The sequence below is a fragment of the Gleimia coleocanis DSM 15436 genome (genome assembly GCF_000159015.1).
Classification (GTDB): Bacteria; Actinomycetota; Actinomycetes; order Actinomycetales; family Actinomycetaceae; genus Gleimia; species Gleimia coleocanis.
Map to the genome: position 1 here is coordinate 57,672 of NZ_DS999544.1, position 57,671 is coordinate 115,342.

A 57,671-nucleotide genomic window follows, 5' to 3' on the forward strand; every position below is an offset into this window, starting at 1 on the left:
ATTTGAGCGTTTTCTTTGGTGCGTTCCAGTAGGTCTTGTGCGCTGCAGTAGTCGTATTCAGGTACTTCAATGCCGATGGATTGGTGAGCGGATTCGCCGGATGCGTTTTCCAAGTCCATTTTGGTGACTTCGAGGACTGGCGCACCCAGGGCAGTTGCGGTGCGTACGACTTTGCCGATGCGTTCGTCGAGGGCATTTCCAGCAAGGAATACGCGGATAATATCGATACCGGCGTCGACGGCTTCGAATACGGCGTTGCGACCGACGATGAGTTCGTTGCCGGCAGCAATTTTAATGGAAGTGCGCGTGCGGTGTGCTTCCGCCTGTGCCTTCTTTTTTTCAGCGATTTCTTTTTCTACCTTGCGTTTGTGGGCTGCGTGGTAGACGCGGTCTTCAGCTTTCGGAGTTGGTCCTTTTGGTTTCAGTGCGCGACGAGAGTGTCCGCCGGTGCCTTTGAGTGGTCCTTTTTTCTTTTTTACGGAACGGCGATTAGCGTCATTTCCAGCCATTTTTGTGGGTTCTTTCTGATTTTGCGTATAAATATCGATTCTGGGTTTATTCTACAGTTCTGTTGCGTCCTTATGTTGGACAGGACCGGCTTTGCGGATTTTATCACCGTATTGTGTGCTTTTATGAATGCTGTTTTAGTTGCTGTGATTTTGATGCTGCTGTTGGCTTTGGCTCGCGTGCACGTGGTGCTGGCGCTTTTTATTGGTGCGTTAGTTGGCGGTTTGCTGGGGGGCTTGGGCTTTGATGGCACTATGTTGGCGTTCCAGGATGGTTTGGCTGGGGGCGCTAAGATTGCGCTTTCTTATGCGCTTTTGGGTGCGTTTGCGATGGCTGTGGCTGAGTCGGGGGTGCCGAATTTGTTGGCGGGTACTTTGATTCGCCGGATGGGTGCAGCGAGTTACGCTTCGGGGATTTCCGAGGGCGGTCGTTCAACTGTTTCCCATACTGAAGCGCAACACGCGGTGACGGAAACTAAGTGGTTGATGATTGGCGGCATCTTACTGATGGCGATTTTTAGTCAGAACCTGATTCCTGTGCATATTGCGTTTATTCCGTTGTTGGTTCCGCCTTTGTTGAGTGTGATGAATCAGTTGCGGTTGGATCGTCGTTTGATTGCTAGCGTTTTAACTTTTGGTTTAGTTACGACCTACATGTTTTTGCCGGTGGGTTTTGGCCAGATTTTCTTGCAGAATATTTTGCTGGGCAATATTAGTGATGCTGGTTTGGATGTGTCTGGCGTGAACGTTATGTTGGCTATGGCTATTCCGGCTGCGGGTATGCTGGTGGGGCTTTTGCTGGCGGTTTTCGTTTCTTATCGCCGCCCTCGGGAATATGCAAATCTGCCAATTGAGGGGGTTGCGAACGAGCCCGAGATTTCGAAGTATCGGATTACTTGGGCGGTGGTTGCGATTGTTGCGGTTTTCGTGATTCAGGTGGTCATGGGGCTGCTGGGTTCTAAGGCGGATGCGTTGCTGGTGGGTGCGCTGGTTGGCTTGGGTATTTTCTTGGTTTCGGGCGCGGTTAATTGGCGGCGTGCGGATTCAGTGTTTACGCAGGGTATGCGGATGATGGCGATGATTGGTTTCATTATGATTTCGGCGCAGGGGTTTGCGTCGGTTATGAATGCGACTGGTCAGATTGAGCCGTTGGTGCATAATGCGACGGCGTTGTTTGCTGGTAATAAGGCTGTGGCTGCGCTGGTGATGTTGCTGGTTGGTTTGGTGGTGACGATGGGGATTGGTTCGTCGTTTTCAACTTTGCCGATTATTGCAGCGATTTATGTGCCTTTGTGTGTTGCGCTTGGGTTTTCTCCGTTGGCGACGGTGGCTTTGATTGGTACGGCTGGGGCGTTGGGGGATGCGGGTTCTCCGGCGTCTGATTCTACTTTGGGTCCGACGAGTGGTTTGAATGCGGATGGGCAGCATGATCATATTCGTGATTCTGTGATTCCGACGTTCCTGCATTTTAATTTGCCGTTGCTGTTGGCTGGTTGGGTTGCGGCTTTGGTGCTGTAACACTTCCTCATAAGGTAAAGTTTTAGTAAAATAGAGTCAAATAAGAGCTAATTTTCAGCTTGAATCCAGATTAAAGTCCTAAAATGTATAACGATTAAATAACATCAGGTGTGATTTGTGAGATATCTGTAGCGCCCTCGGAAAGAATCTCGCTACTCTCACACCAAGAACAGTTTCGTATCACATAGGAAGTGAAGCCCTAAACGGAACAAAAATCGCGTTAAAACATACACTAGTAAAACAGCGAAAAACGAAAAGGAGGCAACATGGAAGCAACTACATTCCAAGCAATTGCCATGATCATCTACCTCGTAGCCATGATCATGATCGGGTTGCTCGCATACAACCGCACCAACGACTTGGATGACTACATGCTGGGAGGCCGCCAACTTGGCCCCGCAGTCGCAGCGCTTTCCGCCGGCGCCTCCGACATGTCCGGCTGGCTACTCCTGGGACTACCAGGCGCAATCTACCTAAACGGCCTGATTGAAGCCTGGATCGCAGTAGGTCTCACCATCGGCGCCTGGCTCAACTGGAAAGTCGTCGCCCCCCGCCTACGCGCCTACTCCCAAGTTTCCGGAAACTCCATCACTATCCCATCCTTCCTAGGATCACGCCTAAAAGACGAAACCAACATTATCCGCATCATCGCGGGCATTATCATCATGGTGTTCTTCACCTTCTACGTGTCCTCAGGCATGGTTTCCGGTGGCGTATTCTTTGAATCCTCCTTCGGAATGAACTACCACCTGGGAATGGTGTTAGTCGCAGCGATTACAGTTATGTACACCCTCATCGGCGGCTTCCTCGCAGTGTCATGGACCGACGTAGTACAGGGGCTGATGATGCTAATCGCGCTGGTCATGGTCCCAGTCGTGGGCATCATGCACGTGGGCGGGCCAGTTCAGCTTTACCATGAAATTAACGCGGTGCAGCCTGGTTTGCTTTCCCTTTTAGGATCCAAGGGCGTTCTGACCGGTGCCACCTTATTCGGTATCATCTCTGCGATGGCATGGGGTCTGGGATACTTCGGTCAACCACACATTATCGTGCGCTTCATGGCGTTAAAGTCTCCAGCGGAAGCCGAAGCAGCGCGACGTATTGGCATCGGCTGGATGTTGCTTTCCATCATTGGCGCCGGAATGACCGCCCTCGTTGGCGTCGCCGTCTACCACCACGATAAAGGACAGCTGCCAAACCACGAGGCTGTGTTCATTAGCCTGGGACAAATGCTGTTCCACCCTCTGATTGCGGGGCTGATGCTCGCAGCGATTCTCGCAGCGATTATGTCTACGATTTCTTCCCAGCTGCTGGTGACTTCCTCTGCAATTGTGGAAGATATTTACCGCGCTTTCACAAAGGAAGAAATTTCTTCTAATGATGGGATTCTCTACGGTCGTATCGCAGTAGGTATTGTGTCGGTGCTAGCTGCAGCCCTGGCGTGGGTGCGTAATGACACGATCTTGGGGCTGGTGGCTTTTGCTTGGGCTGGTTTCGGTGCATCTTTTGGCCCAACTGTTTTGTTGGCTCTTTACTGGCGTAAGTTCACTGCTTGGGGTGCTGTAGCTGGTATGGTTTCCGGCGCTGTTACCGTTGGCGTGTGGGGAAACCTTAAGGGCGGAATTTTCGAAATGTATGAAATCCTCCCGGGGTTCATCGTAAACGTCTTAGTGGCAGTGATTGTTTCCTATGCAACTGCTAAGAAGAACCCCGAGATTGAAGCTGAATTTGCTGAGGCTGAAAGGCTTCTCACCCAATAATTTTTCGGAGCGTAACACGCCGTAAACGTTGAGTCAGGCGTGTTACGCTCCGGTAATTTCAGGGCAGTTTTACTGCCTTATCAGCGTGTTACGCTTCGGGGGAAAACGGAAAAGAATCCGTGGAATAACCCTCGGAAAATAACAGAAAACCGCATAAGATAAAAGATATACAATCCGCGTAAACCAGCGGGGCAAACCCAATAACCGAAAGGAACATTATGAGCGAGCCAACGAAGACGCTTACAACTTTCGAAGAAATCGCCCAACGAGCTTTAGAGCGTGCTCGCCGCTGGGCAGACGCGTCCACCAAATACCCAATGGAATCCGCGGCGAAACTGCTGGCCAACGTCCTCGATGACCCAGATGGCCTGGACTACACGGTAGCTTTCGTAGATGGGGTAGTGCGCCCAGAAGACAAGGAAGTTGCCGCCGGGCACCTCGCTAAAATCGGCGCTCAAAATCCTGGCTTCCTACCTTGGTACCTGCGTACACCAGCCCTGGTAGGCGGAACTGTCGGCAAACACGTGCCAGCACTTTCCGTACCAGCTGCCCGTAAAGTCTTCGCTCGGCTAGTAGGTGACCTGGTCGTAGACGTAACCGACGCGAAGCTAGGACCAGCCATTCAGCGTCTGAAAGCAAACGGCGCTCGCCTGAACATGAACCTACTGGGTGAAGCTGTGTTGGGCGACAAAGAAGCTTCCCGCCGTCTGGAAGATACTATGCAGTTGCTGCAACGAGACGACGTAGACTATGTTTCCCTGAAGGTTTCTGCAGTAACTGGCCCACATAATGCTTGGGGCTACGACCAGGTGGTTAATCACGCGGTTGAACAGTTACTTCCTCTATACCAGTACGTGGCTGCTTCCGGTAAAGACAAGTTCATTAACTTGGATATGGAAGAATATCGTGACCTGAACCTCACTATCGACGTTTTTAAACGCATCCTTGACCGCCCAGAACTGCTGGGATTAGAAGCCGGCATCGTATTGCAGGCGTACCTGCCAGATACGTTGCTTTGCATGCAGGATTTGCAGGAGTGGGCGGCAGCTCGCCGCGCTCGCGGTGGGGCGCGTATTAAGGTGCGTGTTGTAAAGGGCGCTAACTTGGCGATGGAACGCGTGGACGCCCTCATGCACGGGTGGGAAATGACTACTTGGGATTCCAAACAGGCAACTGACGCGAACTACTTGCGTATCCTCGACTGGGCAATGCAACCAGAGCGGATTGAAAATATTCGTTTGGGCGTGGCTGGTCATAATCTTTTCACTGTGGCTGCGGCTTGGGAATTGGCATTGGAGCGGGGCGTTACCGAGGGTGTTGAAATTGAAATGCTTTCCGGTATGGCCACTCAGCAGGCTTCCGCCGTCCGAGAAGATGTCGGCAACCTGCTGCTGTACGTGCCAGTGGTTCACCCGGCAGAATACGATGTGGCCATCGCTTACCTGGTCCGTCGTTTGGAAGAAAACTCTGCTGACGCTAACTTCATGGCCTCTATTTTTGACATTGGCACTAACGTGGCTTCCTTTGATAAGGAAAAGCAGCGTTTCTTGGATGCAGTTGAACAAATGCAGGTAGAGGGTACTAGCCGCGTGGGCTCTAACCGCCAGCAGAATCGCCAGACTGAAACTACTGAGTCTCTTTCCGCTGAAGCGCAACACGCCGATGGTGCTTGGAAGTTCACTAATACCGCGGATTCTGACCCGGCTATGCGGGCAAACCTAGAGTGGGCAAAAGCCATTGCAGAGCGTATCCCAACTTCAAAGTTGGGCGTGAAAACCGCTGCAGAAGCAGAAATCACTGACCACGCTGAGCTGGATAAGTTCATTCAGAAGATTAAGCTGGGGGCTCGCGCTTGGGCTGCTAAACCAGCAGCAGAACGTGCTGATATTTTGCATAAAGTCGGTGTAGAAATCACTCGCCGTCGCGCAGATTTGATTGAAGTAGCTGGTGCTGAACTGGGCAAGGGACTAGACCAGGCTGACGTAGAAGTATCCGAAGCAGCTGACTTCGCGCACTATTACGCCCAGCAGGCCCTGGAACTTGAAAAAGTTAATGGCGCAGAATTTAGCCCAGTGGACGTAACCTTAGTTACCCCACCATGGAACTTCCCTCTGGCAATCCCTGCGGGTGGTGTCCTCGCCGCCCTCGCCGCTGGTTCCGGTGCGATTCTGAAGCCCGCCTCAGTTTCCAAGCGTTGTGGCGCCATCATTGCTGAATGTCTGTGGGCTGCCGGCGTACCAGCTGACGTATTCGGTTTAGTGAACGTCGGCGAAAAGGAGCTAGGTAAGGAACTGGTAACCGATAAGCGAATCGGACGCGTAGTTCTCACCGGCGGTGCAGAAACCGCGGAACTTTTCCGCTCCTGGGACCCAACTTTGAAACTGATGGCAGAAACCTCAGGTAAGAACTCCATCATCGTCACGCCATCTGCCGACCTGGACCTGGCAGTTAAAGACATTGTGAACTCTGCCTTCGGACACGCTGGACAGAAATGCTCCGCCTGTTCATACGCAATCCTCGTGGGCTCAGCCGGTTTCTCAAAACGCGTCCGTAACCAGATTGTCGATGCCGTGAAGTCTCTTAACATCGGCTGGGCAGATGACCTTTCCGTACAGATGGGGCCACTTTCAGTTGAACCAGGTGAAAAACTGATGCGTGGTTTGACGAAACTGGAACCAGGTCAGCGTTGGGTGGTTGAACCAAAGCAACTGGATGAAACCGGTCGCCTCTGGAGTCCAGGTGTGCGCGCAGGCGTAGAAGTCGGCTCTGAATACCACATGACTGAATACTTCGGTCCACTGCTGGGCATCATGCGGGTAGACACCCTGGAAGAAGCCATCATGGCGCAAAACCTCACTCACTACGGTCTAACTGCAGGCTTGCACTCTTTAGACGCTGAAGAAATTAACCTGTGGCTAAATAACGTGGAAGCCGGTAACGTCTACGTAAACCGCGGTATTACTGGCGCAATCGTGCAACGCCAGCCATTCGGTGGCTGGAAGCGCTCAGTAGTCGGTGAAGGCGCGAAAGCTGGGGGTCCAAACTACCTATTCGGTTTCGGCGAATTTACCGCCACCGAGCTGAAACCAGTTTTTGCAGAAGTAGAGCTCAAAGAACAGTTCACTGAATTACTTGCAGTGGCGGAAGAATACTTGGATAAGGACGCCCTCGAGAAATTTGTGAACGTAGTTAAGCACGACGCTGCCGTGACTGCGGAAGTATTCGACGCGCTGCACGACCCAAGCGATATCCCAGTGGAGCGTAACATTCTGCGTTACCTGCCAGCTGAAACCACGCTGCGCTTGGGTAAGGAAGCGGATATGTATCAGATTCTGCGTGCTCTCTCAGCTGCCATGGCAGTCGGTGGTTTTGCGTTCTTCGCGGAAGAAGAGGAAGCCTTCGCTCGCGTTGTTAACGGCGGTGGCCTGACTGAGATTGGTCTGGTCGTATCTGCTTGCGACTACCTGCCAATCAACCTTTCCGCGCTGCTTTCTAAGTACGGAATTCCAGTGATTGTAGAAAACCAGATACAGTTCCAGCGGCGCCTGTTGGAAGAGCACGGTTTGGGTGAACGCGTGCGTTTGGTCGCTGAAGATGGTGACGAGCTGCGTCGCGCCGTAGGTGGGTCCATTGATATTGCGATTTGGGATGGTCCGGTTACGGATGCTTCTCGGATTGAGATTCTGCCTTTCGTGCATGAGCAGGCTGTGTCGATTACGAACCATCGTTTCGGTAACCGCACTCCTCTGTCAGAGCAGGTGCTAATCGCCGACTAAACGGGGTTCCAGCTTCAGAGCGTAACACGCCGAAGTCGTTAAAACCCTAAATATTCAACGGAGCGTAACACGCCGCGGAGATTTTCTGCAGCGTGTTGCGCTCCGGATTGTTTTATAGAACGTGGCTTTTGTTTCTGGAGGGCGGCGCACAAAACACCACTTTGGTGAGTTACGCTCCAATAGGTGGAGCACCCATAGCGTCCCGTTTAAATAACAGGTAAAATCTGGGAAGTAGAAGCTCCATTTTCTGCACCGCGTTCAAAATGCAAACGCGGAAGTCTAGTTTTGGCTGAAATGCCAATTGGAGGAATCGAATATGCCAGCCGTGATTGTCGTAGGCACCCAGTGGGGCGACGAAGGTAAAGGTAAAGCAACCGACCAAATCGGTGCAGACGTTGACCTGGTGGTAAAGTTCAACGGCGGTAACAATGCAGGCCACACCGTAGTTGTAAACGGTGAAAAGTACGCACTGCACCTACTGCCAGCAGGCATCCTTTCTGAGGGTGTTACCCCAATTATCGGTAACGGCGTAGTAGTAGACCTGGAAGTCCTTTTCCAAGAAATCGAAGCTCTGGAAGCGCGTGGACGCGACACTTCTAAGCTCCGCATTTCCGCTAACGCACACGTAATTCCTTCCTACAACCGCGCTATGGACCGCGTAACTGAAAAGTTCCTCGGTAAGCGCCAGCTGGGTACCACTGGCCGTGGTATCGGCCCAACCTACGCAGATAAGATGAACCGTATTGGTATTCGCGTGCAGGATCTGTTCGACGAATCCATTCTGCGTCAGAAGGTTGAAGGAGCTCTCTCCAACAAGAACCACCTCTTCACTAAGGTTTTCAACAAGCCAGCTGTCGAAGTTGAAGAAGTAGTACAGGAGCTACTGGCATTCGCTGACCGCGTACGCCCAATGGTAGTTGACTGCTCCCTGGAAGTTAACAACGCTTTGGATGCGGGTAAGACTGTTCTATTTGAAGCTGGTCAGGCAACCATGCTCGACATTGACCACGGCACTTACCCATTCGTAACTTCCTCTAACGCTACTTCCGGTGGTGCGTGTACTGGTGCTGGTGTGGGTCCAACCCGCATTGACGCTGTTGTTGGTGTTACTAAGGCTTACGCTACTCGCGTGGGTGAAGGTCCGTTCCCAACTGAACTCTTCGGTGAAGAAGGTGAAGATCTGCGTGCTCGCGGTGGTGAATATGGTGTAACTACTGGTCGTCCTCGTCGTACCGGCTGGTTTGACGCAGTGGTTGGTCGTTACGCTACTCGCGTTAATGGCTTGACTGACCTGGTGGTTACTAAGCTGGATGTGCTCACTGGCTACGAACAGATTCCTGTTTGTGTTGCTTACGATGTTGATGGCGTGCGTTTTGATGAAATGCCTGCGGATCAGACTTCTTTCCACCATGCGAAGCCTATTTTTGAATACTTGCCTGGTTGGACTGAGGATATTACTCAGGTGCGTAAGTTTGAGGATTTGCCTGAAAATGCGCAGCGTTACATTGAATTCTTAGAGGAAATTTCTAAGGTTCGGGTTTCTGTGATTGGCGTTGGTCCTGGCCGTGAGGCTTCTATTGTTCGTCACGAGTTTTTGAAGTGATTTTTAACGTTTTCTGCGAAGCGTAACACGCTGAGCTTATAAATATTTATCGGAGCGTAACTCGCCGAAGTTATTACTTGTGTGTGTTATGCTCCGTTTTTTGTGGGAAATACTTGGGGGCGGAGTGTTACTCTTCGGGGACGAAGCTACAGATTGATTTTGGGAATCATTTTCATTAAGGTTGTAGGGGAGAAAAACAAACACGTCCAGCACCCACCAAAACCTTAATGACAAAACTAAAACACTTCACCAACGCCCTCGGGAAAGCAAGCCTCGCGGCAATCCTCGCCACCACCGCTACGCTCACCGGAGCATGCACCCAAACTGCGCTCCCACAGCGCGACGACAACGTGCTGGACATTGTCACCTCCACCGCAGTCCTCGCTGATATCACGCAAAACGTCGCCGGAAACCGCGCTCGCGTCACCAGCCTCATGCCCGCCGGAGCTGACCCGCACTCATACGAACCCACCCTGCGCGATGTCCGCAACATCGCCAACGCCGACGTAGCCTTCACAAACGGGCTACTACTCGAAGACAACGCCTTCATTCGCACCATCGAAACCAACACGCGCCCCGGAACCCAAATAATCCACCTCGCAGAAGACTCCAGCCAATACGGCACCCACCACATTCCGCTCATCGAAAACCTCAGCCTCGACACCATCTGGTTGGGACTGCGCGTGCGTGGAACCGGCGTAAACTACGGCGCCACCCGCAACTCAGACGTAAAACTAAGCGCCACAAACCTTAATGGCCCTGGTGAACTCGCCGGATTCCTAACCACAACCTTCGGGCAACCAGAAATCTACATTAACTCAAAAGACGGCTTCGAAAATGACACCGCCACTCTGCCCGTCGACGCCCACACGCACATGAGCTGGGCCTTCACCAAACCCGGCATCTACGAGCTGGACGTGCAAGCAATCCTGAAAATAAACGACACCGCGAACACCGAAAAAGTAATTGATAACCAAAAAATCACTTTTGCGGTGGGCGTGAATTCGCATGATCTGCCAGGAAAAACCACGGTTTTAGATCACGGACATCAAGACATCGCAGTGAATCTAGACCAGGGGAAAATCGTCCTTGAAGGCGACTCCCTGGCCGACGATAAAACCCAGCCAAAATCCACTGCCGTCACATACGACCCGGCAACTACTGTAATTGCCGTACCAAATAAGGCGTTGCAACAGATTCCTTCCGAACCAGCGTTTCGTTTCCTAGGGCGGGCAGGGGAAGAAACCTACCTGCTACCGCAAGCCGTGTTAGGTAAACACGTACACGGCGAAATCGATCCGCACTTGTGGCATGACGTTGCGAATGTAAGCGCGTACGTGCAGACGATTCGAGACACGCTCATCCAAAAAGACCCCGCGGGAGCGAAAATCTACGCGGAAAATGCGGATAAGTACCTGGCGGAATTGGCTGAAACAGATGCTTACGTCCGCACTCAAATCCAAGCAATTCCAGCGAAATCACGGCATTTAGTGACAACTCATGATGGCTACGGGTACTTAGGTGAGGCGTATGGGCTGAATATTGCCGGGTTTGTGACGCCGAATCCTGCCATTGAACCATCTGCGCGAGATTTGATTGCGCTTACCCGAACTTTGCAGAACCTGCAGGTTAAAGCAGTTTTCTTAGAGCCAAATTTGGCATTGCGGGCGAATAGTTTAACGCAGATTGCGGACCGTTTGGATGTACGGGTTTGTCGGATTTACGGCGATACTTTCGATGAGAAAGTGGATTCTTACATTAAGTTGATGCGGTTTAACGCCGATAGTTTGCATGATTGTTTACTGGGGAAAGGGAAGTAGATGAAGTTGCGTAAGGTAGCGACCGTTGTTGTGGTGGCAGCTTTGCTGGCTGTTGGTGGCTTGGCGCCAGCGAATGCGGAGGTTAAGGATCCGAATTTGGAGCAGACGGTTTCGGATTCGGAGAGTTACGCTCCGGCGGGTGAACAGCGGGTGCTGACTGATGGGCACGTTGATTTGGGTCCGGTTTATAGTTCTGAGTCTGGCGTTTTATCTTTGTTGGCTCGTGATGACACGGCGGAAACCCCGGTGTGGCGCGATGTTAATGACGTGGTTTTCAACGTGGGTGATGTGGCGCAGCAGGTACTTCCTGAGGGGGATACCTATGATTTCACGGGTGCTGCCGCTGGGGAAACTGTTTGGGCGCTTCCGCAGACGCAGGTAGCTGGCGTTCCTTGGCTGGGCTGGAATACGCAGCATCCGCAGTTGGCGCAGGCAGTTGATCGTGGGGTTACTTTTGAGTTTTTGGGTCATCAGGGGGATGGTGATTTCACGGTTTTCTTGCAGGCGGGTGGTTTTGGTGAACCGCAGGTGTTGTGGACTTCCGCTAAGTCTGAGGCGCAGTCGATTTGGGTGGATGCTCTGACGCATACGCATGCTAACTGGGTTTTCACTAAGCCGGGTGTGCATTTGGTGAAGTTGCGGGTGAAGGCGGCTTTGCAGGATGGTAAGGAAGTTTCTGCAGAGGGCGTGTTACGCTTCGCGGTTGGAAATGTGAAAGCAGATGAGGCTTTTAGTGCGCAGTGGCAGGGGAGTGCGGCTGAGTCAGCAACTGCTGGCGATGGTGCAAGCAGCGAGTCTGCTGTGACTGTGGCTGATACTTTTTCTACGGTTGGGCGAGTTACGCTTGGCCTGAGTGTGGGGGCAGTTGTCCTGTTGGCAGTTTTGGGATTCCTTTTCTTCCGAGGGCGTAAAGCACAGGCCGCTGTTTTTTCTGAATCTCAGGATTCTTAATCTTTTCTGCCGAAGCGTAACACGCTGATTCCCAGATTTTCCCTTTCTAAAACCGAAGCGTAACACTCCGAACTCGCGTGTTTAGCTACAAACCAGCGGAGCGTAACACGCCAAGGATAGGGAAGTCGGCGAGTTACGCTTCGGGAAAAACTTACAAAATTGACGTAACCAGTAAGGAAACTTAACTGATGAATCACCCTCTTGAAGTGACAAACCTCTGCACCGACTTAGGGCGCAGGCGCGTCCTCACAGACGTGAACCTCACCGTGGGAAGCGGCAAGTTCGTGGGTTTGATTGGACCCAACGGGGCCGGTAAAACCACGCTACTGCGTTCCATTTTGGGACTGATCCCTACCCGCCAGGGTGAAGTTAAGGTTTCTGGTTTAACTGGTAACAAAGCTCGTGACTTAATTGGCTATGTTCCGCAACGACACGAGTTTGCTTGGGATTTCCCCATTGACGTTAAAGGGGTAGTCATGACTGGGCGGACGCGTCGCATCGGGTGGTTAAGGCAACCGAAGGCTGCTGACTATCAGGCTGTGCACGCCGCCCTCGAGAAAGTAAAAATGGTGGACCTAGCCAAGCGTCCCGTCGGGGAACTCTCTGGCGGGCAACGCCAACGCGTGCTGATGGCGCGCGCGCTGGTAACTAACCCCGATATTTTGCTGCTTGACGAACCATTCACCGGTCTGGATATGCCCAGCCAGGAACTGCTTTTGGAACTATTCCAAGACCTTGCTGCCAGTGGAACTTCACTGCTAATGTCCACGCACGACTTGGGGTCAGCTGCGGACGTTTGCCACGAAATGATTTTGCTTAACAAAACTGTGGTGGCGCAGGGAACGGCTGCGGAACTCGCAGATCCGGAACTGTGGATGCGAACTTTTTCAGTTAAAGCTAACTCGCCACTACTACGCACGGTAGGAGTCCGCTCATGATTTCACTTTGGGAGTTTTTCCAAGATCTTACGAACCCAGCGTTGGCTTTCTTGCCGAAGGCGTTGCTGATTGCGGTTATGAGCGCTACCGTTTGTGGCGTGGTGGGTACGCACGTGGTGTTGCGTGGCATGGCGTTCATTGGGGACGCGGTGGCGCACGCGGTTTTCCCAGGTATTGCAATTGCTTTCGTACTGCAGGGGTCTATGCTGCTGGGCGGTGCCGTGGCGGGCGTGGTGATTGCCGTGCTGGTGACGTTGTTTTCGCAGAATCGGCGCGTTAAAGAAGATACGGTGATTGGTATTTTCTTTGCGTTTGCTTTCGCGTTGGGGTTGATTATTATTAGCCAAACCCGCGGGTATACTGCTTCGCTTTCGTCTTTCTTATTCGGGTCGATTACAGGCGTGCCAGATTCTGACATGGTGTTGGTTGCGGTAGTTGGTTTCGTTGTGATTGCAATGCTTTTGGTGTTGCATAAGGAGCTGGTAACGGTTTCTTTGGACCGGGAAACCGCACGAGCACAGCGTCTGCCAGTGCTGTGGTTGGATTTGGTGCTTTATCTGCTGGTGACAGCTGCCGTGGTGATTTCGGTGCGCACGATTGGCAATATTTTGGTTTTGGCGCTGTTGGTTACTCCGGCGGCGGCGGCGCGTATGTTGACGGACCGGATGGGCGTGATGATGGCGCTTTCAGCGTTGATTGGTGGCGTTTCTTCGTTCTTTGGCTTGTATTTGTCGTGGTCGTTGGATGTGCCAACAGGGGCGATGATTGTGATGGTTGTGACGGGAGTTTTCTTTGTGGCTTGGTTGCTTTCTCCGAAGCAGGGGATTGTGGTTTGGTTGCATAGCCGTCGTGAAATGGTCGAAGCGTAACACTTCGGTGGCTTGTGGGATTTTCGAGGGCGGAAGGTATAGGGTTTCTGCGGGGAGTGTTACGCTCCGTCCTTAGAAACTCAAGGGAAAACTTCGGTAAACCGAAAAATTTCAGAATGAAACGTAATCGTGGGACTTCCCGCCTGGAAATTTTGCCTGACCATGAGCGATAATTAATAACGTGACTTATGGCGCAAACGCGCGTCACAAGATAATGACCAGTGGATGTTAAAGATGGCATCCAGGAAGTACAAATGCCGCAGGAGGCGAAAGTATGACCGTAACGCTCGAGGACATCAAAGCAGTTGCTCCGTCCAACGCACCAGCAGACGTAATCGAATGGGTTGCAAAGGTTGCAGAACTAACCACCCCAGATCGCGTTGAATTCTCCGATGGTTCACAGGAAGAATGGGACCGCCTCACCAACCTCATGGTTGAGAACGGCATGTTCACCAAGCTGAACGAAGAAAAGCGTCCAAACTCCTTCCTGGCTCGCTCCAAGCCATCCGACGTTGCACGTGTTGAATCCCGTACCTTCATCTGCTCTGAAAAGGAAGAAGATGCTGGCCCAACCAACCACTGGGCAGATCCAAAGGAAATGAAGGAAACCCTGAACCGCGTATTCACCGGTTGTATGAAGGGTCGTACCATGTACGTTATTCCTTTCTCCATGGGTCCTCTGGGTGGTCCAATCTCCCAGCTGGGTATCGAAATCTCTGACTCCCCATACGTTGTATGTAACATGCGCATCATGACCCGCATGGGCTCTGCAGCTATGGACCTGATCAACGAAGGTGCTGTTTGGGTTCCAGCAGTTCACTCCGTTGGTGTTCCATTGGCAGAAGGCGAAGTTGACGACAACTGGCCATGCAACGATGAAAAGTACATCACCCACTTCCCAGAAACCAACGAAATCTGGTCCTACGGCTCCGGCTACGGCGGCAACGCACTGCTGGGCAAGAAGTGCTTCGCTCTGCGTATCGCTTCCACCATGGCACGCCGCGACGGCTGGATGGCAGAACACATGCTGATCCTGCGTCTAACCGAAGAAAAGACCGGCAAGCAGTTCCACGTAACCGCTGCATTCCCATCCGCATGTGGTAAGACCAACCTGGCTATGCTGGAACCAACCATCCCAGGCTACAAGGTTGAAACCGTTGGTGACGACATCGCTTGGATGCGCCCAGGCCCAGATGGCCGCCTGTACGCAATCAACCCAGAAGCAGGCTTCTTCGGCGTTGCACCAGGTACCTCTTACTCCACCAACCCAATGGCAATGGAGACCATGAAGGCTAACTCCATCTTCACCAACGTCGCACTGACCGACGACGGTGACGTATGGTGGGAAGGCATCGACGGTGAAACCCCAGCACACCTGATTGACTGGCACGGCAACGACTGGACCCCAGAATCCGGCGAAAAGGCAGCACATCCAAACTCCCGCTTCACCGTTCCAGCATCCCAGTGTCCAATCATCTGCGAGGACTGGGAAGCACCACAGGGTGTTGCAGTTGACGCAATCCTGTTCGGTGGCCGCCGCGCTACCAACGTTCCACTGGTAGCTGAAGCATACTCCGCAAACCACGGTGTATTCATCGGCGCATCCGTAGCATCCGAAGTTACCGCTGCAGCAACCGACGTGAAGGCAGGCTCCCTGCGTCACGACCCATTCGCAATGCTGCCATTCTGTGGTTACCACATGGCTGACTACTGGGGCCACTGGATCGAAATGGCTGAAAAGCTGGGCGACAAGTTCCCTAAGATCTACCAGGTTAACTGGTTCCGCAAGGATGACGAAGGCAACTGGTTGTGGCCAGGCTACGGCGACAACTCCCGTGTTCTGGACTGGATCGTTCGCCGCGCAGCAGGTGAAGTTGAAGCAATCGACGGTGTAACCGGTCGTTACCCTAAGTTTGAAGACTTCAACTTGGCTGGCTTGGACTTCTCTGAAGACACCTGGAAGAAGCTGTTCCACATTGATCCAGAAGCATGGGCAGCAGAAATGAACGAAACCGAAGAGTACTTCAAGCAGTTTGGCGATAAGCTACCTGCAGAAATCACCGAAGAACTCGCTAAGTTCCGTGCTCGCATTGCAGAAGCAAAGTGATTTAACTATTAGTTAAATAGTTGCTATAGTCCGCCCTCGGAAATCCCAAAAGGATATTCTGAGGGCGGATTTTCTGTTTAAAATTAGTGGAAAATCACTCAAGTAAAGAAAAATGGGAGAGCGTTTAAACTTAGAAATTTGATACTATTAATTTAGTTTATTGTATGTAAAGTCAATGGTTTTCATAGTTATGGGGAATCTAATGGGGTTTAACCGCGTAACAGCACGATTTTTAACTCGCTCTCTCACTGCATTTTTATTAGTAGTATTTATGCTAACGGGAATGATACAGACAGCTAGTCACGCTGCTACGCCAACAGCTAGCGCGGAAGCTGTCGCCCTTTGGAATCAAGTTAAAGATGAATATAATGCAGTAACTGCTTCCGAAGTTGGTGAGTACGTGGGGATTCGTACACGTGCAACTGAACGTCTAGAAGCTATTAAAGTCTTTAAAGAAAATAATAATAACCAGCAACCTTCGGAACAGCAGATTCAAGCCCAACTGCTGGAATTTGCTGTAAAAGTAGTAGGCTACGACAAGAGCCTACCTAAAGCTAAGGCAGATTTCGATCGGTTAATGCCACTTTTGATCGATTCAATGAACGCCACCGAGAAAACACCAGCTAACCTGCGTGCAAAAAAGCTTGATATTTTAGGTGGATTAGCATACCTGTACCGCTACTATGACTTTAAAATCGGTGAAGAACGAGCGATTGACGCGATCCTTTTCGACAAGACAGCCCCAGCGAACCCTACTGTTAGTGCCTATGATCGCGTACTGAAAATTCGTGAAATAAACGGGTTTTTAACTGTTGGTGTACAAACCACCGAACAGTACGCAGCTAAAATTGCTCGATATACCGGTTACCCAACAGTCACTGATTTCATTGAAGCTAAGCTTGCTAAGAATCTACCTGGAAAAACTGCGCAAGAATGGCTTATGGAAAACTCAAAAGCAGTTATCTATGACACGGAAAAACGTTCCCTTTGGACAAAGTTCAAAGAAGACGAAATCATGCGTGACTACCTGCTACTACTCCTAAATCTTTCAGATAACAGTCTTTACGTAGGCAACTCTGAATTTTCCATTCAGTTTGGTTTAACCTCAACATACGGTGGTGCTCAGAACCCACAGCTCAAGCCACTGCTAAAAACCACCATAGACAACAACCAAAGGTTTACAGACTTTTGGATGCGCATGACTCATAATCCACAGGGAATGGACTATAAAGGTCATGTTATTGTTAATGACACGTGGGCGGATCAGCAGAACCTATCAGGTAATATCAACAGCCGCTGGGCTCGTCCCTACGCTACTGGCGCGGACGCAGCTCTACTCGACTTGTTCTATAACATGCAGGTGCGGTTAGGAGCTCAGCAGGTCGGTGCAGTAGCAGCTGGATCACACATAAACTACTACTTAATCAAAGCACTTGGAGAAGAAGGCGTTTCAACTTACGCGCACGAAATGACCCATATTTATGATGGTAAAGTCTGGTTCAATGAACAAGGGCGACGTGCGACCATGCGCGTAGAAGACTACGCACGAGGCTTATTTGAAACGGACGACAATACGCAGGGAACTACCCCAGCTAATCCTTACCCGCCAATGTTCAACCTGAATCTGGCGTTTACACTGGGCGACAACCGTATTCAAAACCGGACTCCGGAACGCTTTGCGACTCGCGAGGATGTACACCAGTACGCAAACGGTCTAATGGATGTAATCAACAGTCTAGACGCAATGGAAGCGTTAGAATCGTTGAAGCTTCCAGCTACAGACAAAGCGTTACTATTCAACAAAGTTGAAGTAAAACGTAACACCCGAGAAACCTGGAAAGAAACCTGGTTCACTTACTACCAAGATTCCTGGAAAGACGTCTTTACAAAACTAACCCCAGCGGAAGCAGAAAAATTAACCACCGTAGATAGCTTAGTTGACAACCAAATTTTGTCAGCAAAGTACCTACCAAAAGGAATTGCGTCCTCAGAAGTAGAAATCGGTGTAAACCAGTACGTAGTTATCCCACTATTTGAACCAATCTACGCGGGATTAGAACCAACAAATGAAGGTACCGGTTCAGTAATGTTCCGTCGCTACGCATACGATATTCTCAGCGAATACGGATGGGACGAGGGTTTCATCGCCTACCTTTCTGGGAAATACCAGAATGAACAGGCCGCGCTGCAGGGAATCCTGACACGTCATAGCGGAAATATTCGAACCTTTAAGAAAGAGATGTACCAACGTCGAATTGAAAAATTCGATCAAATGAAACCCGCAGCGGGTTATGCAACCGCCACGGAAATGCAAGCAGCCATGAAAGCTGCGGTGGCACAAGACTTGGCAACTATCAAAGCAAATCAAGGGCGTCAAGGTCTGGACCCAACATACGGTGCAAACGCAGTACGCAACCTAAAAATGCGTATTCTAAACTCTTACCTAAACAGCACGGATGACTTCCGCGACACCATTTATAAAGAAAAATACAAATGGGAGCTGCCAGTATCAGCAAAGGTAACCTTAAATGAACCAGCGGCATTCGCAGCAGGAGACTTCAAACTAAAGGTAACCCCCGCAAAGAACAATCCAGCAGATGGCGTAACAGGCTTACCAACGGCTTCCATTGAAGTACCCGCAAATGGAGAAACCAACCTAGAAACCTGGACATTCACTAAACCAGGAACCTACACTTTTACCGTAGCTCAGGTGAAAAAAGATAACACTCTGATTAGCTACGATGAAAACGAAGTAACTGTCACGGTCGTAGCGCAAGCACCGCAATCTCCACCGGTTTCAGCAATGAAAGACACTGACGGTGCTATCAAACTTTCACCAACGGTAACTTACCTGAAGAACAATCAACCTACATCTAAAATTGAGTTCAACAACCTCTGGCGAACCTGGTCAAAGGACCACACCACAACGCCAATAAAAGTTACCCTCACTGAAAATGGGCAACCGAAAACACTTGCAGAAGCAACCTTCCAAATGACCGTAACAGCCAATGCGGCTAACCCCAGCAACGGGGTAACGGGCGTGCCAACAGGCTCAATTACCGCAGTAAACGGTCAGTTTGTGATACCTACCTATACGTTCACAAAGCCAGGAACCTATAAGTTTGTGTACCAACAGGCCAAGGGAAATACGCCAAATGTAACCTACGACCTTGAACCACTGGAAGAAACCATTGTAGTAACAGTGAACCCGCAGGATCCAACACAGCTGCTGGCTACTTCAACCTGGTCACGAAATGGAAATGCGTTAACTGAGCCACCAAAGTGGGAAAATACATACCGTACTCCAGAAGCAAAATATAAGTGGAATCTTCCAGTAGCAGCGACAGTTACACTCACCGAAAATGGAACACCGAAAGACTTCCAAACGGGAGACTTTAAGCTAGTTGTCCGCCCTCGGGAAAATAATCCTGGAAACGTGGGGAACCTGCCAACTAACCCAGTAAGCGTACCAGCCGGGGGGCAAGTGAACCTAGGTGCTTGGGAAATAACCACACCAGGAACCTACCATTTCGAAATCCTGCAAACCGACACCACTAATCCAGCCTACGTTTACGATGCAACCCCGGTGCTGCTGGAAGTTGTTGCGCAAGCTCCTGTAAATAGTGGAGCTGGTGCACAACCAGGTGCAGATGGCTACGTTACTTTAACGGCAACGGTTTCCTATTCTAAAAACAACGCTCCAGTAGCTGATATTCGTTTTGAAAATACAGTTAAGCCAGTAGAAAAATACCGTTGGGAACTACCAGTAGCGGCAACCGTTACTTTCACGGAAAATGGCCAAGCCAAGAGTTTCCAAACCGGAGACTTTAAGCTACAAGTTACAGCTAAGGACACGAACCCAGGTGTGGCAGGTAACCTGCCAACAGGTGAAATAACTGTAAATGCAGACGGTACTGCAGATCTAGCAAAGTGGACATTCGCAGAACCAGGAACCTACGTATTTACCGTTACGGAGGTACTCGGCAACGCTGCAAACACCACCTATGATGGCAAACCTGTCACTGTAACCGTACACGTTGAAAAACCGGCGGTTAAACCAGCAGACAAACAAGCAGGTGCCGACGGATTCATTGTGCTAGAGCCACGTGTTGAAATCACGAAAGACGGTAAAGTAGCTCAAGAAATTACCTTCGCCAACACATATATGACACCCGCACCAGTTGAAACCTTTGTTGATACTACAGAGACTGTTGTTATTAAAATAGAGACTGAAGAAACCGCAGATCCAACCCTATACATCGGTATGGATGTAGTAGTGCAACAAGGCATCCCAGGTGAAAAGCAGCTTGTGAAACGCCAGCGGTATGTTGATGGTCGGCCAGTAGGAGATCCAGTGCTGGTCTCTGAAACTACCACGGTGGAAATGAAGCCTCACGTGATACGTAAAGGCACTAAGCCAAATGCTGGGGAAACCACCGTCGTAACAGTTGAAAAAGTTGCAATCGAAACTGTTTACGAAACCGATCCAACCTTAGAAATAGGTAAAGAAGAAACCATTGATAACGGGACAGAAGGACAAGTAGAGGTAACTACCGTACAACCAACTTGGAACGGCCAGCCGCAAGGTGAACCGCAAGTTACTCGGAATACAGTGGTGGAAATGAAGCCAAAACGTATTCGTCGAGGTTCTAAAGCAATAGTTTTGGAACCAGGAAGGTACGTAAAGAAGGGTGAGCCAGCATTTGCTGATCCACTTCCAGAAATTGCGATTACGGATATTCCAAAGGTTGTTACCCCAACTTCCCCTGCTATTACTCCAACTAAACCACAGCTACCTAATACTGGTGTGACTGCTGGCGTACTTCTGCTAGTTGCTGGAATAACAGCGCTGTTTGGTTTAGCTGCTCGTGGAGTTTCACGCCGCAAGTAGGAGTGAACGCAGCCGGATAGCTGCATTAATTTAATAAATAGTTTCCCGAGGACGAAGCATGACACGGCAAAGTCGGATAGTAGCATTCCGACTGGTTGATATATGCAACGCCCTCGGGAAATTTTTATTCCAAAACCAGTTCTAAGATGAGTTAGCACCTCAGCGCTGAGCGTGAGGTTACGGGAATATAATGGCAGAAGGATTGCTAGGGGGCGTGTTACGCTTCGGAAAATGCCAAAGTAATCATACAAATCCGCCCGTCCTATGGACAATGTCGCGCGGACTGCGGAAATTACATAGGCTAGGATAGTGTGGTCATAAGGCCACTTTCACTTCGAACGTTCCCCGCGTAAAGCACGCAAAACGAGGAGTAATGATGGGTCGTATCATCGTTGAAGTTATGCCAAAACCAGAAATTCTGGATCCACAGGGAAAGGCCGTGATGGGCGTGCTACCGCGCGTCGGTGTCACGGCCTTTACTAGTGTGCGACAGGGCAAATGCTTCTACCTTGATGTTGAAGGCACAGTAACTGAAGAGCACTTGGCTCAGGCACGTCACGCTGCGGAAGAACTCTTGGCAAATCCAAATATAGAGTCCGTAGTACGCGTTGAAGCAGCGGAGGAAAACAAGTGACCCGCATTGGCGTAGTAACTTTTCCTGGCACGCTAGACGACCAGGACGCTTCACGCGCAGTTCGCCTCGCAGGTGCAGAACCAGTTCAGCTGTGGCACAAGGACCGCGACCTGCATGACGTAGACGGCGTAGTACTCGCCGGCGGCTTCTCTTACGGCGACTACCTGCGTTGCGGCGCGATTGCCCGTTTCGCTCCAGTAATGGATTCCATTATCGAGGGCGCCTACAAAGGCCTCCCCATCCTCGGTATCTGTAACGGTTTCCAGATTCTCTGCGAAGCTCAGCTACTTCCCGGCGCGCTGATTCGTAACAATCACCAGAAGTTCATCTGCCGCGACCAGAAACTCCGCGTAGAAACTACTGATACTGCTTGGACTAAGCTATTCACCGTCGGCCAGGAAATCACCGTGCCATTGAAGAACGGTGAAGGTTGTTTCGTAGCTGAAGAAGAACTGGTTAACCGCCTGGAAGGCGAAGGTCAGGTAGTATTCCGCTACGTTGATTTCAACCCTAACGGCTCTTTGCGTGACATTGCGGGTATCTCTAACGCAGCTGGCAACGTAGTTGGCTTAATGCCACACCCAGAACACGCTGTTGAAAAGGGCTTCGGCCCAATCGCTGGCGATGAACCACACGGTGGCGTTGACGGTTTGCAGATTTTTGCTTCCGCTGTCGCTTCCATTATGGGCTGAGCAGCCTAACCGTAATCTGACTAAGATAGCTTAAAATAAGGAATGAACGTGCGCGAACATCCAGATACGATTGATGACGCAGCTGCTACCCCGGATAAGGAAATGCCTTGGAAGGAACTCGGTCTGAAAGAAGACGAGTACGCTTCCATCGTGAACCTCCTGGGTCGTCGCCCAACCAACGCAGAACTGGCCATGTACTCTGTAATGTGGTCCGAACACTGCTCCTACAAGTCTTCTAAGAAGCACCTGTCCGAACAGTTCGGTAAGAAAACTACCGAAGCCATGAAGAAGCACCTGATGGTCGGCATCGGCCAGAACGCTGGTGTGGTCGATATTGGTGACGGCTGGGCAGCTACTTTCAAGGTAGAATCCCACAACCACCCTTCCTTCGTGGAACCATACCAGGGTGCTGCTACCGGTGTTGGCGGTATCGTCCGTGACATTATTTCCATGGGCGCTCGCCCAATCGCAGTGATGGATCAGCTACGTTTTGGTGATCCTAAGCATCCTGACACTGCTCGCGTAGTACACGGTGTTGTATCCGGCGTGGGTGGCTACGGTAACTGCCTGGGCCTGCCAAATATTGGTGGCGAAACCGACTTTGATCCTTCCTACCAGGGCAACCCACTGGTTAACGCACTGTGCGTGGGCGTTATGCGCCACGACTCCATTCACTTGGCAAACGCAGAAGGCGTTGGCAACCACGTGATTCTGTTCGGTGCGCGCACCGGCGGTGACGGTATCGGTGGCGCTTCCATTCTGGCTTCCGAATCTTTCGAGGACGGCATGCCAACTAAGCGCCCATCCGTACAGGTTGGCGACCCATTCATGGAAAAGGTACTCATTGAAGCTTGTTTGGAACTCTTCTCTGCAGGTGTTGTAGAAGGTATTCAAGACTTGGGTGCAGCAGGTATTTCCTGTGCAACTTCCGAACTGGCTTCTAACGGTAACTCCGGTATGCATGTTGATTTGGAAAACGTATTGCTACGCGACCAGACTCTGACTGCCGGTGAAATCCTCATGTCTGAATCCCAGGAACGCATGATGGCAGTAGTTACCCCAGAAAACCTCGATCGCTTCATGGAAATCATGGCGAAGTGGGATGTGGAAGCCTCTGTAATCGGTATAGTTACCGGTGATGGTCGTCTGACTATCGACCACTTTGGTGAACGTATTGTTGACGTTGATCCTAAGACCGTTGCCCATGATGGTCCGGTTTATGACCGTCCATACGCACGTCCACTGTGGCTGGATGAACTGCAGATTCACGACTCTTCTAAGTTGGCTCGCCCAGCTAACCGTCGTGAAATTAAGGAACACACTGTTGATATGCTGACCAGCGCAAACCAGGCCGGCAAGCAGTGGGTAACTGACCAGTATGATCGTTACGTGCGTGGTAACACCACTTTGGCGCAGCCAGATGACGCTGGCGTAGTTCGCGTTGACGAGGACACTAACCTGGGTGTCGCAATCGCAACTGACGCTAACGGCTGGTACTGCAAGCTGGACCCATACGTAGGTGCCCAGCAGGCTTTGGCTGAAGCCTACCGTAACGTTTGTGTAGCTGGTGCGGAACCACGCGCAGTTACTGACTGTTTGAACTTCGGTAACCCAGAAGACCCAGACGCCATGTGGCAGCTGGTTACCGCCATGACCGGTTTGGCAGATGGCTGCCAGACTCTGGGAATCCCAGTTACCGGCGGTAACGTTTCCCTCTACAACTCTTCCGGTAAGGAAAAGGGCAACATTGATTCCTCTATTAACCCAACTCCAGTTGTAGGTGTTCTGGGTGTAATGGATGACGTGCGTCGCGCTCGCCCATCCGGCTGGTTCAACGAGGGCCTGGCAGTTTACGTTTTGGGTGGCACCGCTGATGAACTTGACGGTTCTGCTTGGGCTCGTGACGTCCACGGTCATTTGGGTGGACACCCACCTGTAGTGGACTTCGCTAAGGAAGTTGCTTTAGGTAACGTCCTGCGCGCCCTGATCAACCAGGATGGTCCTGACGGTCAGCCACTGCTGGCAGCAGCGCATGATATTTCTGACGGTGGTCTGATTCAGGCACTGGTTGAAGCATCTGCACGCGCTGGTATTGGTGCTTCCGTGGATATTTCCGCACTGGTGAAGGACAATGAAATCTCTGACTTCGTAGCCCTCTTCTCTGAAACTCAGGCCCGTGCGATTATCGCTGCTCCGGAAGGCGCACACGAAGCAATCGTCGCTGCCGCCGCAGCGGAAGAAGTACCTTGCTACCGTATTGGTGTAACTGGTGGAACCTTGTTGTCCATTGCTGGCGCTGACGCGCTGGGTGATGTAGCTAACTTCGACCCTGAACTTATGGGTGTTGAAGCTGACGCAGGAGCTGCTTTCGGTGAACCAGGTGAGTTTGGTCCACTGGTACTGCGTGTATCTGAACTGCGTGAAGAACTGGCAGCAGTGCTACCTAAGTACTTCTAAGGTTTTCTAGTCATATAGAGCAAAAACTCACATGCGAACGAAGATTCGCATGTGAGTTTTTGCTTACCCGATTTGAAAAATCACATGGGAAATCACGTTCGCATATGACTATCCGCCCTCGGGAAATAATCGAAGCGTAACTTGCCCACCTCGCCGAAGCGTAACCCGCCGTGGTCAAAAACAGACCAACTTTTTGGACAAGATTTACAAAGTAGTAATGATGGATGTTTACTTATATAGGACCATGTGGCATAAAGCCAAGGTATGCGCTTATTAAAGTAAGCGTAAAACGGAATATACAGGAGTACTGAATATGACTAATCGTGTTGAAGAGGTCTACGCAGAAGTTGTACGGCGTAACCCAGCTGAACCTGAATTCCATCAGGCAGTTCACGAAGTACTAGAATCTCTGACTCCGGCACTGGAAAAGAACCCACATTACGCAGACTACGCGCTGCTGGAACGCCTGGTTGAACCAGAACGCCAAATCATCTTCCGAGTACCTTGGATCGACGACGCCGGCAACGTTCGCGTCAACCGCGGCTACCGCATCGAATTCAACTCCGCGCTCGGCCCATACAAAGGCGGCCTGCGCTTCCACCAGTCCGTAAACCGCAACATCATCAAATTCCTCGGCTTTGAACAGATCTTCAAGAATGCCCTCACCGGTCAAGGAATCGGCGGCGGTAAAGGCGGCTCCGACTTCGACCCACACGGCAAGTCCGACAACGAAATCATGCGCTTCTGCCAATCCTTCATGACCGAACTATTCCGCCACATCGGCGCAGAAACCGACGTCCCAGCAGGTGACATTGGTGTAGGCGGCCGCGAAATCGGCTACCTCTTCGGCCAGTACAAGCGCCTCACCAACCGTTTTGAAGCCGGCGTACTCACCGGTAAGAAGCTCGGCTGGGGCGGTTCCCTGGTACGTACCGAAGCAACCGGTTACGGCACCGTGCTCTTCGCCCAGTCCATGCTGGAAACCCGCGGAGAAAGCCTAGAAGGCAAGCGCGTTCTGGTATCTGGTTCCGGTAACGTAGCAACCTACGCAGTGCAGAAAGCACAACAGCTAGGAGCAGTTCCAATCACCATTTCTGACTCCTCCGGTTGGGTACACGACCCAGCAGGCATCGACCTGGATCTGCTTAAGCAGGTTAAGGAAGTTGAACGTGGCCGCGTATCCGACTACGCTGCTCGCCGCCCAGGCTCCACCTTCCACGACAAGGGTTCCGTCTGGGACGTGCCAGCAGAAGTAGCCTTCCCATGTGCAACCCAGAACGAACTCAACGCGGATAACGCTCGCACTCTGCTGTCTAACGGCTGCCAGGTAGTTTCCGAAGGTGCGAACATGCCTTCCACCCCAGAAGCTATCGAACTGTTCCAGGGCTCTAAGATTCTATACGCGCCAGGTAAGGCAGCTAACGCAGGTGGCGTAGCAACTTCCGCACTGGAAATGCAGCAGAACGCTTCCCGCGCAAAGTGGACTTTCGAACGGGCTGAAGCAGAGCTAACTGCCATCATGAAGAACATTCACGATGATTGCTTGGCAACCGCTGAAGAATACGGCGACCCAGGTAACTACGTGTTGGGTGCTAACATTACTGGCTTCACTCGCGTTGCTGACGCAATGCTGGACCACGGTGTAATCTGATTCCGCCAGGCTGAAAGAGGCTATTTTGGCTACGCGTCAGATTAGTTCTGAAGTTGGCTTAACTGCAATCCGCTCCTGCTTGGCGGTTTTAACCGCTGATCCTGCTTTAAGTGGGGAAGAAGCTGGGGCGGATTGCCTGCTTTCACCGGTAACGCCGTCGCAGTGGAAAACAGCGGTGCGTTGGGGTTTGCAGGAGCTTGCGCGTTTAGCTCCGGGGCGGGCAGTGGAAGTGCGGGTTCCTCCGGCGGGTGCCGTCCAAATCCTTGGGGGTACTGTTCACCGGCGGGGGACTCCACCGGCTGTGGTGGAGATGAGTATGGAAGCGTTCGTTGCGTTGGCGGGTGGCGTGGTTTCTTGGACGGATTTATCCGAGGGCGTTGCGCATACTGCTACAGGAAAGCGTTTAATCTTAGATGCTTCTGGGGAACGAGCTGACTTAAGCCACCTTTTCCCGTTGATTTAATACTGTAATTAGTCGGAGCGTAACACTCCCAAGATACTTATCTGGGCGTGTTACGCTCCGACTAATTTATGCCTATTATTTGTGAGTTCAGCGTGTTACGCTTCGAGGTGATTAAGAAGCAAACTGCTGCAAATACACAGTCGTATCAGCAGGCACTAACAAACCAGTCTGACCCTCAGCATCCTCAACTGGCTGCAAATCAGCAGAAGAGAAAACAACCTGCCAACCAGCTGGAACCAACGCCGGCTCAGCAAAAGTAGTAGCCACCACAATCGAGCCACGCATACCAGACTCAGCGTGTACACCCGTATTGACCAAGGCAAGCTCAAATGCAGCAAAATCTTCTAAACCGGAAACATCATGCAAATCGCCCTCAGCAAGACCCAAATCGCGACGCAACTGCAAAAGCAAACGATACCAATGCAAATGAGAATCAGCAGAAGCTAACTGCGTATCCACAGCTAACTCAGCCCACTCCGCCGGCTGTGGCAACCAAGTCTGCCCAGTTGGGCTAAAACCAAACCCAGCAGCAGATGCCTCCCAAGGAAGTGGCACGCGACAACCATCACGACCCGCCTCTGCATGCTGAGTGCGGAAGAAAGCTGGATCCTGCCGAACTGAATCAGGCAAAGTAGTGTGCTCTGGCAAGCCTAACTCCTCACCCTGATACAGGTAAGCAGAACCAGGCAAAGCCATCATCAACATATGCGCGGCCTTAGCACGTCGTAAAGCTAACGCTGCGTCAGGTTGTTCCTCCCAAGTGCGGATGCCATTAGGGCCCTTACCTGTCTCAGACAAGCCCATCCGAGACGCCGCGCGAACTACATCATGGTTAGAAAGTACCCAGGTAGTAGTAGCGCCAACAGAATCCATAGCCGCTAAAGAATCCTTAATCACCGCACGTAGATCCGCGGCATTCCACTTACAACAGAGGAAATCAAAGTTAAAAGACTGATTCATTTCATCAGCGCGCACAAACTTTTCAATCCCCTGACCCGGAGCCACCCAGGCTTCAGCTACCAGAATACGGTCTTGCCCAAACTCATCTAAGACCGAGCGCCAACCGCGGTAGATTTCATGCACACTATCTAAATTCCACATTGGTGGTGGAGGCACGTCACTAGCTAACTTGTCGCCGCCATCAACCATGCCCCAGTGGAACTGCCAGTCCGGCAAAGCCGCATCTTTCATTAGTCCGTGCGCCACATCTACGCGGAAACCATCCACCCCACGTGATAGCCAGAAACGCAAAATGTCATGGAATTCTTCACGCACCTCAGGGTGCTCCCAGTTCAAATCAGGCTGGGAAGAGTCAAATAAATGCAGGTACCAGGAACGATCATTTTTCCATGCGGAACCTGGGGCATCTGGACGGTCACAGACTCGTGTCCACGCAATCGAACCGAAAATTGAAGTCCAATCGTTGGGTGGGAACTTGCCGTCTGTAGTTTCGTTTCCTTCCGCGTCACGACCAGGGCGGAACCAGTAGCGTTCTCGTTCCGCGGAACCTGGGCCGGCAGCTAAGGCTTCTTGGAACCAGGCGTGTTGATCAGAAGTATGGTTTGGAACTAGGTCTACGATTACTCGTAATCCTAGTGAGTGTGCGTGATTAAGTAGCGCGTCAGCATCCTCTAAAGTACCGAAAAGTGGGTCAATTGCCCGATAATCAGAAACATCGTAACCCGCGTCCTTTTGTGGAGAAGCGTAGAAAGGAGACAACCACACTGCATCCGCACCAAGGTCAGCAATATGCTGCAAGCGTGCCGTAATACCAGGCAAATCACCCACGTCAGGTAGAGTGCCGGCGTTAGAAGCCGCGTAAGAACGCGGATAAATCTGGTAGATTACCGCACTGCGCCACCAGTCATTGGACTGGGAGCCAGAATGCAGCAGAACAGCGTTAGTGGGGAGTGCAGAAGTCATAGACCCTCCTTAGGTCACGCTAGGGTAGTGGTGGATTCACGAACAACAAGTTCGGAACGGAAAGTCATGGAGTGGTTTTCAGTAGTTACTCCAGTGATTAAATCGTGCAGGGTGGATACTGCAACTTCAGAAATTTCGCGCACTGGGTGGCGGAAAGTAGTTAGCGGTGGGTTCGTGAAACTAATTAGTGGAGTGTCGTCGAAACCAATGATTGACAGGTCATCTGGAACTGAGATTCCGGCGGTTTCACAGTATTGTAAGCCACCGAGTGCCATCATGTCAGAGCCGTAGATGATGGCAGTGCAACCAGCTTCGACGAGTTTCTTAGTCGCTGCTTGACCGCCCTCGAGAGTAAAAAGGGTGTGGGTAATGTGAACCGGCTGTTCTGGGTAAAGGGCCTGCATTTCTTTGGTGAAGCTGGCAACTTTGCGGGCAGCGGGAATGAAGCGGGCGGGCCCAACTGCTAAGCCGATTTCAGAGTGTCCCAGGGTGCGGAGGTGGCGGATTGCTTGGCGCATGGTGAGCGCGTCGTCGAGGGAGAAATCGGGGGCTTGAATAGTTGGGTTTGAGCCGTTGATGGTTACGAACGGTACTTTTTGTTCAATGAGAGAGTGGTAGCGGTCCGGGTTGGATTCCATGTCGGCGTGTAGGCCGGAGACGAAAATGATGCCGTTGATGCCGTGGTCAAGGAGTAGTTGCACGTGGGTGTCTTCGGTGACACCACCGGCGCGTTGTGTGCAAAGAATTGGCGTGTATCCGAATGAGGTGAGGGCAGTTTCTAGGTTTTGTGCGAAGAGTGGGAAAACTGGGTTGGATAGTTCGGGGATGACCAGGCCGATGAGGCGGGTGGGGCGGCGACGCAGTTTTTCGGGGCGTTCGTAGCCGAGCAGGTCGATGGCAGTGAGGACGGCTTGGCGGGTTTCGGGGGCGACGACGTCTTTTCCGTTGAGTACGCGGGAAACGGTCGCGGTGGAAACTCCTGCTTGGTCGGCGAGCTTGGCGAGGCTAATCCGATTTGTCATTACGAAATGTCCTTATTCTGCGGGTGAGCTGGTGGGGAGATGATTTTCGGGTGGGTTTTTTAGTTTCTTCCCGAGGGCGTTGTGTGACAGGTTCTTTGCAAAAAACGCTACTCAAATCCTTGTAAGATTTTACAGTAAAATTTCAGGAAATTACCGTCGTTACCAAATTGTATCCAAAAGAAAAGACGGTAATTCAAGGAAAACGAAAACGTAAACGGAATTAATCTAAAAAACTTCTTGAAAGCTGTTGCAAAACACTGATGAAGTTATTAACCTATTTTCGACATTCCATCAGCGCGGAAGCTGAATGAATGAAATACTCAAAAAATAACTAATAGGAGAAGAAATGCGACGCGGCATTGTACTTGCAACTGTTGCAACTCTGGGCCTGGGCCTGGCAGCTTGTGGCGGCACCGCTGAAAAAGCAGCTGACAAGATGACTGAAGGAAACGAAGCAGCAACAACCGACGCAGCCCTGACTGTTTGGGTTGATGATAACCGCAAGGAGGCAATTGAAGAAGCAGCTAAAGCATATGAAGAAGCAACCGGCAATAAAGTTGCTGTTGTTGTTAAGGACATTGTCAAGGTTAAGGATGACTTCCAGACTCAGGTTTCCAACGGTGAAGGTCCAGACATCACTGTTGGCGCACACGACTGGTTGGGTGCTTTCGTAGCAAACGGTACTGTTGCTCCACTGGAATTGGGTGACAAGGCTGCTGACTATTCTGAAGTTGCAGTTAAGGCATTCACCTACGACGGCAAGGGCTATGGTCTGCCATACGCTATTGAAAACATAGCGGTTATTCGTAACGCTAAACTGGCTGACTCCACCCCAGCAACCTTCGAAGAATTCGTTGCAAAGGGCAAGGCAGCTAACGTAAAGTACCCATTCCTGGTACAGCTCGGTGAAGAAGGCGACCCATACACCGCATACGCATTCCAGACCTCCTTCGGCGCACCAGTATTCGAATCTAACGAAAACGGCTACACCGACAAGCTGGCACTGGGCGGCGAAAACGGCGTTAAGTTCGCTGAATGGCTGAAGGCAAACGGCAAGACCGGCACCGGCCTGCTGGACACCTCCATCAACTACGACATCGCAGTTGAAGCATTCAAGAACGGTGAAGCACCATTCATCATCGGTGGCCCATGGATGGTAGGCGACTTCCAGAAGGCAGGCATTGAGGTTGCAATCGACCCAATCCCATCCGCAGGTGGTCAGCCAGCACAGCCATTCGTTGGCGTACAGGGCTTCTACGTATCCTCCAAGTCCAAGAACGCTCTGCTAGCATCCCAGTTCCTCACCGACTTCGTTGGCACCAAGGACGTACAGCTGGCAATCTATAAGGCTGGTAACCGTACCCCAGCTCTGAAGGCAGCAGCTGAAGAAGCATCCAGCGACGCAGTAACCGCAGGTTTCGCAAAGGTTGCTGAAGGTGCAGTTCCAATGCCATCCATCCCAGCAATGGGTACCGTATGGGGCTTCTGGGGCAAGACCGAAGCAGCAATCGTAAACGGTGAAGATCCAAAGGCAGCTTGGGAAAAGATGGTTTCTGACATCCAGGCTGAAATCGATAAGCTCGCTAAGTAATCTACTGGCGTAAAATAGACGTGGCGTGTAGGAAGCAGAACTGCTACTACACGCCACGTCATATCCCCATCAAAAGTGAGGACTCATGAAAACAGAGACTGATCGTTCACAGCGATCCACAAAGAAGAAAGAGCAGATGAGTGGCTCCGTTGCCACCACGTGGTCTGCTGGCTTCTTCGTAAAACTAGCCCTGATGGCCGGGGTTAATGCCCTGGGTCTTTACATCATAACGGCTGCATTCACCAAGCAATCCTGGACTATTTTCGCATTGTCACTCATCACGTTAATCGCTGTTGATTACGTGTACTTCTCTCCACGCACCCTAGCTTTGAAGTACCTAACCCCAGGTTTGGTATTCCTCCTAACTTTCCAGGTATTCGTAATTGGCTACACCGGCTACGTAGCGTTCACCAACTACGGTGACCGCCACCTGCTGGACAAGGCTTCTGCAGCAGAATCCATTCTGCGTCAACGTGTTGACCGTGTAGAAGGCACCGCAGAATACCCACTGACCGTCGTGGAAAAGGATGGTGCACTTGGTTTTGCGATCATCGACGGCGATGACGTGAAAGTTGGTACCCCAGAAGAACCTTTCGAAAAAGTCGAGGGCGTTAAGCGCGCAGGTAACATTATCGGTAAAATCCCAGGTTGGGAAGTAGTCAACATCGGTAAACTCGGTGACCGTCAGGCTGAAGTTCTGGGAATGCGCGTGCCGCTATCTGACGATCCTGAAGACGGCCTGGTAGGTACTCAGAACGCATCCACCGGTTACGTATTCGAAACCACCATGGAATGGGATGCTAACGCTGAAACCCTCACCGACCTTAAGACCGGCGACGTTTACACCGCAAATGACGAAACTGGTTTCTTTGAATCCAAGTCCGGTGAAAAGCTTGAAACCGGCTACCGCGTTTGGGTTGGCATCGACAACTTCAAGAAGGCATTCTCTGATTCTCGTTACGCAGGTCCGTTCTTCAAAGTGCTGGCCTGGACCGTAGCATTCGCCTTCCTCTCTGTAATCACCACCTTCTTGGTAGGTATGGTTCTGGCGCTCGTCATGAACGATACCCGTATGAAGGGTCGTAAGGTTTACCGTACGATTATGCTGCTCCCATACGCTTTCCCAGCGTTCATGACAGCATTCCTCTTCGCCGGTATGCTCAACCCTAAGTACGGCTTCTTTAACCAGGCATTCTTCGGTGGCGCAGAAATCCCATGGCTCACCGACCCATGGTTGGCTAAGCTTTCTGTACTGGGCGTAAACCTCTGGATGGGCTTCCCATACATGTTCCTCATCTGTACCGGTGCACTGCAGTCCATCCCAGCTGAACTTAACGAAGCAGCTAAGATCGATGGTGCATCCGGCTTCCAGATTTGGCGCCACATCACCCTGCCACAGCTGATGATTCAGGTATCCCCACTGTTGATTGCATCCTTCGCATTCAACTTCAATAACTTCAACCTGATTTACATGCTCACTAAGGGTGGCCCAGCATTCGCTGATGCCTCCGTCCCAGTCGGTCACACCGATATTCTGATCTCCATGGTCTACCAGGTAGCTGGTCTATCCGGTAAGGCAGCTCGCGACTACGGTCTGGCTTCCGCAATGTCCATCATGATCTTTATCATCGTTGGTACCGTCTCTATGATTAGCTTCAAGCGTTCTAAGTCTATTGAAGGAGCACAGTGATGACTACTAAGACTGTTGAACCGCAGAATAAGAAGAGCTTCGGAAACTGGTTCCGCGAAATTGGTTTCCGCCACGTTGTTGGCTTCATTGCAATCGTGTACTCAGGTTTCCCAATCCTGTACGTACTCTCTGCAGCACTGAACCCAAACATTGGTACCACCCTAAGCTCCTCAAACACTCTCTTCGCAGCAGTATCGTTGGAAAACTTTACTGAACTGGGCGAAAAGACCATGTTCTGGACCTGGTTCCTGAACACCCTGGAAATCGGTATTATCACCGCAATCGGTACCGTGATGATGGGTGCTGCCGCAGCATTCGCATTCTCCCGTTACCGTTTCAAAGGACGTAAGGGATCCCTGCTGGGTCTGATGGTTATCCAAATGTTCCCACAACTGCTGGCATTCGTAGCAGTCTTCCTGCTGCTCATCACCTTGGGTGATATCGTTCCAGCACTGGGCTTGAACTCCAAGTATGCGCTGATCGCTGTTTACTTGGGTGGCGCACTGGGTGCAAATACCTTCCTCATGTACGGTACCTTCAACTCCATTCCAATCGAACTGGATGAAGCTGCTCGTATTGACGGTGCCTCCCACGCCCAGATTTACTGGACCATTGTGCTCCCACTGGTAACCCCAATCCTCGCAGTGGTTGCGCTGTTGTCTTTCATTGCTTCCTTCAACGACTTCATCTTGGCATCCGTTGTGCTGACCGGTCAGGAAAACTGGACCGTAGCAATCGGTATGAACAACTGGGTCGGTGGCAACGAAAAGCACTGGGAATGGTTCACCGCAGGCGCAATCATTGCTTCCCTGCCAATCCTGTCACTGTTCCTATTCCTGCAGAAGTACATTGTTGCAGGTCTGACCGGTGGTTCCGTGAAGGGCTGATATTTAAAGAAACTTCACTTCCAGTTTCCTAACTGAGGGGACTCGCTAAGGCGAGTCCCCTCACTATTTTCCATACCTCATTTTCTCGAAGCGTAACACACCAAGCTCGTTCACCCCCGAAGCGTAACACTCTGGAAACCCCACCACCGCGTGTTACGCTTCGAGGTTTAGATGCTGTCGGAGAGTTACTCTCCGAAGATGTAATGAAGCTCAGCGTGTTACGCTCCGGTGGAAAGACCGGGCAGAACGCCCTCGGGAAAATAAAAATCCGCAGAAACCTACCCAACTGCGCTACCATCGAAGTATGGATATCACTTCAAAACTAATCACCGCCGGTGCCGTCGCCGCCGCCGGATTCGTAGCCGATAAAATCGTTGACAAAGGCTGGGTAATGGTCACCGGACGCCCCGCCCCAAGCAAAGAGGAAGAAGATACCGCAGCACTCGTAGAAGTACTCGTCTTCGCAGCTATCTCTGGCGCTGTGGTTGCCCTCACTCGCCGCTACGCACTACGCGGAACCAACAAATTCATCGCCAAACGCGAAGCTCGCGCGCTACAAGCCTGAAACCAGTAGCGTAAACCAAACTTAAGGGGATGCCCACTGCGGGTATCCCCTTAAAACGTTTCAGGGATAAACCAAGGGGAAAACCAGGGCAATACCCAATAGAACGCACACCAAAAACCACGCAGACTGGAAGTATGAATGAACACGTAACTAACTACCAGCCTGACATCAACACCGGCATCTACGTAAACGCACTAACGAAACACTACCAACGAGAAGGTGTAACCGTGCCCGCCCTTAACAACGTCACCCTGCACCTCGCGCGCGGCGTACAAGTCGCCATCATGGGCCCCTCAGGATCAGGAAAAACCACCCTCTTGCATACCCTCGCAGGGATTATCCCACCCACTTCTGGGTCAGTCCGCCTCGAAGGACAAGAACTAGTCGGCATGAAAGAAACCGCATTATCGAAACTACGGCTAACACGCTTCGGGTTCGTATTCCAAGATGGGCAGCTACTTCCCGAACTCACTAACGAAGAAAACGTAGCACTACCCCTCATGCTTTCCGGCGTTGCAAAGCACACGGCAATCAATCAAGCCCAAGCGCAACTAGCCAGCCTCGGCTTAGACGGCTACGGCGCCTACCGCCCCGGACAACTATCCGGCGGACAAGCCCAACGCGTCGCCATTGCCCGCGCGCTAATCACCCGGCCGCAAGTCGTTTTCGCTGACGAACCCACCGGTGCATTAGACCAAGCCACCAGCGCGGAAGTAATGAGCGTCCTCACCCAAGTCACCGCCGCAAGTGGAACCACCCTGGTGGTAGTCACCCACGACCAAAACGTAGCGAACTGGCTACAACACGCCATCCACATGCGCGACGGGCAGATAACTTCCGTCGTGCCACGCGCCAGCTGCACGCACGCCGAATCCCATACTGCGTCTGCCGCAGAAACCAATACAGAAATTTCCGAGGGCGCCAAATGAAAACCCTCCGCACAAACCTAACTATCCTACGTCGCAGCCGTGACAAGACCACTAGCCTCCTCACAGTCATTGCACTGGCCCTACCGCATACGGTATTCCTGGCAGTACTCGGGGGAGTACTAATGTTTAAATACCGCTTCGACCACCCCACTAATGACTTAATGAAAAACGGGCCACACCTGGGGTTAGCCGTATTCGCAGCGATTTTACTGATTATTCCGGCACTGTCAATGGGAGCAGCAGCCGCGCGACTCGGACTATCACGAAAAGCTAAAACCCTAGCAACCTTGCGTTTAGTAGGAATCAGTCCGGCAGAAGCTAGAACCGCAGCCGTCGCTGACACCCTCCTACAAGCCCTGCAAGGGATCCTTACCGGTAGCGCACTTTACGTAGTCACCCTGCCTGTTTGGACACTACTTTCCTTCCAAGACGTGCAGGTAACGTCCTCGGAAATGTGGATGGGCGTCGTGCAGCTAACTGCCGCCGGACTGGGAATGCTTATTCTCACCGCCCTGTCAGCCCTATTAGCCATGCAAAAAGTAGCGATTACTCCGCTGGGAGTAGTTAAACAAAACCAAACCACCCGTATCAACAAGTGGAGCGTAACACTCACACTAGTATTCTTCGCTTCCTGGTTCCTGGTGGCGCCTTTCATAATGCAAGGCAGCGTTGCGGCAGGATTAACCGTGCTACTAGTGTTTTTAAGCGGAAATATCGCCCTCATGAACGTAATCGGGGTGGCAGCCGTAACCCTACTGGGCCGACTGATTGCCCGCGTGTCACGCTCCGCTTCCGGAATGCTAGCAGGACGCCGCCTTGCCGCCGACCCGAAAGCCGTCTGGCGCTCTTTTGGCGCCCTAGGACTAGTAGCATTCCTCGTGGGCGTACTGCTACCGGGAATGTACTCGCTGTTCGTACTTAGCGACCCCAGCTCCGCGGATACAGAAGTAACTATCATCATCCACGATCTCACCCTGGGACTGGTTCTTACCATGGCGATTTCAACCGTGCTGGCGGCAATCTCCACAGCCGTGCAGCAAGCAATCCGTGCCCTCGACTCAGCCTCACAACGCCAAGCGTTACTACGTATGGGAGCTTCCAAAGACTTCTGGGTACGAGCCCGACGCGCAGAAGTAAGCTACCCAGCGGTAATAATCATTGGCGGAGCTACGCTCGCGGGAGTAGCTTTCGCGTCACCAGTCATGTCAGTTGGCAACATTTTAGTAGCAGTAGCTGCCGCCGTACTATGTGCCTTAGCGGCCCTCATGCTGGTACTCACCGCCGCTGAAACCGCAAGACTATTAGAAAAATAACTAACCCCTTGGTATTTGCACTTGGAAGCAGCCTCTCCCAAGTGCAAATACCAAGGGGTGGGATTAATCCCACCGATTTGGACTTGGGACCAGCCTTTCCCAAGTCCAAATACCAGTGGTTACATGTTTTTTAGTGATCTTCTTATAGGAACGCTTAGTTCAGAAGCTAGAACCTCAACAAACCTGATGTCCATAATTTGCTTTGAGTTATATCGAACTAAATCAATTCCTTGCACCTTTATCGCAGACTCACGGTAATCTTCACGGAAAAAATATTGGGAATCAGCTTGCTTTTCAAAACCATCGCATTCAATACCTACATACCTTTCTCTACCGCGCTTATCGATCCACAAGAAATCAAGCCAATAAGTTGTTGATCCGTATTTCACCGAGGCTTGCGAAATAACCTCAAGATTTAGTTGCAGGAGTGCAACAAAGGTTAAGGATTCAAGAATGGATTCGCACAGGGGGTTTATCCAGTTAAGTCTGCGCATAATACGTTTGCGATATTTTTTCGGGGCATATTGCTGACACAGATTGAGTAAATACTGTTGAATTTCGGGTAATTTCTGCTTAAGTGTAGCAGCTGTTTCTCTTTCGACCTGGAAAATTTTTCGGATTAGAGCATTTGCATTGATCATTGCCGTTCGCACGTCTGTTTGGCTTAAAAGCTCGATTATGAAGTAATCCCATCTGAGTACCCGCAGGCCGTTTATTTCGTCGATTGCTTCGATGGGGTAGTTGCGTTGCTTGCGTTTAACTTTAGTGGTTGCGTTGGTGGAGGTTGTTCCAACGTGTGAGTTACCAGATTTGTTGACTTGGAGGTAGCAGATTTCGATGACCATTTGCTGATTGAACGTGGGGAGAACGTATGCCAAGGCGGCGGTTTGTCCCGTTAAAGCAGTTTCGGCTCGGCTGAATTTCAGTGTATGTTCTGCTAGTTTTAGTAGTTTGTATCGAGTGAGATGCCAAGCGGGTGTATTTTCTGTGAGGATGAGTTCTGTACCGCGAAATAGTGGTTTCCGGATGAGTGTTTCGGCTGAGAGGGGACCGTTTATACGGGGACAGGGTGGGAGAAGGACTTGTTTTGGCATGTGACGATTGTGGCATTTTCGAGGGCGGAAGGAACATGTTTTTCGGAAACTGTGGATAACTTTTTGATTAGAAATCTACATGCCTTGGCCTTTGCACTTAGGAATTGGCTTACGGAAGCGCAAATGCCAAGAGGCAGGCTTAACCCGCGAGCAGGTAGCTAGAGGAAAAACCAGGTAAACTAGATTACGCGACAGGGGAGCGGAGCGTAACTCGCCGAAACTAAACAGAAACCCCAAGTTTCTCAAGTTTCAGCGACGAAGCAAAAAACACCGCTGAGAGTGCGCACAGCGCAGACCCTCGAACCTGATACGGTTAGCACCGACGCAGGAAGTCGACTCTCAAAGTGGAAACACATACCTATCGTTAATAAAACGAAAACTGTTGCGCCAGCTTAAACGGAAACCGACACCGACCGCCCTCCGGAAAATCAGAGGGAACTAAGCAAAGCGCAACCCAACGCATGGAGAAAAATGAAGAAAGCAGTATCCAGCCTGGCAATCCTCGCAGCCGGAGCACTCTTCCTATCCGCTTGCGGAACCGGCGCAAACAACGCTGAAAAAACCGAAAAACCAGCTGCAGAAGCAAAAACCGTAACCGTACTGGCATACGATTCCCTCGAATTTGAAGACGATCTGAAAGCCGAATTCGAAAAAGAAACTGGCTTCAAACTAGATATTCAGCAAATTGGTTCCGGCGGTGAACTCACCAACAAGCTTGTCCTCACCAAAGATAACCCACTGGGCGACGTGGCTTTCGGCGTGGACAACATCAGCGCCTACCGCGCTGTTAAAGAAGGCGTTTTCGCTGAAAAAGCCGCAGAAGTAAGCGAAGCAGAAAAAGCTCAGCAGATTTCCGACGCTCCAGCACTGGTCCCATTTAACCAGTCTGACGTCTGTGTAAATGCTGACCCAGCCTGGTTCAAAGCAAAGAACCTGGAAATGCCTAAGACCCTGGACGACCTTAAGGATCCTAAGTACAAGGACCTGCTAGTCGCGATGAACCCAACCTCATCCTCCCCAGGCCTGGCATTCTTCATGGCTACCGTCGCTAAGTACGAGGACGGCTGGAAAGACTACTGGATGGCGTTGAAGGACAATGGTCTGAAAGTCACCAAGGGCTGGTCGGATGCATTCGGTACCGACTTCTCTGCCGGTGAAGGTAAGGGTGACCGACCACTGATGGTGTCTTATTCTTCCTCCCCAGCTTACGCAGTGAATGAGGCGCTGACTGAATCCGCTATTGCAAACTTGCCGGAAACTTGTTTCCACCAGGTTGAATACGTGGGCGTTTTGAATGGTGCTAAGAACGTTGCGGGTGCGGAAGCATTTGTGAAGTTCATGCAGAAGGCTTCCACGCAGGAAGTTTTCGTTGCAAACAACTATGTGCACCCAATTAATCCTGATGTGAAACTTCCAGAGGCTTTAGCTAGGTTCGGCATGCTGTCTGAGAAGCCTTTCACTTTGGACCCTATGAAGATTGATGAGAACCAGGCTCAGTGGTTGGCTGAGTGGTCTGAACTAATCGCTAAGTGATTTTAATGGGGCGACGGGCATTCTTCACTGACCGGGTTTCTAAGTTTTTAGGGACCTTGGTGGCAGTGGGTGTGCCCGTCGTTTTCCTTTCCCTTTTCTTCCTCTACCCGACGTTTAGTTTGATTTTGCGGGGTTTTATTGATGATGCGGGAGAGTGGGATTTTTCTGGTTTCACGGCGGTTTTGGGGTCTGCGCGAGTTTGGCGTGCGGTGTGGCAGACGCTGTGGTTGTCGGCGGTGGCAACGTTTTTTTCTTTGACGTTGAGTGTGCCGGCGGCGTGGACTTTGTATCGTTTGCGGTTCCCGGGGCGGGCTTTTTTGCGGGGGCTGGTGGCGGTGCCTTTTGTTTTGCCTTCCGTGGTGGTGGGTGTGGCGTTTCGTTCACTGTTTTCCGAGGGCGGTTTGCTGGGTGCTTTCGGTTTAGACGGGACGGCCACCGCGGTTATTGTCGGTATGGTGTTTTTTAACTTTTCGTTGGCTGTGCGCACGGTTGGTAACTTGTGGGTGCGGTTGGATCCGCGGATGGAGGAAGCTGCAGCTTCTTTGGGGGCTAATCCTTTGCGGGTATTTTTTGGGGTGACGTTTCCTCGTTTGTTGCCGGCGTTGAGTGCTGCGGGGGCTTTGGTTTTCTTATTTTGTGCGACTTCTTTTGGTTTGGTGTTGATTTTGTCGGGCACTTCGGTGTCTACGGTTGAGACGGAGATTTATTTTTTAACAACTGCGTTGTTGGATTTGCGTTCTGCGGCGGTATTGTCGATTGTACAGTTGTTGGTGATTGCTTTATCTTTGTGGGTTTCTAAGCGGGCGCAGAATTTTGGGGCGCGCACGCAGAAGTTGCGTACGGATGTGGTGGCTTCACCGGTGCGAGTGCGGGATTTACCGGCGGTGTTATTCACTTTTGCTGTGGTAGTGATTTTATTGGTTTTACCGTTGGTGAATATGCTGGTGTCTTCGTGGCGTCGTGGGGGCGAGTGGACGTTTTCTAACTACTTGGATTTATTTGTTCCGCGGGCTGCGCGGGTTTTGAAGGAGCCGGTTTGGTTTGCGTTGCTGCGTTCTTTTGAGATTGCGGTTTATGCGGCGGGGATTGCTTTAGTTATTGGCGTGTTGGTTTCCGTGGTGATTTCGCGCCGGCCAACTAGTCGTTTTTCTAAGTTGAGTTTGAGTGGGTTGGATGCTTTATTTGCTTTACCTTTGGGTGTTTCCGCGGTTACTGTGGGTTTTGGTTTTTTGATTTCTTTGGATGCGCCTCCGCTTGATTTCCGACAGTCTTGGTGGTTGATTCCGTTAGCGCAGGCGATGGTGGCTGTGCCTTTGGTGGTGCGTTTAGTGTCGGGGGTGTTAGAGCAGATTGATCCGCGCCAGTTAGAGGCGGCGGCTGTGTTGGGTGCTCCTTGGTATCGGGTGCTTTGGGCGGTGGAGTTGCCGTTGGCGTCGCGTTCTATGGTGTTAGCGGGGGCGTTTGCGATGGCTATGTCGTTGGGCGAGTTTGGGGCGACGTCGTTTTTAGCGCGTCCTGCGGAGCCTACTTTGCCGGTGGTTATTTATCGTTTGGTGGGGAAGCCGGGGGCTGCTGAGCAGGGGATGGCTGTGGCTGCGTCGGTTATTTTGGCGGTTTGTGCGGCTTTGTTAATGGTTGTTGCGGAGGCTTGGTTTGATCGCAGTGGGGTGAAGCGTAACACGCCGGCTGTGGGGAAGTGAGTGGTGATGAGTGATTTAGTATTGCGTGATGTGAGTGTTTTTTATGGTTTTTTCCAGGCTGTGAAGAGTGTTGATTTGCGGGTTCCGGCGGGGCAGATTGTGGCGTTGCTGGGTGGTTCTGGTTCTGGTAAGTCGTCGCTTTTGCGGGCTATTGCGGGTTTGGAGGCGGCGGTTGGCGAGTTACGCTTCGGGGATGTGGATTTGCAGCAGGTGCCGGTGCATCGACGTGGTTTTGGTTTGATGTTTCAGGATGGGCAGTTGTTTGGGCATCGGAGTGTGGCGGGTAATATTCAGTTTGGGATTCGCCAGCTTCCACGGGCGGAGCGTAACTTGCGGACTTCGCAATTGCTTGAGTTGGTGGGGTTGCCGGGGTTTGAGAAGCGGCGGATTTCTTCTCTTTCTGGTGGTCAGCAGCAGCGTGTGGCGTTGGCGCGTGCGTTGGCTCCGCATCCGCAGTTGTTGCTTTTGGATGAGCCTCTTTCGGCGTTGGACCGGGGGTTGCGTGAGCAGTTGGCTGTGGAGATTCGCCGGGTGGTGAAGGCTGCGGGGTTGAGTGCGATTTATGTGACTCATGATCAGGAAGAGGCGTTGGCGGTTGCTGATCGGGTGCTGGTGATGCAGGATGGCGTGATTTTGCGGGATGCGACGGGAGTGCAGATTTGGCGTGATCCGCAGTTTAAAGAGGTGGCGCAGTTTTTGGGGTTCCCGTTGATTTTGCCGCTCGCGGTGGCGGGGGAGTGGGGTTTTGTTGTTCCCGAGGGCGGTGCTGATAGCGATTCGGCGAATGGTCGGTTTTTTGCGTGTGCGCCGCATGCGTTTAAGTTGTTGCGGGTTTTTTCCGCGGAGTGTAACACTCGAATCTTGTTTGATGTGGCGGAGCGTAACTCGCTGAATCCGCGTTTTGTGGCGGAAGTTTTGGGTTGGCGGATTGGTCGCGCGCAGGTTGAAGTGTCGTTGCGTGGTCCGGGTGGCTGGGAGTTTTCTGTTGCCGCGCCTTTAGGGGTTTTAGCTGAGTTGGAGGCTCATGTGGGGGTGTTACGCTCGGGGGCTGAGAGTGGTGTGGGCGTGTTGCGCTCCGAGGTGGAAGTGGCTTTGGAGAGTGTATGTTTAGTCACCGAAGCGGGACCCAACTAGCATTTTCTGACACTGTGTCAGATAATTGGGGATAGGAGACAAAATTGAAAGATAAAATGAACGCCCTCGAGAATAAAAATTGGATTCTTGCCACCCTGCTAATCCCCCTAGCCATGTCGCTAATCGCGGTCTCATCCGTGAACGTTGCCCTGGCATCAATTGGGAAAGGCCTGCAAACGACCGATGCGCAACTACAGTGGGTGCTCTCAGGCTACACACTGGTCGTTGGCGTGACCCTCGTGCCAGCTGGACGCCTGGGAGATATGTACTCGCGCCGCACAATGTTTATCTTTGGTTTAATCGCCTTCGTAACCGGCTCATTCCTCAGCGGCTTAGCGCCCTCAGCACTGTCACTCAATGCTGCCCGCGTAATCCAAGGCGTAGGCGCAGGCATGTACTCGCCACAGATTATGGGCATGATCCAGCAGTTCTTCCAAGGACGTGAACGAGCTAAAGCCTTTGGTCTACTAGGCATGGTCGTATCTTTCTCAGTCGCCTTGGGGCCGGTGCTCGCCGGCGCCATTATCTCCTTAGCTGGCTTCGAATCTGGCTGGCGCTACATTTTCTTCATAAACCTGCCACTAGGAATTATCGGTGTGATTTTCGGACTTAAGTTCCTGCCAGCCGAAAATACAATCCCACAAGAACGCCGTCAAGACCTGCCTATTTGGCTGCGTCTAGATTTTGTTGGCGCGGCTCTGCTGTTGGGAGCTATCGTCTCCTTGCTGATACCATTTACTTTCCGTACCTGGCACTGGTGGTTGCCAATGCTACTGGTCCTGGCAGGCGCATTGCTAATCGCCTGGGTTAAGTGGGAATCTGCCTGTCAAGAACGCGGGCATGCACCAATGGTTGATTTGAGCTTGCTGAAAATCCAGTCTTTCTCTGTGGGAATGGCAACTGCCGCAATCTATTTCATGGGCGCAACTTCCATGTTCGTGGTGATGGCAATGTTTGTGCAGAATGAGTTGGGGTATTCGCCACTGGTGGCAGGTGTTTTGGGGTTGCCGAATGCTGTTTTATCGGCGGTAGGCTCACGCTGGGGGTCTTTGAATGTGCTGAATAAGGGACGTAAGATTGTCGTCTTGAGTTTATGCGTGATTGTTTTCGGCGCGTTGCTGTCACTGCTGGTTTTCGCAGGAATTATTTACTTTAAGCTTTCAGTGTGGTGGCTGCTGCTCACTTTAGGGATTATTGGTTTTGGTCAGGGGGTTTTTGGTTCCACTAACCAAACGTTGGCGATGGATGAGGTTCCAGCTGCTACGGGTGGTACTGCGGGGGGTTTGAAACAGACTACTGAGCGGATTGGTACTTCGATTGGTAGTGCTTTGATGACTGGCTTGTATTTCACGGTTTCCGCTGTGTGGGCTGCGGGCCCGGCTATTATGTTGGTTTTCGCAATGGCGGCTGTGGTGGTTTCTTTAGCGGCTTTGGTGGCGGTTTTTGATATGCGTCGCGCGGCTTTGTTTCCGGAGGGCGGTGAATAAATCTTTGTGATTTAGCGGAGCGTAACACGCGGATTAGCCAAGTTGGGGCGGTTTTCGCGGAGCGTAACACGCCCAAAACACAAAAGTTAAATTTTTGAAACTTTATGTGTTTTGGGCGCGTGTTTCATTTTAGGGTACTAATATGTAAGCTACTTAAATCTTTTAAGTAACTTACACTTGTTTTCAAAATGGAGGCCCCTATACAAAAGCGAAAACTCACCAAGCTTTTCACCCTAGGAACCACCCTGGCAACCCTGGTACTCGCCACACAAGCCATCACCCTGACCGAAACCGCGGTGGCATTAGAATCCCAAAACTAAGTCCAAACGCAACGCCCTCGAACTCTAAATATCGTCCAACTCGGCGACTCCTACTCCTCTGGAAACGGCACCGGATAATGGGAACTCGGCAGCGGAAAAGCCTACCGCTCCCACCGAAACTGGGGACGCGTCTACACCAGTTGGCTAAACAACCAAGGCATCCACACCACCTTCACCAACCTCGCCCACAGCGGAGCCGTCAGCTCAGACGTCCTGGTGAAACAAATGCCCCAACTACCACGCAACACCGACATAGTACTAATGACCATCGGTGGAAATGACGTGAAATGCGTGAGTTTGTTGACGCCGATGCGGTGATGATTAAGACGGCGTTGCTTGCAGCAGCTGGCGAGCCAACCAGTTTCGGAGAGTTGAGCGCGAAAGAGATGCCATCTTCGGCAGTTGCGGAAAATGGGGTGGGCAATTCTGCTGGTTCTGTTTCCGAGGGCGGTAAGTTTAATGTCCCCGCTAAATCGCAGGTACCCGCGGTGAAATCTGCGAAGTCGGTGAGCGGGGTGCAAAAGTCTGGCCTGCAGGTTTCCGGTAAGTCTGATGCTAATGTGTCTGGTAAGTCAGGAGGGAAAGCTGAGAAGCAACTGGCAGTTACGGGTGTTTCGCAGCAGTTGCTTTGGTTTACGGCTGTGACTTTCTTAGTTGGTGTGGGTGCGGTTGGTTTTGCGTCGCGCCGCCAGCGTTACTGATTGTCGAAGCGTAACTTGCTGGGCTTAGTTTTTAGCTGGTTATTCGTTTAAATTGTCGGAGCGTAACACGCCGCGGATAGGAATCTGGGTGTGTTACGCTTCGACGATTAAAAGCTGGGTAACAGCCTGTTTGGTGTTGAGGTGGGAGTGTTACGCTTCGGGTGGAATGAAGGTCCAGGATTCGCGGTTCATTTGGGTTGCGTCAAAGACTTCGCAGAGTTCTTCTAGGGTGTGGGCGGTGAATCCTAGAGAGGCTGCGATTTCTTCGATTACGCGTGTTACGCTCCAGCCGTGGGAGAGTAATTCGCGTAGGGTTACGGCTCCGTCTCGTTTGGCGAGTCGCGCTCCGGTGGTGGAGAGTACCAGGGGGACGTGCGCGTAGGTGAATGGTGAGTAGCCGAGTTCGTGTGCGATATAGGCTTGTGCGGGTGCAGAGCTTAAGAGGTCGTCGGCGCGTACGATTTGGTCTACGTTTTGCCAGGCGTCATCGACCACCACCGCTAAGTTGTACGCCAAAATGCCGTCGCCGCGCTGTAGGACTACTTGGTCGATGCGTTCGGTGACGGTTCCGAAGAGTTCGTCTTGGATGGTCCATTCGGTGACGCGGGGGCGTAGTCGCAGCGCGGGAGCGCGGTTTGTGGCTGCGAGTTCAGCGCGTTTGGTTTCGCGTTGGCTTTCGGTGAGTTCCGCGCAGGTTCTGGGGTAGAATCCGGGGCGTGCGTGGGGTGCGGAGGAGGCTTCGGCGATTTCTTTACGCGAGCAGTAGCATTCGAAGAGTAGCCCTTTTTCTTTGAGGGTTTCGATGGCTTGGAGGTGGGCGTCGCGCCGGCTGGATTGGTAGAGGGCGTCGCCGTCCCAGGTGAGTCCGAGGGTGGTGAGGTCTTCGAGTTGGCGTTGGGCGGCTCCTTTTTTGACGCGGTCGATGTCTTCGACGCGGACTACGAAGTCGCGGTTGCTTTGTTTTGCCCAGATCCAGGCGAGTGTGGCGGTGCGGAGGTTGCCGATGTGCATGTCGCCAGAGGGGCTGGGGGCGAAGCGCCCGGCTTTGCGGGGTGTTTTTTCTTCCCGAGGGCGGTTGGTCTGGTCTGTTTGTTGGGTTTCTGGACTCATAGTTATTAGTCTAGCTTCCTGGGGTTTTCTTTGAGAATGAAGGGAATGTAGTTTATTTAGACAAACCACCCGAAGTTAGTTTTGGATATTTTCGTCTTAAAATGTGACACAGATTTAGACAGGGTTTTAACCCCAGCGTAGACTTAACGAGGTTAAGAAATAACCCCACTAAAAAATACATGCAGAACTAAACCCGGTTAGGTAAATACGAAAGGAGGCTCCGATGAGCGCAACCATCTCGCTACACGACGTAACTAAGTGTTACACCATTCGTGGCGGAGCCGATGTAGTAGCCCTAAACCACGTAAACCTAGAAATCGAAGCCGGTGCAATCCACGGCATCGTCGGACAATCAGGTGCCGGTAAATCCACTCTGATCCGCTGCCTCACCGCCCTCGAGCACCCCACCGAAGGGGAAATCCTGGTAGGTGGACAGAACCTCTCAGCGCTGTCCGAAAAAGAACTCCGCTTAGAACGCCGCCAAATCGGCATGGTATTCCAAGCTGCAAATCTGTTTGACGCCCGCACCGCATTAGAAAACGTAGCCTATCCGCTACGCATCACCGGTGTTTCCAAGGAAGAAGCCCGCGCAAAAGCCACTGAACTACTACAGGTAGTAGGTCTGCGTGGACGCGAAAACTCCTACCCATCACAACTTTCCGGAGGCCAGCGCCAGCGCGTCGGCATCGCCCGCGCCCTCGCCGCCAAGCCAAGCATTCTACTTTGCGACGAACCAACCTCCGCACTCGACTCTGAAACCACCCGCCAAGTACTGGCACTACTACAGCAGATTCGCGACCATTTCGGCGTGACCATCGTCATCATCACCCACGAAATGGAAGTAGTCCGCTCCATCTGTGACTCCGTTTCCCTCCTAGAACACGGACAAGTCATCGAAACCGGCAAAATCAAAGACGTAGTAGCAGACCCAAATAGTCGCCTGGCGCGCGAACTAGTCCCAGTCCCAAGCATTAATCGCGACGACATTCCAAAGGGACACGTCGTAATCGACACTGCTTTCACCTCACACCCAGGCATTCCAACCGGTGCAGAACTACTCTCCATCGCCTCCTCATTCGGTGCTGACGTAGCAGCAGGCACCTTCGAATCCCTACCAAACGTACAGGTCGGTCGCCTCGCCCTAACCGTAGAACAAGGTGACGCCTGGAATGTTATCGAAGCTTTCCGCTCCCGTGGCTTCCACGCGGAGGTACGCTCATGAACACCGCACTGCTGGAACAAATCCTGCCACTCGCAGTAGACAACACGGAATGGCTCGTCCTCGAAAAAACTTTCGGCTGGGCAGTAGTAGAAACCCTGCTCATGACCTTCATTTCCTCAATCCTCACCGTGATTTTAGGAATCCCGCTGGGACTGCTCGCAGTCTCCACCAGCAAAGACGGACTAACCCCGAACCGCTTCGCGAACCAGATTCTCTCTGCCATCGTGAACATCGGACGCTCCATCCCATTCATCATCCTGATCGTCGCAATCCTGCCATTCACCCGCTTCATCGTGGGAACCACCATCGGTTGGCAAGCAGCCCTGGTGCCACTAACTATTAGTGCCGTACCATTCTTCGCGCGCCTCGTAGAAACCTCAGTGCGTTCAGTAGACTCAGGAAAAATCGAAGCCGCACAAATGATGGGCGCTACCCGCCTAGGCATCATGTTCGGCGTCCAAATCCGAGAAGCTCTCCCAGCCCTCGTACAATCCATCACCGTTCTAGTAATCAGCCTGCTCGGTTTCTCCGCCATGGCAGGTACTATCGGCGCCGGTGGCTTAGGGCAGCTGGCAATCAACTACGGCTACAACCGCTTCATGCCAACCGTCATGCTGGTATCAGTAATCGGCGTAGTCATCATCGTACAAGTCATCCAAATGGTCGGCGATATGATCAGCCGACTGGTAGACCACCGCTGAGCAACTACCAGTCGGGTAAACGCCAAGGCCACGCAGGCCGCCCTCGGAAAAGCGCAACCACAAACAAAACAGTATTTAACGCGCCCAAAATCCGCACAGCATAACGCCAAAACCAAAGACTTAAAAGAAAAAGGAAAAATCATGTCCGTAAAAATCACTCGCGCCCAGTTCTTCTTCGCAGCAACCGCAGTCGCAGCACTAACCCTCTCCGCCTGTGGTGGCACCGCCGACAAAGCAGCCGAAACCACTGAAGGTGGCGTACAGGTAGTTAAAGTAGCTGCCTCCCCATCTCCACACGCAGAAATCCTGCAGTTCATTGACGACAACCTCGCAGCAGAAGCTGGCATCGACCTGGAAATCATCGAATACTCTGACTACGTTATTCCAAACGAAGTACTGGTATCCGGCGAAGTAGACGCAAACTTCTTCCAGACCCTCCCATACCTGGAAGAACAGGGTCCAAAGTTAGGTCTAAAGGGTACCGCCGGCAAGGGCGTGCACCTGGAACCACTGGGCCTGTACTCTGCAAAAGTTAAGGACGTAAAGGAACTTAAGGACGGCGCAGTAATCGGCATCATTGCTGACACCGTGAACCAGGCTCGCGCACTACGCCTACTGGAATCCGAAGGCTTCGTGGAACTTCCAAAGTCCGGTGACGTAAACATTCACACCGTGAAGAAGCTAAAGAACTTCGAATGGCGTGAAGTTGAAGGCGCACAGCTGGTACGCTCCCTGCAAGACGTTGACGCTGCAGTTATCAACGGCAACTACGCTCAAGAAGGCGGCCTATCCTTTAACAAGGACGCAATCGTAGGTGAACCAACCGAAAACAACCCAGCATCTAACCTGCTGGTATGGCGCACCGAAGATGACGGCGTAGAAAAGATCCAGAAGCTCGAACAGCTACTGCACTCTGATGAAGTACGCGAATTCATCGAAAAGACCTGGACCGACGGTTCCGTAATCCCAGTTTTCTGAGACTGAGAAAAATCTAAAACTAAGGGCGGTAGGCACTTTCTTGGAAGTGCCTACCGCCCAGTTTTTCTTTAAGTTTTATTTTCCGCTCTCGGGAAGAACGTTTTAGTCGACTACGCCGTACAAGCGGTCGCCTGCATCGCCCAAGCCAGGCACAATGTAAGCGTGTTCGTTGAGGCGTTCATCAACGGACGCGGTAACGATGTTTACGTCCGCGCGTTCACCAACAGCTTCTTCAACGGTCTTGAGGCCCTCTGGAGCAGCCAGCAAACAGATGCAGGTAACTTCACGCGCACCACGTTCCAGCAGGTATTCGATTGCTGCAATCATGGAGTGTCCGGTTGCCAACATTGGGTCGAGGATGAAGCAGTGACGACCAGACAGGTCATCTGGCAGACGGTTTGCGTAGGTTTCAACGGCCAGAGTCTGTTCGTCGCGCTTCATGCCGAGGAAGCCAACTTCAGCGGTTGGGATCATGCGGGTCATACCTTCGAGCATGCCCAGGCCTGCGCGGAGGATTGGGATGACGATTGGGCGTGGCTCACTGATACGTTTGCCGATGGTTTCGGCAACTGGGGTTTTGATTTTGATGTCTTCTACCTGGACGTCGCGGGTTGCTTCGTAGGCCAGGAGGGTGACCAGTTCGTCTGCGAGCTGGCGGAAGATAGCTGATGGGGTGCGTTCGTCACGCAGTACGGTCAGCTTGTGGTCAATGAGTGGGTGATTAGCAATGTGTAAACGCATACTTCTAAAATACCGCGTTTTGGGGTGTGGGTGTGAGTTCCCGGGGCGGATTATTTATTGTTTTTACGATAGGCTGGTGGCTATGGGTGGTTTTGTTTCTTCATTGACACCGGCAGATTTCCCTGTGTTTATGCGTCAGGCGATGAATTTGGCAGCTGAGGCTGAGCGGGCGGGGGATGTGCCGGTTGGCGCGCTTTTAGTTTCCGAGGGCGGTGAAGTTATTGCCACCGGTTTTAATACGCGTGAGGCTGCGTGTGATCCTTGTGGTCATGCGGAGGTGAATGTTTTACGGGCGGCGGCTGCGAAGTTGGGGACGTGGAGGTTTCCGTCTTATACGCTGGTGGTGACGTTGGAGCCTTGTGTTATGTGTGCGGGGGCGATTGTTTCTGCGCGCGTGGGGCGCGTAGTCTTTGGAGCTTGGGATCGGGCAGCGGGGGCTTGTGGGTCGTTGCGTGATGTTGTGCGTGATCCGCGGGTGAATCACCAGGTTGAGGTGTTTTCCGGGGTCTTAGAAAAGGAATGTGAAACACAGTTGTTGGAGTTTTTCCAAGCTAAGCGTTGAGTGTAAAATGAGTTTGTACTGTGCGGTTTTCTGCATGAGTATTTGGTAGCGTGTCCGAGCGGCCGAAGGTGCAACACTCGAAATGTTGTGTGGTGAATAGCCACCGCGGGTTCAAATCCCGCCGCTACCGCTGTCAAACCCCCCGGAATCTTGCGGAAAAGTAAGGCTCCGGGGGTTCTTGTATGACTTGCGAGAGGGACTGAGGATCGTTGGGGATCATGTGCCTGCTACGTGCCAGTCGGAATATGGGATTTTAGTAAGTTTTTTAGAAAAATATACTAAAACGCTCTTGTTTCATCGGAAAACTAAGGCGTTTTAGTGAGTTTTTCAAAATATTAGACAATTTTCAGTTTGCGAGGCACTGGCACATGTAGTTTTGCTGCTAGGATTTGCGCAAACGCAGGTAAGCGAAGCTCTTTACTATTTACCCGTACCACTACAAAACCTGCAGCCGTAAGTGAAACTTCGCGATCTTTCTCATCTGCATATGAATCAGCAGAAGTGTACTTTTCGTTACCGTCGATTTCAATGATGGTGTTGTATTCCGGTAAATATAGATCCCCAAAACGTTCCTTACCGTTTATAACTACACGTTTTTGAGATTCAATGTTGGTGATCCCTAACTGGTACAGAGCAACTCGTACGGCAGATTCGGCAGCTGATTCCGCAAAAGGATCTAATAGTTTTAGGCGACTTTGCAATCGTTGCTGATATTTTTTCGCGAAATAGGTGGATGCGTACTGTTCTAGGTCTTTAATAATTCGTTTCCAAAGTTCTATACCGGCAACTTTGTTGAATCGGTTGAATTTTAGGGTTTTACGAGCTAATCCATCGGCAGAGACGAACGCCTCGTAGGGATCAGTTAGGCAGAGTAATTCTAAAACGGTTAGATACGCGTTGAGAGTGGGAATTCCGTTAATTAAGGTGACTGCATCTTTTGGGTAGTTTTTGTGTTGGCGTTTTATGAGTGTAGGTTTTATTGTGGGTTTTTCGGGTGAAGCTCCGTGGTAGCATCCGATGGTGTTTTGATTGTTTGTGCCAGTGCTTGTCCCTAAGTAGATGGTGTTGTGTTGGTTCCATGCTGGCGCACCGTATTGAAGTGCGGCAGTTATTCCACTTAGAAATAAGGGAAGTTTAGAGCGTTGTATAGCAAGTTTTGCTAGGAATAGTAGCACTGACCGGTGGATTTCCCATGGGGGAGTGTTGAGGGAGAATTCGAGCCAGTGGGTTTTGGTGACTTGTACGCGTTTTAACGGGTAGGTGGGTGGGGTTTCGCCTGTGTGGTTTGGTGGGGTGGGGATCCAGGTGGTTTTCATATTCCCCAGGTTAGAAAGTTTTGCGTGAGTTTGTTTGGGGTTGTGGATAACTTTCTCGAGGGCGGTTTTCTAGGGCGCTTGAAAATTTAAGGTTAGTTGCAGTAACTATTTGTCCCCCCGCGATAAATGGTTCGCGGGGGGACAAATATTAGTTTAAGGTGTTAGTTTTAAGCCTTGATTAGGCCACTGAAGGTGGAACGTGCAGCGGTAAAGCGAGCTGCTACGTTTGCCCAGTCAACTACGTTCCACCATGCAGAAACATAGTCTGCCTTTACGTTTACGTAGTCCAAGTAGAATGCGTGTTCCCACATGTCCAGCATCAGCAGTGGCACGGTGCCTACTGGGATGTTGCCTTGCTGGTCGAACAGCTGGAAGGTTACCAGACGCTGGCCCAGGGTGTCCCATGCCAGGATTGCCCAGCCGGAGCCCTGAATACCCATTGCGGTAGCTGCGAACTGTGCCTGGAACTTTTCGAAGGAACCGAAGAATTCGTCGATGGCTGCTGCCAGTTCGCCTTCTGGGCGGGAAGCGCCTTCACCGGTCATGTTGGTCCAGAATACGGAGTGGTTAGAGTGGCCACCCAGGTTGAATGCCAGGTTCTTTTCGTGCAGGTTAATAGCTGCGTGGTCGCCAGCTTCGCGGGCTGCTTCGAGCTTTTCCAGTGCTAGGTTTGCACCTGCAACGTAGGCTGCGTGGTGCTTGGAGTGGTGCAGTTCCATGATGCGTGCGGAGATGTGTGGTTCCAGCGCGCCGTAGTCGTAGCCGAGTTCTGGCAGGGTGTAAATAGCCATTGTTACTCCTATTTATATGTAGCTTCTAAGAGAAGCTACGGTTGTGGTCAGGTGGGACTGTCGTCCCGTCTCTTCCACCTTAGCGCGGAAAAATGAAAATAGTGTGACCACGCTTAATTAATAGGTGTATTTCACTTATTTCTGGGACTCTTCTGCGTGGGAACTTAAACTCGCGCGCAGGGCAAACGCGGGAACTGAGTTTCGCGCGCAGAAGATATGCACAGCGTCAGAGCTGCCATTGCACTTCGGGGCTACCGGCTCTACATTTAGTAGTTATGACGCATTTACCTAAGCAACTACATGCAGATGATGAGCTTTATACCAAACTCCGCGCAGAATTAGCTGACTACACGGTAGAGAACCTGGTGGAGGCTTTCGGCGAGGACGCTTACACCAGCTACCAGCGAGAACAGCGTGCCCTGCTGTTGGCTCGTACGAACCAGCTGTTGACTGAAAAACCTTCAGAGCAAGCACATCTAGTGTTGCTAACGCGCCTATTTTTGCTAGGTGAAGAGGTAGATGAAAAAGACTTACAGTTAAACCACGTTAGTTCAGAAGAACTGCAGCAGGCGGGTTTAGTCCATCTAAAAGATAACCGTATGAGCGCTTGTGTTAAGTTGGAACCGCACGCCCTCGAAATGAATGAAAAGCAGTACAACTGGTGGATTGCTTCTGATTTTCCGTCCTCTGTCACAGGTAAACCGGTGGAAAAAGACCACGTTCTGGGTATTGGGGGAGCCACCCGTACTCTCTTACAAGCTACCCCGCGTGACCAAGTGGGGCGCGTCCTGGATTTAGGCACGGGCTGTGGCATTATCGGCATGTACGCGGCGCTCCATGCAGATGAAGTAGTGGCTACGGATATTTCCGCGCGCGCAGTTATGCTGGCTGATTTCAATGCCCACCTGAATGAAGTAAAAATGCAGGTGGTGCAAGGGTCGCTATTTGAGCCAATTAAGGGCGATTTTGACCTGATTTTATCTAACCCGCCTTTCGTGATTACACCTGATAGCCTGCGGGAAACTGGGATTTTAGAGTACCGTGACGGCGGGCAGACGGGAGACAGCCTGGTGGCGCAGGTGGTAGCAGGAGCTGCCGCGCATCTGCGTGAAGGTGGTTTGAGCGTGATGCTGGGCAACTGGGAGATTCCCGAGGGCGCTGACCCGCAACTCCACCCGCAAAGCTGGGTAGCTAACCAGGGGGTGGACGCTTGGGTAGTGCAACGAGAAACTCTGCTGCCACACCATTATGTAGAAATGTGGTTGAGAGATAATGCTCCCGCGTGGATGCGTTCTCAGGCTGATTATGAGCGTGACTATATTAATTGGGTTAACGACTTTATCGCTCGCGGGGTAGCTGAGATTGGGCTGGGGGTAATCACTTTACGGAAACCTGTGTCTAACCGTGGGACTCATTTTGAGTTTAGTGAGATTTCAACGGGCACTTCCGCGTCTGGTCCATATGTTAAGCAGATTCTGACTGAAGTTAGCGAACACCACTTAGAGATTCGCGACACTGATTTCTTTATTCGTGCAGATGATGTCCGCGAGGAACGCCATTATTTGCCGGGGGAGCCTGATCCGCAGATTATTATTGCCACGCAGGGTGGCGGTTTTGGGCAGAGAATCCAGCTAAACACGCATATGGCTGCCACTTTAGGGGCTTGTGATGGGGAGCTGAATATTGGTCAGATTGTCACGGCGATTAGTGTGATTACCGGTGTTGATAAGCAGACGGTAGAGCAGGCTGTGTATGGGCAAATTCCGCAGCTTCTGCTGGCGGGAATGTTGACCAGAGCAAAATGACTGTTATTGTGTAAATCGGAAACTACCTTATATTAGTAACTGAATTTAGTTAAGTATTGAAAGAAGGCGCAGCGGTGGCGAAGAAGCTCGTGATCGTGGAATCCCCAGCTAAGGCAAAGACGATTGCTAATTATTTGGGGGAGGATTACACCGTTAAAGCATCGGTGGGCCACATCCGTGACCTCCCGCAGCCATCTGAGCTGCCTGCGGACATGAAGAAGGGTCCGTACGGTAAGTTCGCTGTGGACGTTGAGAACGATTTCGATGCTTACTATGTGGTTAGTTCAGATAAGAAGAAGGTAGTTACTGAACTTAAGAAGCTGCTGAAAGAGTCTGATGAACTCTATCTGGCAACTGATGAGGACCGCGAGGGTGAGGCAATTGCTTGGCATTTGCTGCAGGTTTTGAAGCCTAAGGTTCCAGTTAAGCGCATGGTTTTCCATGAAATCACTAAGGAAGCGATTGGTCGTGCGTTAGAGAATACTCGCGACGTGGACGCTGCTTTGGTGGACGCACAGGAAACTCGTCGTATTTTGGACCGCCTGGTTGGTTATGAAGTTTCCCCAGTTTTGTGGCGTAAGGTTGCGCCGGGCTTGTCTGCTGGTCGCGTGCAGTCCGTGGCTACTCGCCTGGTGGTGGATCGTGAGCGTGAACGTATGCGTCACGTGAGCGCGTCCTACTGGGATTTGGATGCTGATTTCACGGTTTCTGGCACTGATTTCACGGCGAAAGTGTCTCACCTGAATGGGGTGCGTATCGCCAGCGGCCGAGATTTTTCTGATAACGGTCAGCTTTCTGCTGAAGCTTGGCATTTGGATGAGGATTCTGCGCAGGCGCTGGCAGTTAAGCTGGCAGCTTTAGGGGCATCGGGTGCGTTTGTCGAGGGTGCTATGCAAAAGCCTTACACGCGTCGCCCGGCAGCTCCTTTTACTACTTCTACTTTGCAGCAGGAAGCTGGCCGAAAGCTGAAGTGGAATGCGCGTGATACCATGCGTACCGCACAGTTCTTGTACGAAAACGGTTACATCACTTACATGCGTACGGACTCTACGGCGCTTTCTGCGGAAGCTACGAAGGCAGCTCGTGCGCAGGCGAAGTCCCTTTTCGGTGCGGATAGTGTTCCCGCGCAACCACGTGTTTACGCTAAGAAAGCTAAGGGCGCGCAGGAAGCTCACGAAGCTATCCGCCCAGCTGGTGACCACTTCCGGACTCCGGATCAAGTAGCTTCGGCTCTGAACCCATCTCAGCTGGCACTTTATGACTTGATTTGGAAGCGCACTATTGCTTCCCAGATGACTGATGCGACGGGTACTACCGATACTTTGACGATCGGCATGGATTTGCCTGCGAGTGAAGTTGCCGGCACCGCCCTCGGGAAAGAAATTTCTGGTGAACTGCACGTAAACGCTACTGTTTCTGGCACGGTTATCACGCACCGTGGGTTCCTCGCAGCTTATGAGGAAGGCCGTGACGAAAAGCGTTACGAGGACGCTCGTGAAGATCAACGTCTGCCAAAGCTGGTACAGGGCGACGTTTTGGATGTAACCGGTGCGCAAGCAAGCGGACACCAAACCACTCCACCACCACGCTACACTGAAGCTTCCTTAGTGAAAGCCATGGAAGACCGCGGTATTGGACGCCCATCTACCTATGCGGCAACTATTTCCGTAATCGTTGATCGCGGTTACGTTAATAAGCGCGGACAGGCTCTGGTGCCAACCTGGCTGGCGTTTTCTGTAGTACGCCTGCTGGAAGAAAACCTGGGACGCTTGGTGGACTATGATTTCACCGCCACTATGGAAGCCGACTTGGACCGTATTGCTACGGGTGAAGCTGACCGCGTTAAGTGGCTACAGTCCTTTTACCTGGGTGAAGGAAATGCGGCTCCACTGGTTGGGGAAAACCAGGGTCTGCGTGAAAAAGTTGATTCCTTGGGTGAGATTGATGCTCGTGCGGTTAACTCTATGGAGTTGGGTGAAGGGGTTACTGTTCGCGTTGGAAAGTTCGGCCCTTACCTGGAACGCGAGGATGGTAAGCGCGCGAATATCCCATTTGAAATCGCTCCTGATGAACTGGATCTTGCGAAAGCTGAAGAACTGTTTGCAGTCGCTGAAAATGACGGTCGTATCCTGGGCACTGACCCGGCAACCGGCTATGAGATTCAGGCTTTGGCAGGTCGTTTCGGTCCTTACGTAACGGAAGTTATTCCAGAGCCAGCAGAATCTGAAGAATCTGAAAAGCCTAAGAAGAAGACTGCGAAGATTAAGCCTCGTACGGGTTCTTTGTTTAAGTCCATGGATTTAGCAACCATTACTTTGGAACAGGCTTTGCAGCTGCTGGACTTGCCTCGTGTGGTGGGCACTCACCCTGAGTCTGGGGAGGAAATCACTACTCAGAATGGTCGTTTTGGTCCTTACTTGAAGCATGGTACGGATTCTCGTTCTTTAGAAACTGAAGAGCAGATTTTCACTCTCACTTTAGAAGAAGCTGTTGCTATTTTGGCGCAGCCGAAGGTACGTGGCCGAGCAGCTGCGAAGCCACCTTTGCGTGAGTTCGACGATGATCCTGAGTCCGGTAAAAAGGTCACTATTAAGGATGGTCGTTTCGGCCCTTACATTACGGATGGGGTTACGAATATTACTGTGCCTCGTTCTGAAACTGTAGAAACTATTACGCAGGAACGTGCTTTTGAATTGTTGGCTGAAAAGCGTGCAAAGGGTCCGGTAAAGCGTAAGACTGCGGCTAAAAAGACTACTGCGAAAAAGACTACGGCTAAGAAAACTGCCACAAAGAAAACCACTGCTAAGAAAACCGCAGCTAAAAAAGCTTAGTGAAGTTCACAGCTCACCTAAAAAGAAAGGGCAGAGGCATGCAGCTGAATAACCAGCCAGGACTCTACATCACCTTTGAAGGTGGGGAAGCGTGTGGCAAAACCACGCAGATTGAACTAACCCAGAACTGGCTACGAGACTTAGGCTACCAGCTGACGGTTTCTCGGGAACCGGGTGGTACGGAACTGGGGCAGCAACTGCGGAACCTGATTCTGCACGGTCCTAAAGATATTGATCCACGCTGTGAGGTGCTTCTTTACCTGGCTGACCGCGCCTATCATGTGGCAACGAAGATTCGTCCAGCTTTAGAAGCCGGACAGGTCGTTGTCCAAGACCGCTACTTTGATTCTGCTGTTGCTTACCAAGGGGCAGCTCGCAAACTTGGGGTTTCGGAAGTTCGTGACTTGAACCTCTGGGCAGTAGAAGGACTGATTCCGGAAATCACTTTCTTACTCGATATTGATCCGCGCGTCAGCATGCAGCGTCGCGCCGGAGCAACTGACCGGATCGAAGAAGAACCTTCAGCTTTTCACATTAAGGTTCGGGAACAGTATTTGGCTTTAGCGGCAGCTGAACCGCAGCGTTTCCACGTTCTTAACGCCAGTGACAGTATTGAGGAATTACAGGCACAGATTCGGGAAGTTCTGTTGGGCGCCCTCGAAAAGAAAACCGGTCTGCTGCACAATATTTCCGAGGGCGGTTCGCATAACCTATCCGAGGACGCACAATGAGCGTTTGGGATGAAGTAGTTGGTCAAGAAAAAGCTGTTGCCGCCCTGCAAGAAGCCGCCGTACACGCGCGTGCCACTCTCAACGGTGTAGAAACTGCTAGTCGCGCAATGACTCACGCCTGGCTGGTAACTGGACCACCAGGATCTGGCCGTTCCACTGCCGCTCGTGCTTTCGTAGCTGCCTTGCAGTGTACTCACCCGCAGGTTATCGGCTGTGGAGAATGCGACGGCTGCCGGCACGTAATGGCGAAAACTCACCCAGATGTAACGGATTTTGCCACTGAAAAAAGCATTATCAGTATCGAAGAAGTCCGCGCTTTCATGCATAATGCGCAAAGCGCGCCGTCGCAAGGAAAATG

At 51.6% G+C, this 57,671-nt stretch carries 43 protein-coding genes and 1 tRNA gene (2 of these 44 cut by a window edge); 36 read left to right on the top strand and 8 right to left on the bottom strand.

The genetic code is table 11. From position 1 onward, the window contains the following. Positions 1-509: the 5' portion of a 23S rRNA (guanosine(2251)-2'-O)-methyltransferase RlmB gene (gene rlmB, locus HMPREF0044_RS04530; protein WP_006546941.1), read on the bottom strand. It extends 460 nt beyond the left edge of the window; 509 of the gene's 969 nt are visible here — the first part of the coding sequence; the start codon lies at positions 507-509; its stop codon lies beyond the left edge, outside the window. A gap of 123 nt (positions 510-632) precedes the next feature. Here rlmB and HMPREF0044_RS04535 point away from each other — a divergent pair, with 123 nt between their 5' ends. The 15 genes from HMPREF0044_RS04535 (at position 633) to HMPREF0044_RS04605 (ending at position 26,636) form a co-directional block, all read left to right on the top strand. After that, complete coding sequence (locus HMPREF0044_RS04535) at positions 633-2,024, top strand: Na+/H+ antiporter family protein (RefSeq protein WP_040312977.1); 1,392 nt, start codon at positions 633-635, stop codon at positions 2,022-2,024. Between the two features lie 266 nt (positions 2,025-2,290). After that, on the top strand, positions 2,291-3,784 hold the full coding sequence (gene putP / locus HMPREF0044_RS04540) for a sodium/proline symporter PutP (RefSeq protein WP_006546943.1): 1,494 nt from the start codon (positions 2,291-2,293) through the stop codon (positions 3,782-3,784). Between the two features lie 218 nt (positions 3,785-4,002). Continuing rightward, positions 4,003-7,560, top strand: a complete 3,558-nt coding sequence (locus HMPREF0044_RS04545) for a proline dehydrogenase family protein (RefSeq protein WP_006546944.1) — start codon at positions 4,003-4,005, stop codon at positions 7,558-7,560. 316 nt (positions 7,561-7,876) lie between these two features. Then, positions 7,877-9,163 carry an adenylosuccinate synthase gene (locus HMPREF0044_RS04550; RefSeq protein WP_006546945.1) on the top strand — a complete coding sequence of 429 codons (1,287 nt, stop codon included), beginning with the start codon at positions 7,877-7,879 and terminating at the stop codon, positions 9,161-9,163. A 227-nt stretch (positions 9,164-9,390) separates the two neighbouring features. After that, positions 9,391-10,983 carry an anchored repeat ABC transporter, substrate-binding protein gene (locus HMPREF0044_RS04555; RefSeq protein ID WP_006546946.1) on the top strand — a complete coding sequence of 531 codons (1,593 nt, stop codon included), beginning with the start codon at positions 9,391-9,393 and terminating at the stop codon, positions 10,981-10,983. Next, positions 10,984-11,934 carry a choice-of-anchor M domain-containing protein gene (locus HMPREF0044_RS04560; protein ID WP_006546947.1) on the top strand — a complete coding sequence of 317 codons (951 nt, stop codon included), beginning with the start codon at positions 10,984-10,986 and terminating at the stop codon, positions 11,932-11,934. Between the two features lie 188 nt (positions 11,935-12,122). Further along, complete coding sequence (locus tag HMPREF0044_RS04565) at positions 12,123-12,872, top strand: anchored repeat-type ABC transporter ATP-binding subunit (RefSeq protein ID WP_006546948.1); 750 nt, start codon at positions 12,123-12,125, stop codon at positions 12,870-12,872. Continuing rightward, positions 12,869-13,741 carry an anchored repeat-type ABC transporter permease subunit gene (locus HMPREF0044_RS04570; protein WP_006546949.1) on the top strand — a complete coding sequence of 291 codons (873 nt, stop codon included), beginning with the start codon at positions 12,869-12,871 and terminating at the stop codon, positions 13,739-13,741. Before HMPREF0044_RS04565 ends, HMPREF0044_RS04570 begins: the two co-directional genes overlap by 4 nt. Before the next feature lie 274 nt (positions 13,742-14,015). Then, positions 14,016-15,848 carry a phosphoenolpyruvate carboxykinase (GTP) gene (locus tag HMPREF0044_RS04575; protein WP_006546950.1) on the top strand — a complete coding sequence of 611 codons (1,833 nt, stop codon included), beginning with the start codon at positions 14,016-14,018 and terminating at the stop codon, positions 15,846-15,848. A gap of 283 nt (positions 15,849-16,131) precedes the next feature. Beyond that, positions 16,132-20,739: a ZmpA/ZmpB/ZmpC family metallo-endopeptidase gene (locus HMPREF0044_RS04580; RefSeq protein ID WP_158027168.1), complete on the top strand. Its 4,608-nt coding sequence runs from the start codon at positions 16,132-16,134 to the stop codon at positions 20,737-20,739. Positions 20,740-21,115: 376 nt separating this feature from the next. Beyond that, positions 21,116-21,373, top strand: a complete 258-nt coding sequence (locus tag HMPREF0044_RS04585; RefSeq protein ID WP_040312981.1) for a phosphoribosylformylglycinamidine synthase subunit PurS — start codon at positions 21,116-21,118, stop codon at positions 21,371-21,373. Next, positions 21,370-22,065 (top strand): phosphoribosylformylglycinamidine synthase subunit PurQ, encoded by a 696-nt coding sequence (gene purQ, locus HMPREF0044_RS04590; RefSeq protein WP_006546953.1) that lies wholly within the window; start codon positions 21,370-21,372, stop codon positions 22,063-22,065. Before HMPREF0044_RS04585 ends, purQ begins: the two co-directional genes overlap by 4 nt. A gap of 42 nt (positions 22,066-22,107) precedes the next feature. Further along, positions 22,108-24,522 (top strand): phosphoribosylformylglycinamidine synthase subunit PurL, encoded by a 2,415-nt coding sequence (gene purL, locus HMPREF0044_RS04595; protein ID WP_006546954.1) that lies wholly within the window; start codon positions 22,108-22,110, stop codon positions 24,520-24,522. A 313-nt stretch (positions 24,523-24,835) separates the two neighbouring features. After that, positions 24,836-26,173: an NADP-specific glutamate dehydrogenase gene (gene gdhA, locus HMPREF0044_RS04600; protein ID WP_006546955.1), complete on the top strand. Its 1,338-nt coding sequence runs from the start codon at positions 24,836-24,838 to the stop codon at positions 26,171-26,173. 25 nt (positions 26,174-26,198) lie between these two features. Further along, positions 26,199-26,636 (top strand): sterol carrier family protein, encoded by a 438-nt coding sequence (locus HMPREF0044_RS04605; protein WP_084799331.1) that lies wholly within the window; start codon positions 26,199-26,201, stop codon positions 26,634-26,636. A 111-nt stretch (positions 26,637-26,747) separates the two neighbouring features. Here the strand turns inward: HMPREF0044_RS04605 and HMPREF0044_RS04610 are convergent, their stop codons facing one another. Together HMPREF0044_RS04610 and HMPREF0044_RS04615 are read right to left on the bottom strand one after the other, a co-directional pair. Next, positions 26,748-28,559, bottom strand: coding sequence for a glycoside hydrolase family 13 protein (locus HMPREF0044_RS04610; protein ID WP_006546957.1), 1,812 nt, complete (start codon positions 28,557-28,559; stop codon positions 26,748-26,750). Between the two features lie 14 nt (positions 28,560-28,573). Continuing rightward, positions 28,574-29,581, bottom strand: coding sequence for a LacI family DNA-binding transcriptional regulator (locus HMPREF0044_RS04615; RefSeq protein ID WP_006546958.1), 1,008 nt, complete (start codon positions 29,579-29,581; stop codon positions 28,574-28,576). Between the two features lie 346 nt (positions 29,582-29,927). On the opposite strand from HMPREF0044_RS04615, the gene HMPREF0044_RS04620 reads away from it, so the two are divergent. The 6 genes from HMPREF0044_RS04620 (at position 29,928) to HMPREF0044_RS04645 (ending at position 36,556) form a co-directional block, all read left to right on the top strand. Next, the gene (locus HMPREF0044_RS04620; RefSeq protein WP_006546959.1) at positions 29,928-31,172 is read left to right on the top strand and encodes a sugar ABC transporter substrate-binding protein; all 1,245 of its coding nucleotides are present in this window, start codon (positions 29,928-29,930) and stop codon (positions 31,170-31,172) included. Positions 31,173-31,257: 85 nt separating this feature from the next. Next, positions 31,258-32,862, top strand: coding sequence for an ABC transporter permease subunit (locus HMPREF0044_RS04625; protein ID WP_006546960.1), 1,605 nt, complete (start codon positions 31,258-31,260; stop codon positions 32,860-32,862). Next, entirely contained in the window at positions 32,862-33,749 is an 888-nt protein-coding gene (locus HMPREF0044_RS04630) for a sugar ABC transporter permease (RefSeq protein ID WP_006546961.1), read from the top strand. The genes HMPREF0044_RS04625 and HMPREF0044_RS04630 overlap by 1 nt, the downstream gene beginning before the upstream one ends. Before the next feature lie 304 nt (positions 33,750-34,053). Next, a complete protein-coding gene (locus tag HMPREF0044_RS04635; RefSeq protein ID WP_006546962.1) occupies positions 34,054-34,314 on the top strand; it encodes a DUF4235 domain-containing protein in 261 nt (86 codons plus the stop codon). Positions 34,315-34,448: 134 nt separating this feature from the next. Beyond that, positions 34,449-35,243, top strand: coding sequence for an ABC transporter ATP-binding protein (locus tag HMPREF0044_RS04640; RefSeq protein ID WP_141553844.1), 795 nt, complete (start codon positions 34,449-34,451; stop codon positions 35,241-35,243). Next, a complete protein-coding gene (locus HMPREF0044_RS04645; RefSeq protein WP_006546964.1) occupies positions 35,240-36,556 on the top strand; it encodes an ABC transporter permease family protein in 1,317 nt (438 codons plus the stop codon). Before HMPREF0044_RS04640 ends, HMPREF0044_RS04645 begins: the two co-directional genes overlap by 4 nt. 119 nt (positions 36,557-36,675) lie before the next feature. On the opposite strand, the gene HMPREF0044_RS04650 is transcribed toward HMPREF0044_RS04645, so the two are convergent. Next, positions 36,676-37,650: a hypothetical protein gene (locus HMPREF0044_RS04650; RefSeq protein ID WP_006546965.1), complete on the bottom strand. Its 975-nt coding sequence runs from the start codon at positions 37,648-37,650 to the stop codon at positions 36,676-36,678. 471 nt (positions 37,651-38,121) lie between these two features. On the opposite strand from HMPREF0044_RS04650, the gene HMPREF0044_RS04655 reads away from it, so the two are divergent. The 6 genes from HMPREF0044_RS04655 to HMPREF0044_RS04675 all read left to right on the top strand — a co-directional run bounded on the left by HMPREF0044_RS04655 (position 38,122) and on the right by HMPREF0044_RS04675 (position 44,525). Further along, positions 38,122-39,183 (top strand): thiamine ABC transporter substrate-binding protein, encoded by a 1,062-nt coding sequence (locus HMPREF0044_RS04655; protein WP_006546966.1) that lies wholly within the window; start codon positions 38,122-38,124, stop codon positions 39,181-39,183. A gap of 5 nt (positions 39,184-39,188) precedes the next feature. Beyond that, on the top strand, positions 39,189-40,883 hold the full coding sequence (locus HMPREF0044_RS04660; protein WP_006546967.1) for an ABC transporter permease: 1,695 nt from the start codon (positions 39,189-39,191) through the stop codon (positions 40,881-40,883). A 6-nt stretch (positions 40,884-40,889) separates the two neighbouring features. Continuing rightward, positions 40,890-42,017, top strand: coding sequence for an ABC transporter ATP-binding protein (locus HMPREF0044_RS07875; protein WP_084799333.1), 1,128 nt, complete (start codon positions 40,890-40,892; stop codon positions 42,015-42,017). Positions 42,018-42,061: 44 nt separating this feature from the next. Further along, positions 42,062-43,504, top strand: coding sequence for an MFS transporter (locus HMPREF0044_RS04670; protein ID WP_141553845.1), 1,443 nt, complete (start codon positions 42,062-42,064; stop codon positions 43,502-43,504). 188 nt (positions 43,505-43,692) lie between these two features. Continuing rightward, positions 43,693-43,824 carry a hypothetical protein gene (locus HMPREF0044_RS08370; protein WP_006546970.1) on the top strand — a complete coding sequence of 44 codons (132 nt, stop codon included), beginning with the start codon at positions 43,693-43,695 and terminating at the stop codon, positions 43,822-43,824. Positions 43,825-44,111: 287 nt separating this feature from the next. Next, the gene (locus HMPREF0044_RS04675) at positions 44,112-44,525 is read left to right on the top strand and encodes a hypothetical protein (protein WP_006546971.1); all 414 of its coding nucleotides are present in this window, start codon (positions 44,112-44,114) and stop codon (positions 44,523-44,525) included. A 150-nt stretch (positions 44,526-44,675) separates the two neighbouring features. On the opposite strand, the gene gluQRS is transcribed toward HMPREF0044_RS04675, so the two are convergent. Next, complete coding sequence (gluQRS, locus tag HMPREF0044_RS04680) at positions 44,676-45,635, bottom strand: tRNA glutamyl-Q(34) synthetase GluQRS (protein ID WP_006546972.1); 960 nt, start codon at positions 45,633-45,635, stop codon at positions 44,676-44,678. Between the two features lie 223 nt (positions 45,636-45,858). On the opposite strand from gluQRS, the gene HMPREF0044_RS04685 reads away from it, so the two are divergent. The 3 genes from HMPREF0044_RS04685 to HMPREF0044_RS04695 all read left to right on the top strand — a co-directional run bounded on the left by HMPREF0044_RS04685 (position 45,859) and on the right by HMPREF0044_RS04695 (position 48,536). Continuing rightward, positions 45,859-46,857: a methionine ABC transporter ATP-binding protein gene (locus HMPREF0044_RS04685; RefSeq protein WP_006546973.1), complete on the top strand. Its 999-nt coding sequence runs from the start codon at positions 45,859-45,861 to the stop codon at positions 46,855-46,857. Beyond that, positions 46,854-47,558 (top strand): methionine ABC transporter permease, encoded by a 705-nt coding sequence (locus tag HMPREF0044_RS04690; RefSeq protein WP_006546974.1) that lies wholly within the window; start codon positions 46,854-46,856, stop codon positions 47,556-47,558. The genes HMPREF0044_RS04685 and HMPREF0044_RS04690 overlap by 4 nt, the downstream gene beginning before the upstream one ends. Positions 47,559-47,699: 141 nt before the next feature. Continuing rightward, positions 47,700-48,536: a MetQ/NlpA family ABC transporter substrate-binding protein gene (locus HMPREF0044_RS04695; RefSeq protein WP_006546975.1), complete on the top strand. Its 837-nt coding sequence runs from the start codon at positions 47,700-47,702 to the stop codon at positions 48,534-48,536. Between the two features lie 102 nt (positions 48,537-48,638). On the opposite strand, the gene upp is transcribed toward HMPREF0044_RS04695, so the two are convergent. Beyond that, entirely contained in the window at positions 48,639-49,277 is a 639-nt protein-coding gene (gene upp, locus HMPREF0044_RS04700) for a uracil phosphoribosyltransferase (protein WP_006546976.1), read from the bottom strand. An 82-nt stretch (positions 49,278-49,359) separates the two neighbouring features. Between upp and tadA the strand changes: the two genes are divergently transcribed. Both tadA and HMPREF0044_RS04710 read left to right on the top strand, forming a co-directional pair. Beyond that, positions 49,360-49,839 carry a tRNA adenosine(34) deaminase TadA gene (gene tadA / locus HMPREF0044_RS04705; RefSeq protein WP_040312986.1) on the top strand — a complete coding sequence of 160 codons (480 nt, stop codon included), beginning with the start codon at positions 49,360-49,362 and terminating at the stop codon, positions 49,837-49,839. Between the two features lie 44 nt (positions 49,840-49,883). After that, a tRNA-Ser gene (locus HMPREF0044_RS04710) sits at positions 49,884-49,969 on the top strand. 205 nt (positions 49,970-50,174) lie between these two features. Here the strand turns inward: HMPREF0044_RS04710 and HMPREF0044_RS04715 are convergent. After that, positions 50,175-51,155, bottom strand: coding sequence for a PDDEXK family nuclease (locus HMPREF0044_RS04715; RefSeq protein WP_006546978.1), 981 nt, complete (start codon positions 51,153-51,155; stop codon positions 50,175-50,177). Between the two features lie 167 nt (positions 51,156-51,322). Further along, positions 51,323-51,946 carry a superoxide dismutase gene (locus HMPREF0044_RS04720; protein WP_006546979.1) on the bottom strand — a complete coding sequence of 208 codons (624 nt, stop codon included), beginning with the start codon at positions 51,944-51,946 and terminating at the stop codon, positions 51,323-51,325. A gap of 275 nt (positions 51,947-52,221) precedes the next feature. On the opposite strand from HMPREF0044_RS04720, the gene HMPREF0044_RS04725 reads away from it, so the two are divergent. The 4 genes from HMPREF0044_RS04725 to HMPREF0044_RS04740 all read left to right on the top strand — a co-directional run. Then, the gene (locus HMPREF0044_RS04725; protein WP_006546980.1) at positions 52,222-53,751 is read left to right on the top strand and encodes a methyltransferase; all 1,530 of its coding nucleotides are present in this window, start codon (positions 52,222-52,224) and stop codon (positions 53,749-53,751) included. 74 nt (positions 53,752-53,825) lie between these two features. Continuing rightward, entirely contained in the window at positions 53,826-56,582 is a 2,757-nt protein-coding gene (gene topA / locus HMPREF0044_RS04730; protein WP_040313025.1) for a type I DNA topoisomerase, read from the top strand. A 38-nt stretch (positions 56,583-56,620) separates the two neighbouring features. Beyond that, positions 56,621-57,313, top strand: a complete 693-nt coding sequence (gene tmk / locus HMPREF0044_RS04735) for a dTMP kinase (RefSeq protein ID WP_040312987.1) — start codon at positions 56,621-56,623, stop codon at positions 57,311-57,313. After that, a protein-coding gene (locus HMPREF0044_RS04740) for a DNA polymerase III subunit delta' (RefSeq protein ID WP_006546983.1) crosses the window boundary here: on the top strand, positions 57,310-57,671 show its 5' end (the start). The gene runs 811 nt beyond the window's last position; 362 of the gene's 1,173 nt are visible here — the first part of the coding sequence; it begins with the start codon at positions 57,310-57,312; its stop codon lies off the right edge, out of view. Before tmk ends, HMPREF0044_RS04740 begins: the two co-directional genes overlap by 4 nt.

Excerpts from the sequence above, each read along its gene's own strand:
- HMPREF0044_RS04570 (WP_006546949.1), top strand. The coding sequence starts at position 12,869 with ATGATTTCACTTTGGGAGTTTTTCCAAGATCTTACGAACCCAGCGTTG.
- HMPREF0044_RS04585 (WP_040312981.1), top strand. The coding sequence starts at position 21,116 with ATGGGTCGTATCATCGTTGAAGTTATGCCAAAACCAGAAATTCTGGAT.
- HMPREF0044_RS04650 (WP_006546965.1), bottom strand. The coding sequence starts at position 37,650 with ATGCCAAAACAAGTCCTTCTCCCACCCTGTCCCCGTATAAACGGTCCC.
- HMPREF0044_RS04545 (WP_006546944.1), top strand. The coding sequence starts at position 4,003 with ATGAGCGAGCCAACGAAGACGCTTACAACTTTCGAAGAAATCGCCCAA.
- HMPREF0044_RS04580 (WP_158027168.1), top strand. The coding sequence starts at position 16,132 with ATGATACAGACAGCTAGTCACGCTGCTACGCCAACAGCTAGCGCGGAA.
- HMPREF0044_RS04695 (WP_006546975.1), top strand. The coding sequence starts at position 47,700 with ATGTCCGTAAAAATCACTCGCGCCCAGTTCTTCTTCGCAGCAACCGCA.
- HMPREF0044_RS04560 (WP_006546947.1), top strand. The coding sequence starts at position 10,984 with ATGAAGTTGCGTAAGGTAGCGACCGTTGTTGTGGTGGCAGCTTTGCTG.
- HMPREF0044_RS04610 (WP_006546957.1), bottom strand. The coding sequence starts at position 28,559 with ATGACTTCTGCACTCCCCACTAACGCTGTTCTGCTGCATTCTGGCTCC.
- tadA (WP_040312986.1), top strand. The coding sequence starts at position 49,360 with ATGGGTGGTTTTGTTTCTTCATTGACACCGGCAGATTTCCCTGTGTTT.
- HMPREF0044_RS04645 (WP_006546964.1), top strand. The coding sequence starts at position 35,240 with ATGAAAACCCTCCGCACAAACCTAACTATCCTACGTCGCAGCCGTGAC.
- HMPREF0044_RS04690 (WP_006546974.1), top strand. The coding sequence starts at position 46,854 with ATGAACACCGCACTGCTGGAACAAATCCTGCCACTCGCAGTAGACAAC.
- HMPREF0044_RS04720 (WP_006546979.1), bottom strand. The coding sequence starts at position 51,946 with ATGGCTATTTACACCCTGCCAGAACTCGGCTACGACTACGGCGCGCTG.
- HMPREF0044_RS04535 (WP_040312977.1), top strand. The coding sequence starts at position 633 with ATGAATGCTGTTTTAGTTGCTGTGATTTTGATGCTGCTGTTGGCTTTG.
- HMPREF0044_RS08370 (WP_006546970.1), top strand. The coding sequence starts at position 43,693 with ATGGAGGCCCCTATACAAAAGCGAAAACTCACCAAGCTTTTCACCCTA.
- HMPREF0044_RS04625 (WP_006546960.1), top strand. The coding sequence starts at position 31,258 with ATGAAAACAGAGACTGATCGTTCACAGCGATCCACAAAGAAGAAAGAG.
- HMPREF0044_RS04575 (WP_006546950.1), top strand. The coding sequence starts at position 14,016 with ATGACCGTAACGCTCGAGGACATCAAAGCAGTTGCTCCGTCCAACGCA.
- putP (WP_006546943.1), top strand. The coding sequence starts at position 2,291 with ATGGAAGCAACTACATTCCAAGCAATTGCCATGATCATCTACCTCGTA.
- HMPREF0044_RS04565 (WP_006546948.1), top strand. The coding sequence starts at position 12,123 with ATGAATCACCCTCTTGAAGTGACAAACCTCTGCACCGACTTAGGGCGC.
- HMPREF0044_RS04655 (WP_006546966.1), top strand. The coding sequence starts at position 38,122 with ATGAAGAAAGCAGTATCCAGCCTGGCAATCCTCGCAGCCGGAGCACTC.
- HMPREF0044_RS04640 (WP_141553844.1), top strand. The coding sequence starts at position 34,449 with ATGAATGAACACGTAACTAACTACCAGCCTGACATCAACACCGGCATC.
- HMPREF0044_RS04550 (WP_006546945.1), top strand. The coding sequence starts at position 7,877 with ATGCCAGCCGTGATTGTCGTAGGCACCCAGTGGGGCGACGAAGGTAAA.
- HMPREF0044_RS04725 (WP_006546980.1), top strand. The coding sequence starts at position 52,222 with ATGACGCATTTACCTAAGCAACTACATGCAGATGATGAGCTTTATACC.
- HMPREF0044_RS04675 (WP_006546971.1), top strand. The coding sequence starts at position 44,112 with ATGCGTGAGTTTGTTGACGCCGATGCGGTGATGATTAAGACGGCGTTG.
- HMPREF0044_RS04635 (WP_006546962.1), top strand. The coding sequence starts at position 34,054 with ATGGATATCACTTCAAAACTAATCACCGCCGGTGCCGTCGCCGCCGCC.
- HMPREF0044_RS07875 (WP_084799333.1), top strand. The coding sequence starts at position 40,890 with ATGAGTGATTTAGTATTGCGTGATGTGAGTGTTTTTTATGGTTTTTTC.
- HMPREF0044_RS04615 (WP_006546958.1), bottom strand. The coding sequence starts at position 29,581 with ATGACAAATCGGATTAGCCTCGCCAAGCTCGCCGACCAAGCAGGAGTT.
- tmk (WP_040312987.1), top strand. The coding sequence starts at position 56,621 with ATGCAGCTGAATAACCAGCCAGGACTCTACATCACCTTTGAAGGTGGG.
- gdhA (WP_006546955.1), top strand. The coding sequence starts at position 24,836 with ATGACTAATCGTGTTGAAGAGGTCTACGCAGAAGTTGTACGGCGTAAC.
- HMPREF0044_RS04715 (WP_006546978.1), bottom strand. The coding sequence starts at position 51,155 with ATGAAAACCACCTGGATCCCCACCCCACCAAACCACACAGGCGAAACC.
- HMPREF0044_RS04685 (WP_006546973.1), top strand. The coding sequence starts at position 45,859 with ATGAGCGCAACCATCTCGCTACACGACGTAACTAAGTGTTACACCATT.
- HMPREF0044_RS04620 (WP_006546959.1), top strand. The coding sequence starts at position 29,928 with ATGCGACGCGGCATTGTACTTGCAACTGTTGCAACTCTGGGCCTGGGC.
- HMPREF0044_RS04660 (WP_006546967.1), top strand. The coding sequence starts at position 39,189 with ATGGGGCGACGGGCATTCTTCACTGACCGGGTTTCTAAGTTTTTAGGG.
- upp (WP_006546976.1), bottom strand. The coding sequence starts at position 49,277 with ATGCGTTTACACATTGCTAATCACCCACTCATTGACCACAAGCTGACC.
- HMPREF0044_RS04630 (WP_006546961.1), top strand. The coding sequence starts at position 32,862 with ATGACTACTAAGACTGTTGAACCGCAGAATAAGAAGAGCTTCGGAAAC.
- HMPREF0044_RS04555 (WP_006546946.1), top strand. The coding sequence starts at position 9,391 with ATGACAAAACTAAAACACTTCACCAACGCCCTCGGGAAAGCAAGCCTC.
- gluQRS (WP_006546972.1), bottom strand. The coding sequence starts at position 45,635 with ATGAGTCCAGAAACCCAACAAACAGACCAGACCAACCGCCCTCGGGAA.
- purL (WP_006546954.1), top strand. The coding sequence starts at position 22,108 with ATGAACGTGCGCGAACATCCAGATACGATTGATGACGCAGCTGCTACC.